Here is a 56,553-nt window from a genome sequence, read left to right as displayed (position 1 = left end):
CCCGATCGTCTTCGAGCCAGCGGACACGGCGCACATCCCGGAGCCGCTGCGGCCGTACACCTATTACCAGCCGACCAGCGATGACGGCTATGAGCAGTTGCTCGATGCGATCGAAGGCACAGCCGGCATCGAACCCGCGCCGGTTGGCGAGCGCAAGCCTCGCACTCGAAAAACTGCTGCCCCAGGGCCGACCGCAGCCCCTCGATAGGCTCGCCGGACTCCCCCTGCCCACCGGCGAGCCCTGAAGAGGGCAGATACAGCCTCGACCGCATCCTCCAGTACGCCCCCAAGGAGCTGATCGGCCGCGACGCCGAAAAGGCCCTGATCTCCGACGCCTGGGCCAGAGCCCTGCGCGCCGAGACGGGCCGGCCGCACCTCCTGACCTTCGTCGCGCTGGGCGGCGAGGGCAAGACCTCGCTGGTGGCGAAATGGGCGGTTGACGAGATGCTCGCCAAAGGCTGGCCGGGGTGCGATGCGGCGTTTGCGTGGTCGTTCTACAGCCAGGGCACGCGCGATCAGGTGGCGGCCTCGTCCGACGCCTTCCTGAAAGCCGCGCTCGACTTCTTCGCCGACGACGATGCCGACCGCGCCTTCGCCGCCAGCGCCGCCGGTGCCTATGAGAAAGGTCAGCGGCTGGCCCGCCGCGTCGGCAGCCGGCGCAGCCTGCTGATCCTCGACGGCCTGGAGCCGCTGCAATACGCCCCGACGGCACCGACGGGCAGCACGTTGAAGGATCAAGGCATCGCCGCGCTGCTCAAGGGGCTAGCGCAGCAGAGCCGGGGGCTGTGTCTGGTGACCACGCGGTATTCGGTGCCGGATCTGAAAGCGTTTCGGCAGAGCACGGCGCCGGAGCATGAACTGAAGCGATTGAGCGCGGAGGCCGGCACGCACCTGCTGACCACGCTCGGCGTCAAAGGCGCGGCGCGGGAACTTCAGGCCACGGTGGAAGAGGTCAAGGGCCACGCCCTCACGCTGCAACTGCTCGGCACCTGGCTGCACGATGCGCATGCCGGCGACATCCGCCAGCGCCACCTCGTCAAGCTCGAAGAAGCCGACGCCGAGGAGCAAGGCGGCCACGCCTTCCGCGTCATGGCGGCCTACGAGACCAGCTTCGAGCGCGAAGGCGACTCGGGCCGCCGCGCGCTGGCCCTGCTGCGCATGCTCGGCCTGTTCGACCGACCCGTCACGGCCGACTGCTTCGACGCGCTGCGGCAGCCGCCGGTGATCGTTGGACTCACCGATCCGCTCTTTGCTGGCCGTTCGCAGGAGTCCCGATCAGGCGGATTCGGCGGCTGGGTGCGGCGACTCTTCGGAGCGAAGGGACGGATCACCTACGAGCGCGTGAGCACCGCAGTCATCAATGTCTCGCTCCAGCGCCTCGAATCCGCCCGCCTGCTCACCGTCCACCGCGAAGCCGGCACCGGCAGCCTGCTCAGCCTCGACGCCCACCCGCTGCTGCGCGAATACTTCGCCCGCCAGTTGCGCGCGCAGCAGCCCGAAGCGTGGCGGGCGGCGCATGGCCGGCTCTTCGAGCACCTGTGCGCCAGCACGAAGGAAGGCGACCGGCCCACGCTCGAAGACCTGCAACCGCTTTATCAAGCCGTGGCGCATGGCTGTCTGGCGGGATTGACTCTGCGGGCGTTTAGCGAGGTTTACTTCGCCCGCATCACTCGGGAGGACGATCGTTACATATTCAGGAAACTCGGCGCTTTCGGCCCGGATTTGGGTGCCGTGACGTGTTTCTTCGACCAGCCCTGGCAGCGGGTATCGCCGGCCTTGGCGTATGGTGACCAAGCTTGGCTGCTGAACCAGGCCGCCTTCCACCTAAGCGCATTGGGCAGACTAACCGAAGCCTTGGAACCGATGCGGGCGGCACTTGAAATGAGAGTTCAGTCGGAAGCTTGGAAAAGTGCGGCTATCACCGCAGGCAACCTGTGTGAACAGGATCTGACGCTGGGCGAACTGCCCGCAGCGGTGCAAGACGCAGAACAGTCCGTGAGCCACGCCGACCGCAGCGGAGATTCATTCATGCGCATGACCAGCCGTGCAACCCGGGCCAACGTTCTGCACCAGACGGGCCATCGGGCCGATGCATTGCTAGGCTTTCGCGAAGCCCAGCGGATGCAACAGAAGCGTCAACCCAACACTCCTCTGCTCTACTCGCTGCCAGGCTTTCGGTACGCCGATCTTCTCCTCGCCGACTGCGAGCGTGCAACATGGCAGGGTGCAGCCCTTGCCCAAACCAAGCCAGCGCAAGGAGCGGCAGCGCATCAGGAGACGCTGCACGCGGTGAGACAACGCTCAATCCAAAAGTTGAATTGGTCCGCCAGCGCGAACGGCGTAAGTCTGCTGGACATTGCCCTCGAACACCTCACCCTGGCCCGCACCGCACTCTTTATCGCCCTACTGACCCCGGCTGAACCCGACGCCACCGAACTCGCACAGGCTTGCAGCGAAGCAAACGCGGCCGTGGCAGACCTGCGCCGTGCTGGATTACAAGGCTACCGTCCCTTCGGCCTCCTCACCCGCTCTTGGATGCGCGCCATCACCGGCCCCCTCACCGGCCCCGACAGCGCCCAGGCCGACCTCGACGAAGCCTGGGACATCGCCGAACGCGGCCCGATGCGGCTGCACATGGCCGACATCCACCTCTACCGCGCCCGGCTGTTCTTCCGCGAAGCGCATTACCCGTGGGAATCGCCCGAGGTCGATCTGGCTGCGGCACGCGATCTGATCGAGCGCTGCGGCTATGGCCGCCGCAAGGAAGAACTGGCCGATGCCGAAGCTGCATTGACGCAATGGCGGTCAGGCACAGCCCAGGGCGATTGAGCGACACACGACAGCGCCACAGGCGACAATCGCGGGTTCGCGCTTGCAGCGCACCCGAACCGCGCCGTTCTTCCTCACCGCCATGTCCGACCTCACCCCCGAGATCCGCCGCCGTCGCACCTTCGCGATCATTTCCCACCCCGACGCGGGCAAGACCACGCTGACCGAGAAGCTGCTGCTGTTCTCGGGCGCGATCCAGATCGCCGGCTCGGTCAAGGCGCGCAAGGCCAGCCGCCACGCGACCTCGGACTGGATGGAGATCGAGAAGCAGCGCGGCATCTCGGTGGCCTCCAGCGTCATGCAGATGGAATATGGCGACTGCGTCATCAACCTGCTCGACACGCCCGGCCACCAGGACTTCTCGGAAGACACCTACCGCGTGCTGACCGCCGTGGACGCCGCGCTGATGGTGATCGACGCCGCCAACGGCGTGGAGCCGCAGACCCGGCGCCTGCTGCAGGTCTGCCGCGCCCGCAACACGCCCATCCTCACCTTCATCAACAAGATGGACCGCGAGGTGAAGGATCCGCTGGCGCTGATGGACGAGATCGAGCAGGAGCTGGGCATGACCGTCGTGCCCTTCACCTGGCCGGTCGGCATGGCCAAGTTCTTCCACGGCGTGATGGACCTGCGCGCCGACCAGATGCGCCTGTTCGCGCCCGGCGAGGACCGCGCCGGCGGCGACGAGGAAGTGCTGCACGGCCTGGAGAACCCGGCCCATGTCGAGCGCTTCGGCGGCCCGTTCGAGCAGGCGCTCGGCGAGGTCGAGCTGCTGCGCGAGGCCGCCCCCGAGTTCGACCACGCCGCCTTCCTGGCGGGCCGGCAGACGCCGATGTTCTTCGGCTCGGCGATCAACAACTTCGGCGTGCGCGAGATCCTGGACGCACTGGTCGAGCTGGCCCCGCCGCCGGGCAGCCGCCAGGCGCTGGAGCGCACCGTGCAGCCCGACGAGGCCAAGTTCTCCGGCGTCGTCTTCAAGGTGCAGGCCAACATGGACCCGGCGCACCGCGACCGCATCGCCTTCGTGCGGGTGTCCTCGGGCAAGTTCACCCGCGGCATGCGCCTGAAGGTGGTGCGCAACGGCAAGGAAATGCGCCCGCAGACGGTGGTGAGCTTCCTGTCGCAGCGCCGCGAGCTGGTCGACGAGGCGGTGGCCGGCGACATCATCGGCATCCCCAACCACGGCGTGCTGCAGCTCGGCGACACGCTGACCGAGGGCGAGGCGCTGCACTACACGGGGCTGCCCTTCTTCGCGCCGGAAAGCTTCCGCACGGTGGAGATCAAGGATCCGCTGCGCTCCAAGCAGCTGCGCCAGGGCCTGCAGCAGCTCGGCGAGGAAGGCGCGATCCAGGTCTTCAACCCGGTCTCCGGCGGCTCGCTGATGCTGGGCGCGATCGGCCAGCTGCAGTTCGAGGTGGTGCTGCACCGCCTGAAGAGCGAGTACGGCGTCGATGCGCGCCTGGACCCCTGCCGCTTCACCATCGCGCGCTGGATCACCTGCGACGACGAGGCCAAGCTGAAGAAGTTCATCGACTCCGAGCCGCTGCGCATCGCCTACGACGTGGTCGGCGCGCCGGCCTTCCTGGTGCAGTACAGCTCGGACCTGCGCGTGGCGCAGGAGCGCATGCCCGACATCCAGTTCCACGCGATGCGCGAGCACTCGGGCCGCGTGTTCGGCGCGGCGCCGACGCTCTGACGCGTCCGGCGGGCGGCTCAGCCCGCCTCGGGCGCGGCGCTCTTCCTGCGCGGCGTCGCTCGGGCCGGCGAGGCGCCCAGCAGCGCCTTGGCCGCCTCGATGCGCAGCGCCATCTCGACCCGCTCGTCGTTCATCACCTGCAGCAGGAAGGCCTGCGGATCGGTGAAGACGCTGGCGGTCGCGGCGGCGGGTGCGGAGGCGACCGGACCCGCTGCCGTCGGTGCGGCGGCGCGCGCGGCCACCTCGGGCAGCAGCACGGCGCATTCGGCCGCGCTGATCGAGCGCAGGCGCGACAGCAGCTCGGCCTGGCCCTCGGCGCGTGGCGGCACGTCCAGCCACGGCGTCTCGGCGAAGACCGGCGCGAGGTCGGGCGCGACATAGGCCGACCAGGCCTCATCGCCGAGCGCGGCCGGAATGCGCGGCACCTGGCGCTCGCCGTCGGCCGAAGGAATCAGCTCGACCCGGTGCGCCGGCACCTCGGCCAGATAGCGCAGGCGCAGCCGCTCGAGCAGCTCATGGGCCTGCGCGGGCGGCAGCGGATCGGCCAGCGAGAACCAGAGCTGGCAGGCGTCGGTGCCCGAGACGGCGATGCCCGGCGCCGGCCAGCCCAGCTCGTCCTGCACGCCCTTCCAGACCCGACCCAGCACCTCCCAGTCGGCCGGCCGGGCCAGCGCCAGCACCAGCGCACGCACCTGACCCTCCTCGCCGGGGCCGAAGAGGCGCTCGCGCTCGCTGCGCAGGCGCGGGCTGTCGATGTCGGCCGCGCTCATCAGGGCACCTCCACGCCGGCGCCGGCGCTCCAGATCTCATGCCAGGTCTCGGCGTCGAGCGTCAGCGCCTGCGCGGCCAGCGCCTCGTCGAGCGCCTCGAGGCGGCGGCTGCCGACGATCGGGCGCGGGCCGCTCGGATGGCGCAGCAGCCAAGCATAGGCCACGGTGGCGGGCGCGACGCCATGGCGCTGCGCGACCGCCTCCAGCACCGCGCGCACCCGCAGCGCGTCGGGCTCCTGCCCCGAGAACAGCCGCCCGCCGGCCAGCGGCGACCAGATCATCGGCCGCAGATCCAGCGCCAGCATCTGGTCGAGCGTGCCGTCATGCAGCGGCGCGCGGTGCAGCGGGCTCAGCTCGATCTGGTTGGTGGCCAGCGGCACCCACTGGTTGAGCATCGCGAACTGCGACATCGTGAAGTTCGAGACGCCGAAGTCGAGGATCTTGCCGGCCGCCTTCAGCCTCGCCACCGCATCGGCGATCTCGCCCGGTCGCATCAGCGGGTCGGGGCGATGGATCAGCAGCAGGTCGAGATGGTCGGTCCTCAAGGCCCGCAGGCTGTTGTCGACGCTGGCCATGAGATGCGCCGCCGAGGTGTCGTAGGACTTGACGCGGTGCGCCGGCCGCGCCGCGTCGACCAGCCGGATGCCGCACTTGCTCACCAGCTGCAGACGCGCGCGCAGATGCGGCGCCAGCGCCAGCGCCTCGCCGAACAGCGCCTCGACGCTGTAGCCGCCGTAGATGTCGGCATGGTCGAAGGTGGTGACGCCGCGCTCGAGGCACTGCTCGATCCAGCGCAGCCGCTCGGGCGCGCTCCAGCCCCATTCGGCCAGGCGCCAGCAGCCGGCCACCACCGGCGACAGGGCCGGGCGAGGGGAATGTTCGCTCATCGGAAGACTCGTCATGTCGGGTTGGCGATGCGCCGGATTCTAGGCAGAGCCACCCGACTTCAGTTTTTTCCATTCCTGGTCGATAGCGCCGGGAGATTCCGTCCTGACCCCGAGCCCTACGCGATGAGCACGCCCTCGATCCTGACCCCTTCCGGCCGTGTCCTGACCCCGCAGGAAGCGGTGGTCGACACCGCCTTCTGGCAACTGCTGCGCCAGTTCAGCTGGGCCGGCGCGGCGCTGCATCTGCTCTACATCCCGCTGTTCCTGAGCTTCGGCGCACGCACGCTGGCCGCGGCCAGCGTCGGCAGCGTCGGCCTGCTGGCGGTGGCCACGGTGCTGCAGCGCATCGGCCGCACGCAGGGCTCGTTCTGGGTGCTGCTGGGCGGCGTGGCGGCGCATGCGCTCTTCGGCGTGTGGGCGCTGGGCTGGGACAGCGGGCTGTGGTGGCCGCTGGTCGGGCTGCTGCCGGCCATCATCCTGCACACCCGGCTGACCGAGGACATCCGCTGGCGCGCTGCGGTCTGCCTGATCGCCGGCTGCGTGACGCTGCGCCTGGGCAGCCAGCTCGCCGCGCCGCTGCACGAACTGCCGCCAGTGGTGCTGGAGACGCTGATGCAGGCCAATCTGCTGATGGCGCTGCTCATGCTGATGACGCTGGCCAAGGTGAGCCGCCGGCTGACCGACGAGACGAGCACCCAGCTCGGCGAGCTGCTGCAGCGCGACAGCCTGACCCGGCTCGACAACCGCCGCCACTGGACGATGCTGGCCCAGGCCCGGCTCGACGAGCGTCCGGCCGCCGGCGAAGACGGCGAGCTGCCGCCCGAGGGCCTGCTGACCGTGGCGGTGGCCGATCTGGACGGCTTCCGGCTCATCAACGAGCGCTGCGGCCACGAGGCCGCCGACCGCTCGCTGTCGGGCATCGCCCGGGTGCTGCGCGACAACCTGCGCACCACCGACCTGGTCGGCCGCTGGGGCGACGAGGAGTTCATCGTGATGATGAGCGGGCTGGAGATGCCCGAGGCCTTCGAGCGGGTCGAGGCGCTGCGCAGCCGCATCGCCCAGCTCGGCGTGCCGCATGCCTATGGCCAGCTGCCGGTGTCGGCGACGATCGGCCTGGCCGAGATCGCGCCCGGCGAGAGCCTGAGCGCGGCGATCCGCCGCGCCGAGCGCGCGCTGGCCGAGGGCAAGGGCGGCGGCGGCAACCAGGTCGTCAGCGCTCAGCCTCCGGTCGCGGCCAGCAGCGGCCGGGCGGGCGCCGCGCCTGAAGCGCCGGTCGTCGCGCTGACCGACGCGGCCGACGCCTGAGCAATCACCGGAACCGGCGCCGGGCCGAAGCCCACCGAGAAGACCGCATCGACCGCGCCGTCGGACTCGAGCACCACCGCACCCGGCCCGCACAGCGCGAGGTCCTCGCCGGCAGCGATGAAATGATCGTCCGGATCGCCTTCCTGCGTCAGCCACAGCCGGCCGTGCTCGACCGCGATGCGCAGGATGCCGTCATGCGGACGACTCAGGGAAGTCACATGGCCGCGGGGCAGCACCCGGCGGGGCGAAAGGGGTGAGAGGTCGCTGTCCATGACTGCACCTTAGGCGAGCGGCCACGCACCGCACAGCGACACGCACCGACCAGCACAGCCGCGACAACAACGGTTCCAGCCTCGACTGTTCCGGTCGGGATGCGCCGGATCTGTACTGGTCGCCGCAGCGCAGGTCCCGACAGAATGGGGCTCGAACGGGACTTCTCATGCCGCCGCAGCCTGCCCTCCTCCCCGCGCCTCTGCCCTCGTCGCTTCCCGCGCCCACGTCCGCCAACGACACGCTCTACCTGCAGATCGCCGAGCGCATCGCGCAGCCGATCCGCGCCGGCACGCTGGCGCGCGGCGAGCGCATTCCGTCGGTGCGCGAGCTGGCGCGCCAGCAGGGCGTGTCGCTGTCGACCGTCGTCCAGGCCTACCGCACGCTGGAGGACGCCCGGCTGATCGAGGCCCGCCCGCGCTCGGGCTACTTCGTGGCCGCGCGCGCGCCGCGCCTGCCCGAGCCCGAGCCCTCGCTGCCGCCGCCCGACTCGCGCCCGGTCGATGTCAGCTCGCTGGGCGAGCAGGTGATGAGCCTGGCCACCGATCCGCGCTACATCTCCTTCGGCGCCGCCTGCCCGAGCGGCGAGCTGTTCGCGCAGGACCGGGTGCGCCGCGCGGTCAGCCGCGCCGCGCAGCGCCACCGCGCCTCGCTGTGCCGCTACCCGATCGGCCCGGGCCACGAGCTGCTGCGCCGCGCCGTCGCGCGCCACGCGCTCGGCCTGGGCTGCCAGCTCGACGCGCGCGACATCCTGGTCACCAACGGCTGCCAGGAGGCGATCAGCCTGTGCCTGCGCGCGGTCACCCAGCCCGGCGACGTGGTGGCGCTGGAGTCGCCGACCTCCTTCGGCTTCCTGGAGATCCTCGAGAGCATGCACCTGCGCGCGCTGGAGATCCCGACGCATCCGCGCACCGGGCTGTCGCTGGACGCGCTGCAGCTGGCCTTCGACACCCAGCCGGTCAAGGCGGTGCTGGCGGTGCCGACGCTCTCCAACCCGCTGGGCGCCTCGATGCCGCTGGCCGAGCGCCGCCGGCTGGCGCAGATGGTGGCCGAGCGCGGCATTCCGCTGATCGAGGACGTGCTCTACAACGACCTGGCCGAGCAGGACGACCGCCGCCGCGCGGTCAAGGCCTTCGACACCGGCGGCCATGTGATGATCTGCGGCTCCTTCTCGAAGACGGTGGCGCCGGGCATCCGCCTGGGCTGGGTCGAGGCCGGGCGCTGGAGCGCGCAGGTGCGCCGGCTCAAGGCGGTGCATTCGGGCGGCCACACCGAGCTGCTCGAGCTGGCGATGGCCGATCTGCTGACCCAGCCCGGCCACGGCTCGGCCTACCGCCAGCTGCGCACCACCATCGCCGCGCGGGTCGACGAGGCGCGCGGCCTGATCGCCGAGAGCTTTCCGCGCGGCACCCGCGTGACCGATCCGGCCGGCGGCTTCATCCTGTGGATCGAGCTGCCCGGCGGCCTGGACTCGACCGCGCTGTTCGAGGCCTGCCTGGCCGAGCGCATCTGCATCGCGCCGGGCACGATGTTCAGCGCCACCGGCCGCTACCGCCACTGCATCCGCCTGGGCGTGGGCGGGCGCTGGGACGAGCCCCACCGCGCCGCGCTGCGCCGCATCGGCGAGATCGCCCGGACGATGGCCGAGCGCAGCGCCGGATGAACGTCGCCGTCCGCACGCTGTGCGCCTTCACCGCCAAGACGGGCGACCTGGACGTGCGCTTCACGCCCGCGCCGACCGCGCTCGAGGGTCAGGAAGGCCATGCGGCCGTCGCCGCCCGTCGCGGCGCGGGCTACCAGCGCGAGATCAGCCTGTCGGGGCAGCACGGCGAGCTGCGGGTGCGCGGCCGGACCGGTGGCGCAGTCTGCGGGCTGCGCGGCAGACATTTCTCAGGTGCGCACGACGACGGCAGAGTCGGCCGAGAAGCCGTCCGGCCCCGGCACGAATGGCCGGGCCAGCGCCGCCTGCGCCTCGGCGTCCAGCCGACGCCACAGGGCGTCGCGGGCATTGCCCGGATCGCCCTGCACGGAGAACTGCGTTGTCAGCAGCTCGCGCCCGCCGAGCTTGACCTTGACATGGATGTGCGGCGTGCGGCGTGCGGCGTGCGGCCGGTGTAGGGCCGCGGGCTTGAGCGTGCGGAAACGGAAGCGGCCGTCCCGGCCAGCGTGACCTGGCCGAAGCCCTGGAAGGCGGCGTCGGCCCGGTCACCATCGCCGGGGTGGTGGTAATGGCCGGCCTCGTCGGTCTGAGACGGCGTCGGGCGCAGGGCAGCGGCCTGCGCCCGGGCGGCACCCCACCCGATCGGCAGGGACGAGACGATCACCACGCCGGCGCCCTGCAGCAGCAGGAAGCGGCGGGAGGCGGGCAGGATCGGCGGCATGAACGGCTCCGGAGAGAACAGACAGAAGGTCGGAAAACAACGCAGGCTGCGGCTTGAAGACATCACGGACCGGATTCGGTTCCCGAGGCTGGCAAGATTCCAGCCATGCTGCGCTACCACACCCTCCCCGTCACCGCCTTCGCCCAGAACTGCTCCATCGTCTGGGACGACCAGACGAAGCAGGCCGCCGTCATCGACCCCGGCGGCGACCTGCCCGAACTGCTCGCCACCGTCGAGCGGCTCGGCCTGAAGCTCGAGCAGATCTGGCTCACCCACGCCCACATCGACCACGCCGGCGGCACCGGCGAGCTTTCGCGCACCCGCGGCCTGCCGATCATCGGCCCGCACCGCGGCGACCAGTTCTGGATCGACGGCCTGCCTCAGCAGAGCAGGATGTTCGGCTTCCCCGTGGCCGAGCCCTTCACGCCGACGCGCTGGCTGGAGGACGGCGACACCGTGACGCTGGGCACGCACACGCTGGACGTGCGCCACTGCCCGGGCCACACGCCCGGCCATGTCGTCTTCCACAGCCCGGAGATGAAGCGCGCCTTCGTCGGCGACGTGCTGTTCGCCGGCAGCATCGGCCGCACCGACTTTCCCGGCGGCCACCACCAGACGCTGATCGACTCGATCACCCAGCGCCTGTGGCCGATGGGCGACGACACCGTCTTCATTCCCGGCCACGGCCCGGAGAGCAGCTTCGGCGAGGAGCGCCTGGGCAATCCCTATGTGCGCGGCACCTGACGGCGCCATCGCGCGCGTGTCGGTACCGAGCCACACCCGGACGCACTGAGGCGGTGCATCGCCTTCGTCCGTTGGGATGAAACCCGCCGCGCACCGGGACAGCCGCCTTGCGCCGCGGTACCCGCTGGCCTATCGTCGGCGGCAATGTCGATCTCTCCGCCCCGCTCTGCCGCGCCGCCGGACAGCCTGCTCGACAGTCTGGCCCTGTCGCCCGCGCTGAAGGCGCTGGCGCGGCAGTCCGTGCTGCGCCGCTACCGCAAGGGCGTGCTGCTGATCCAGGAAGGCGACGTCGGCGACACGATCTATCTGCTGCTGTCGGGCCGGGTGCGGGTCTACTCGAGCGGGCAGAGCCCGGGCAGCGGCAGCCACGAACGCCAGATCACCTTCGGCCTGCACGGCCCCGGCGAGATGGTCGGCGAGATGAGCCTGGACGGCGGCCCGCGGGCCACCAGCGTGATCACCACCGAGGCCACCTCCGCCGGCGTGTTCACCCGCAGCCTGCTGCTCGAGCACATGCGGCTGCATCCCGAGCTGGCCCTGGAGCTGCTGATGCGGGTCATCGCGCGGGCACGCAGCGCCACCCGCGACGCCCGCAACATGGCGCTGCTCGACAGCTACGGCCGGCTGTCGATGCTGCTCGACGAACTGGCCGAGCCGACCGCGGACGGCATCCGGCCGATCGACGCCCGGCTGACGCACTCCGAGATCGCCAGCCGCATCGGCTGCTCGCGCGAGATGGTCAGCCGGCTGCTGAAGGATCTGGAGCGCGGCGGCTACATCGATCAGGCCGGCCAGCGCCTGACGCTGCGCCGCCCGCTGCCGCTGCGCTGGTGAGCGCTCAACCGGCCGAGTTGCGCAGCGATGGCGGCCCGAACTGGCGCGCCGGTCGGGGCGCACGCACGTAGAGCGGCTCGACCTTGGGCAGGCTGGCCTCGATGTCGCGAATACGGGTGTTGCCGGCCGGATGGGTCGACAGGAACTCGGGCGGCGCGCCCTTGCTGGCCTCCATCATCTTCTGCCACAGCGTCACGCCCGAGCGCGGGTCATAGCCGGCGCGCGCCGCCAGCTCCATGCCGACCAGATCGGCCTCGGACTCGTCCTCGCGACCGAACTTCAGCGTCAGCAGCTGGCCGCCCATGTTGGCGACCGTGCGCCCGACATCGCCCAGACCGAGCAGCGCCGCACCGATGCCGATCACGCCCTGGGTCGCCATCTGCTTGCCCATGCGCTCGCGGGCATGCTCGCGCAGCGCATGCGCCATCTCGTGGCCCATGATCATCGCCACCTCGCTGTCGCTGAGCTGCAGCTGCTGCAGGATGCCGTAGTAGAAGGCGATCTTGCCGCCGGGCATGCAGAAGGCGTTGATCTCCTTCGAGCCGATCAGGCTGACCTCCCACTGCCAGTCGCGCGCGCGCCGGTTCCACTCGTAGGTGAACGGAATCAGCCGGTCGGCGATCGCCTGCAGGCGCTGCTGCTGCGGATGACTGGCCGGTGCCAGCGCCTTCTTGCCGGAGGCCTCGGTGCGCATCTGCTGGTACTGGGCCGCCGCCGCGCCCTCGATCTCCTCGGCCGAGACCAGCTTGGTGAACTTGGAGTTGCCGCCCACCTCGACGCCCTCGCGGGCCAGGGCCGGCCAGGCGGCGGTGGCGGCCGCGCCCGCCAGCAGGCCGGTGAACAGGCGCCGGCGATGCAGCGGGCAGCGGCAGCCGCCGCGGTGCAGGTCGATCGGGGTGGTGATCGTGGCGTCGTGGACGAACTCCGGGATCGGGGTGCTCATGACGGTCAGGACTCCTCTTCAGACTCGAACTCGGGTTCGGACTCGGACTTGGGGCCGGGGCAGGCCCGCTTCAATCGTCGGCCGCCGCCGCGCCCGGCGCGATCTCCAGCGCCTGCACGGTCGGACGCAGCCGCATCAGCATCCACAACGCCGGCAGCGCCGCCAGCGTCGACACGAGAAAGAAGCTCGGCCAGCCGATCGACTCGGCCAGCACCCCGGCCAGCGGGCCGACCCAGACCCGGCCGATCGAGGCGAAGGCCGACAGCATCGCGTATTGTGTGGCGGTGAATCGCTGGCTGGTCAGGCTCATCAGGAAGGCCACGAAGGCCGCGGTCCCCATGCCGCCGGAGATGTTCTCGAAGGCGATCACCATCAGCAGCCCGCCGTCGACCGGCGTGGCCTGCGCCAGCTTCAGGAAGCCCCAGTCGAAGGCCGGCACCGTCAGCCCGGGCAGCGCGCCCTGGCCATGCACCGCCAGCCACCAGAAGCCCAGATTGCTGGCCATCTGCAGCACGCCGAACAGCATCAGCGAACGCCACAGCCCGAGGCGCAGCATCAGCGCGCCGCCCAGCAGCGCGCCGCCGATCGTCAGCCACAGCCCGATCACCTTGTTGACCACGCCGACCTCGGCCGAGCCGAAGGCCATCGCCTTCAGCAGGAAAGGCGTCATCAGGCTGCCGGCGAAGGCGTCGCCCAGCTTGTAGAGCACGATGAAGCCCAGGAAGGCCCAGGCGCCGGGCTGCGCGAAGTAGCTGGCCATGCCGCCCAGCAGCGTCTCGAAGCGCGCCACCCGCGCCGCCCAGGCGCCCAGCGGCAGCGTGATGGCGATGCCGGCCAGCAGCGCCAGCAGATCGGCCCAGCGCTGGCGCAGCGTCGGGGCCAGCGTGGTCTGCTCCAGCAGCGGCCCGAGCAGCGTGCTCGACAAGGGCCCCAGCACCCGGTCGGTCAGCAGGTAGCCGACCGCCGCCGCCGCCAGCACCGCGGCGAAGCCGATCAGGTCATTGCGCGCGACGCTCTCGGGCCGCTCCAGCCGGGGCAGCCGCGGCAGCAGCAGCGCCGAGACACCGGCAGCGGCCACCATCAGCAGCGCCATCAGCCGGTAGACCTCCGGCCAGGTCCAGCCGGCCGGCCCGCCCGCATTGACCGGATCGGTCCAGATCAGCGCGATGCCGCCCGACAGGATCATCGCCAGCCGGTAGCCCAGCACCGACAGCGAGGCGCCCAGGCCCCGCTCGGGCGCGGGCAGCAGGTCGGTGCGGTAGGCATCGATCACCACATCCTGCGAGGCCGACAGGAAGGCGATCGCCACCGCCAGCAGCGCATACAGCCGCATCGACTCCTTCGGCGAGGTGCCGGCCATCAGCAGCAGCGCACCGGCCAGCAGCAGCTGCGTCAGCACCAGCCAGCCGCGCCGCCGGCCCAGCCACGGCGGATCGAAGCGATCCATCAGCGGCGCCCACAGGAACTTGAAGGTGTAGGGCAGACCGACCAGGCTCAGGAAGCCGATGGTCGCGACATCGATGCCCTCCAGACTCAGCCAGGCCTGCATCGCCTGCCCGGTCAGCGCCAGCGGCAGCCCGGAGGCAAAGCCCAGCATCAGCACCGCCGCCAGCCGCCACAGCCGCCAGCCCGGCCCGGCAGGCGCCAAGACAGGCAGGACAGGCGGGTTCGGGGTGGGGGCAGACGCGGTCATGCACCGATTCTAGGAGGCGTCACCCGGCCGGCACCGGGCGGACGCACGATGCACGGCGATCGCTCACAATGCCCTCCCATGCAAGCTGCACCGTTCACCCGACAGGATTTCCGAGCCGCGCTCGGCCTGTTCGCCACCGGCGTCACCATCGTCACCGCCCGCGCGGAAGACGGCACGCCGGTCGGCCTGACCGCCAATTCCTTCAACTCGGTGTCGATGACGCCGCCGCTGGTGCTGTGGAGCCTGGGGCTGCAGGCCGGCTCGATGCCGGTCTTCCGCACTTGCTCGCACTACGCCATCCACATTCTCGCCGCCGAGCAGCGCGAGCTGGCCGAACGCTTCGCCACCCGCGGCATCGACCGCTTTGCCGATCTGGCCTGGAGCGCCGGCGCCGGCGGCGCACCGCTGCTCGACGGCGCGGCGGCGGTGCTGGAATGCCGCAACCGCAGCCGTCACGAGGAAGGCGACCATGTGATCCTGGTCGGCGAGGTCGAGCAGTGCCGCTACCGCGGCGAGGCCGCGCCGCTGATCTTTCACGGCGGACGCTTCCACACCGCCCTGCCCTCGTCCGGCGGTTGAAGCACGGGGCGGCGCCCTCAGTTGAAGAGCATCGATGCACCCACCCGTATCCGGAGCCCTGCCCATGAGCACCGCCGCCTCGTCCCCGTCCGTCCTGGTCAGCTGCCCGCACTGCCAGGCGACCAACCGCATTCCCGAAGCACGCCTGGGCGAACAGCCCGGCTGCGGCCGCTGCCACCAGCCGCTGCTCGACGGCCGGCCGGTCGCGCTCGATGACCTCAACCTCGATGCGGTGCTGCGGCACAGCGACCGGCCGGTCATCGTCGACTTCTGGGCCGCCTGGTGCGGTCCGTGCCGGCAGATGGCACCGCAGTTCCAGGCCGCGGCGGCCCAGCTGCAGGGCCGCGCACTGTTCGCCAAGGTCGACAGCGATGCCTGCCCCGAGGCCAGCGCCCGCCATGCGATCCGCAGCATCCCGACGCTGGTGGCCTTCCGCTCGGGACGGGAGATCGGCCGCCTCAGCGGCGCGATGCCGGCCGCGCAGATCGTGCGCTGGGTCGAGGGGCTGAACGGGCAGGCCTGAGCCGGTCGTGATGGAATCGGCGGGATTCCCAGCCTGCCGCGTACCGATCGCATCCGAACGCTGACAGTTATTTCAATTTCGGCAATTTGAGCCGACCCGGTTGCGGACGCTGGGCAGGTCGGGGCCTACGATGACCTCACCTCGACAACCCTCGGCAACCCGGCCATGAACACCCAGTTCGGCGACCTCCCCGACTTCCGCAATCCGACCATCATCGACGCGGTGCTGCGCGAGCTCGATCATCCGCCGCGCAGCACCCGCAGCGCGCCGGTGCAGCAAGGCAGCCTCGGCTCGGCGCGCATGCGCCCGGTCTGCTGCAGCGTCTGCCAGCGCCGGGTGCTGCCGGCCCAGCTGCTCGATCACATGCAGACCGAGCACGGCGGCCAGGTCTTCAACCGCACCTCCAGTGGCCTGCCGAGGGGCATCTGGTTCAGCGCCCCGGCGCCGGCACGACGCCTGCGCTGACACCCGACGTGCCCGCGGTACGCGGGCTGGCCGCGACTTTCTTGTTCATTTGACATGGACAGAAGATAGACAAGATTTCTTTGTCATGCCGGCGCGTCAAGACGGCCTCGCCTTCGTCGATCTGTGACCGATGCGGCCGGAGCAGCCCCGCTCCAGCCCGAACCTCGGCGACAACTAGGATTCGCGATGAAGAGCGTGCTGCTGGTGGACGACTCGGCCACGATGCTGATGAGCCTGAAGGGATCGCTGGAGATCAGCGGTTTCCGGGTGGAGACCGCGCCCGACGGCGCCGCCGCGCTGCGCCGGCTGACCTCCGGCCTGCGCCCGGACCTGATCATCACCGACATCAACATGCCGCACATGGACGGCCTGTCGCTGATCCGCGAGGCCCGCAAGCTGCTGCGCTTCACGCCGATCCTGGCGCTGACCACCGAGAGCCAGCGCGACAAGCGCGACGAGGCCAAGCGGCATGGCGCCACCGGCTGGCTGGTCAAGCCGGTGGGCGGCAGCGACCTGCTGAAGGTGGTCAACCAGGTCCTGACACGCTGATGCGCAGCCTCTGGGATCACCTGCGGCCGCAGCGCCGGCCCGATGCGGGCAGCCTGGCCGAACTCGACACGCTGCGCCAGGGCCTCGACATCCTGCGCGGCCAGCTCGCGGCGGCCGAGCGCTCGTCGGCCGAGGCGGTGCTCGACATGACCGACCGGCTGGTGCGGGTGCAGCAGCGCTGCGACGCGCTGCAGCGCGAGATGGACCGGCTGCTGCAGACCTCGCGCACCCTGTCGAGCGAGGCGCTCGAGCAGGCCGGCCGGCAGACGCTCGCGCTGGAGGCGATCGGCCGCCATCGCGAGGCGGGTCGATCGGCCGACGAACGCCATCAGAGCGAGATCCGCTCGCTGCTGCAGCAGGTCGAATCGCTCGGCCCCTGGGCCGACCGCATCGCCGAGATCGCCCGTCACACCAACCTGCTGGCGCTGAACGCCGCGATCGAGGCCGCCCGCGCCGGCGAGGCCGGCAGCGGCTTCAAGATCGTCGCCGGCGAGGTGCGCAATCTCTCGGGCATGACGGCCGAGGCGGCCGGCGAGATCAGCAGCGGCATCCGGCTGGCGATCGAGACGCGCAGCCGGGTCCGGCTCGGCGGACCGGCCCGCGATCACGGCGCCGACGAGCTCGGCCTGATCAGCGAGGAGATCGACCTGCTCGCGCGCACGCCCGGCGCGGTGGCACGGCAGGTCGACGAGCTGTCGCGCGAGATGGAGCAGACCACCCGCGAGGTGCGCGACGACATTCTCGAGGCGCTCGGGCGGATGCAGTTCCAGGACATCAACCGGCAGCTGCTCGAGCAGGTGCAGAAGGGGCTGGAGCATCTGGCGCGCCACTGCGAGGCTGCAGGCCAGGGCCCCGACCTGCAGCGCCAGCAGGCGCTGAGCCGCACGATCGGCACCTGGCGCGAAGGCTATGTGATGCACAGCCAGCGCAAGGCCCACGCCGCGGCCACCGGCGATGCCAGTGCAGCCCGAGCGCCGGACGAGCCGCCGATCGAGCTGTTCTGATCAGCCGCAGGCGCCGACGAAGCCGCAGGCGGTGCAGAACTCGCAGCCGTCCTTGTGGATCATCGCGGCGTTGCCGCATTCCGGGCACGGCTTGCCGGCCATCACCCGGTCGACCGCCTGCATGCCGCTGCTCACCGACGCGGCTGCCGGCGACGGGGCCGCCGCATCACCCTCGCCTGCGCTGCCCGGCTGGGCCAGCACGCCCATCTCGCTGACCGGATGGCCCGCCTCGTCCAGGATGCCCAGCATCGCGTAGCGGTGAATGATCAGCCGCGCCACATAGGCCACCGTGCTCGGCCAGACCTGCTGGCGCCGCTGACCCGGCGGCAGGCCCGGCACCGGCGCCATGAAGTGGCCCAGCGGCTCGCCGATGCTCAGCATCTTGCGCAGCTTCATGCCGATCCAGCCCGGATCGATGACGCGCATGTCCAGCGACAGCAGCCGCGCCAGCCCGTCGAAGGCGCGCGGATAGTTGCCGGCGAAGCCGATCGCGCAGGGTCGCGTGACATGGCCGCCCTCGGGCGTCGGCAGCGAGACTTCCTTGAGCGTCAGCGTGAAGGCCTCGCCGCTGGCCGGATTGTCGATGTCGACCGCCCAGGCCAGCGTGCCGTCGACGCCGGTGCGCGGCTCTTCGCGGCTGAACATCGCGTCGAGCACCGGCGTCGGGCCGCCCTCCTGCAGCGCGCCGAGCTGCTCGCAGCGCCAGCGGATCACCGCGGCGGTGGCGGCGACCACGCCGGGAAAGCGCCGACGCTCGCCGGTCGGCGGGAAGGGCATGTCGAAGGCGCGCTCCTCGGCCACCGTCGCCAGCGCGTCGAGCTTGAGCTTGAGCCAGCTCGGGTCGTTGGCACGCATGTCCATCGACAGCGTCTTGGCCAGCGCCGCCAGCCCGCGCGGCTGCTCGGCGCCGTTGAACCAGACCTCGAAGGGCAGCGTCTGGCCGAACAGGCCCGCGTCCGGCCCGGCCTCGGCCGGCAGCTCGCCGATGAAGAGCGCGAAGTCGCCGTGCGGATGCTGGATCAGGTAGCTCCAGGCCGGATTGCCGGCGGCCAGTTCCGGCCGGCCCGGCCAGCGCAGGCTGGCGAGCACCGGCTGCGGCAGCCGGTCCAGGCGCAGGCGGCGGTTGGTGCCGTCGTCGCCCGCCTCGGCCACCGTCAGCGGCTGAGGCTGAGGCGCGGCGGGCAGCGCCGGTGCGGCGGCGGCAGGCGCGGCGGCCGGGGCCGGCGCAGCCGCCGGCGGATCGACGCTCAGCACCGCGCCCAGCACGCTGTTGGGGCGATAGGTCGCCAGCCCCTTCAGCCCAGACTTCCAGGCGATGAAGTACAGATCCTGGAAGTCCTCGTACGGGTAGTCGGCCGGCACGTTGACCGTCTTGCTGATCGAGGTGTCGATGAAGGGCGCCACCGCCGCGACCATCGCCTCGTGCGCCTCGGCGCTCATCTCGAGCGCGGTGACGAAGGCCTCGGTCAGTGGCGCGTTGTGGCCCTTCAGGTGGCGGTAGAGCCGCCAGGCGTGGTCCTCGACCGCATACTCGCGGAAGCTGCCGTCGGCCTCGCGCTTGCGCCGGGTGTAGGTCCAGCTGAACGGCGGCTCGATGCCGTTGCTGGCGTTGTCGGCGAAGGCCAGGCTGATCGTGCCGGTCGGCGCGATCGACAGCAGATGCGAGTTGCGCAGGCCGTGGGCGCGGATGCGCTCCTTCAGGTCGGCCGGAAGCCGTGACGCGAAGCTGCCGCGGCTCAGGTACAGGTCGGCGTTGAACAGCGGGAAGGCGCCGCGCTCCTTCGCCAGCTCGACCGAGGCGCCGTAGGCCGCGTCGCGCATCACCTCGGAGATGCGCCGCGCCATCGCACGCGCCGCCGGCGTGTCGTAGCGCAGGCCCAGCATGATCAGCGCGTCGCCCAGCCCGGTGAAGCCCAGGCCGATGCGGCGCTTGTTCGCGGCCTCCTCCTGCTGCTGCGGCAGCGGCCAGACCGTCTCGTCGAGCACGTTGTCGAGCATGCGCACCGCCACCGCGCAGACCTCGGAGAATGCGGTCTCGTCGAAGGAGGCGGTCGAGGCGAACGGATCGCGCACGAAGCGCGTCAGGTCCACCGAGCCCAGGCAGCAGCAGCCGTAGGACGGAAGAGGTTGCTCGGCGCACTGTCCGGTCACCAGCCCGTTGAAGATGACGGTGTTGCGGTCGACCTGCGTGGTGTCGTAGACCGGGGCGCTGCCCGCCGGCTCGATCGCGCTGATGCGGGCGGTGAAGCGCTGCGACTTGCGCAGCACCTTGTCGGCAGCCCAGGCCTGGTACTTGTCGTTCTTCAGCGGCAGCAGGAAGCCGATCTCGCGCATGAAGACATCGCGCGACTCGCCATCGATGATCAGCTCGTGCGAGGCTTGGCAGGCATAGGCGCGATGGCCTCCGCGACCATCCGGCAGCAGGCGATCTCCCGCCGGGCGCCGGGCGTGAATGCGCGACAGCACGCCGAAGTTGGCCAGCAGCTGCTGGACCTCGCGCAGCAGGGGCCGGTGGACCGAGCTCAGCCGCACCGAGCAGGTGTCGGCGCCCGGCTGGGTGTTGACCGTGCCGTCGGTCTGGAACAGACCGCGCAGATAGCCGCGCACGCAGTCCTCGCTGCCCTGCCAGACGACCTCGGGTACCTGCAGCTTGGTCTCGCGGGTGAAGCCCAGCGTGCGCAGCCAGCGCGCCAGCAGCGTCGAGCGGATCGACACGCTCTGGCGCTGCGGCACCGCGACCGGCGCGACCTGATGGAGCCGCCCCCCCTCCTGCATCGCGCCGAGCACCCGGTTGACGAAGGCGGCCACCGTGTCCGCCAGCGCCCGCTCCTCGTTCCAGAGCGTGATGACCGCCGCCTCCTGGCCATGGCCACGGTTCGTGAAATGCCCGTCACCGGCCATCAGGCCGAGCAGGCAACCCAGTTCCTCCGAGCCCTGCAGGCCGAACTGGCCCTTGCCGGACTGGACCAGCAGCTCGTCGCCCACCTGCAACTCGGAGAGCTTCAGGCGCCCGCGGGGGGTGTGGAAGTCATGCCAGGCGGTGGCGGTGATCTCGTAGCCCTCGCGGGTGACGACCCGGAACACTTGCGCCTGCGGTGCCGTCATGAAGGCCGGAACGGCAGGGCGCACCTCGGTGCCACGCGTCTGCTCGTCGAACACCCGGCGGTCGACCGTCACCTGCAGGTCGACGCCGCTCTGATGCAGCTGGCGGATCGGGATCAGTCCGTACTGGGTGGCCAGCCGGGTCTCGCCGACGACACACGGATTGGTCGCCGTGATCGTCTCGCAATAGCCGAGATTGTTGTCCTCGTTGATGCGATCGATGAACAGGATGCCCGGCTCGGCATGGTCGTAGGTCGAGCGCATGATCTGGTCCCACAGCTCGCGCGCGCGAATCCGGCGATAGACCCACTGGCCGTCGTCGCGGCGCCAGGCGCCGGCGGCCTTGATCTTGCGGCCCGGCTCGGCCTTGTGGACCAGCTCGATGTCGTCGTCGGCCTCGACCGCGCGCATGAACTCGTTCGTGACGCCGACCGAGATGTTGAAGTTGCGCAGGTCGCCCTGGTCCTTGGCGTGGATGAACTCCTCGATGTCGGGATGGTCGCAGCGCAGCACGCCCATCTGCGCACCGCGCCGGCTGCCGGCCGACTCGACCGTCTCGCAGCTGCGGTCGAACACCCGCATGTAGCTCACCGGCCCGGAGGCGTGGCTGTCGGTCGAGCCGACCCAGGCGCCCTTCGGCCGGATGCGCGAGAAGTCGTAGCCGACGCCGCCGCCGCGACGCATGGTCTCGGCCGCCTCGGTCAGCGCGGTGTAGATGCCGGGAAAACCCTCTTCCGGCTCGGCGATCGAGTCGCCCACCGGCTGCACGAAGCAGTTGATCAGCGTCGCGCCCAGCGGCGTGCCCGCCGCCGAGGCGATGCGTCCGGCCGGCACGAAGCCGCGCTCCTGCGCCTCCACGAAGCGGGCCTCCCAGTGGGCGCGAGATTCCGGCGCCTCGCCGGCCGCCAGCGCACGTGCGACGCGCCGGCGCACCTCGGCGGCGCTGCGTTCGCCGCCCTTGGCGTACTTCTCGGCCAGCACCTCGGCGCTGATCGGCTGCGCGGGCAGCGGGGTCTCGTCCCGGGTCCGCTCGTCCCGGCTCACATCCGTCGTCATTCAGCGTTCTCCTGGCCGCACCGGCCGCTCTCTCCTCGGAGCCACCGACTCTGCGCCGGCCGGGCGGTGCGCGCAAGGGCAAATCCATGTGCGCCGCATCAGCTTGTGGTGAACAACTTGACGAACCTGAAATGAGAAATCGATCGACGTTGACCCGACGCAAGGGCCGGCCACGCGGGGCTGGAGATAGTGGGCTTCCACCCCGGCATCACGCGCTGGTCACTCGCTGGAACGAAAGGTGCTGCCATGAACCCGTCCCAAGCTTCCGCCCCGCCGGAGCTGCTGCTGGCCGGCCCGGCCGATGCGCTGCTGCGCAGCCTCGATGCGCTGCGCGGCGTGCGTGATCCCGGCGTCGGCGCCAGCATTCTCGAGCTGGGCCTGGTCGAGTCGCTGCGGCTGCGCGACGGCGAGGCCGAGCTCTGCCTGGTCACGCCCGGGGCCAGCTGCCCGTGCAGCGACCTGACCGCCGACGCGGCCTTCCGCGCCATCCAGCAGGCCCTGCCGGACACCGACATCTACCTGACCCAGGATCACGCGGTCGAATGGAGTCCGCGACGCGCCAGCACCGCGCTGCGGCACCGCCTCGGCGGGCTGCCCGACTTCCATCCGGAAACCGAGCGGGGTCTGCCCTTGCGCCGACCTGACAACCCTGAAGATTGAGTCGGATCAAGACCGGTACCGGAATGCGACTGGCATGATGAATCCATGGCAGTCACCCGTCGTCCCATCTGGATGCGCACCGCGCCGGCAGATCTCGCGCCGCCGCCCCCCGAGCCACCGCGGCTGGGCGGCGATGCGGCGATCGCCGCCCAGGTGCTCGAGGCGCTGCGCACCGTGCGCGAGCGGGGAGACGGTCCGGACATCGTCAGCAGCGGCCGGGTGCATGCGATCGAGGTCGGACCGGACGAGGCGGTGCTGACCCTCAGGCTCGGCGGCGGGCGATGCGGCAGCGCGCAGGTGCTGGCCGAACTGGCCTTCGACGTGATGCGCCAGCAGCTGGCCCCGCTCGATCTCGATCTCTATCTGCGCCACGAGCATTCGGGCGGCTGCTCGAACCACTGAGGCGCAGGCGGTCTCGCTTCAGCCGCGGCCGACGAAGGGCATCGCGCTGGCCATCACCGTCATCTGCAGCACATTGGCCGACAGCGGCAGCGCCGCCATCTGCAGCACCGCGTCGGCGGCATGCTGCACGTCCATCACCGGCTCGACCTTCAGCGAGCCGTCGGCCTGGCGGATGCCGGCGGTCATCGCCGCAGTCATGTCGGAGGCGGCGTTGCCGATGTCGATCTGCCCGACGGCGATGTTCCAGGCGCGGCCATCGAGCGCCGCCGTCCGGGTCAGGCCGGTGATCGCGTGCTTGGTCGCGGCATAGGCGACCGAGCCGGGGCGCGGCACCTGCGCCGAGATCGAGCCGTTGTGGATGATGCGCCCGCCCTGCGGCACCTGCGCCTTCATCGTGCGGAAGGCCTCGCGGGTGCACAGGAACATGCCGGTCAGGTTGGTGTCGACCGAGCGCTGCCAGTCGGCCAGCGTCACGTCCTCGATCGAGACGCCCTGCGTGAAGATGCCGGCGTTGTTGAACAGCACGTCGACGCGGCCGAAGCGCTCGCGCGCGGCGGCGAACAGCGCCGCGACCGCGGCCTCGTCGGTGACATCGGTCGCCACCGCCAGCGTCCGCTCGTGCACACCGGCCTCGGGCTGGGCCGCCCCGGCCTCGTCGATGACCGCCTGCAGGCGCTCCAGGCGCCGTCCGGCCAGCACCACCGACCAGCCCGCACGCAGGAAGGTCAGCGTGCAGGCACGGCCGATGCCGCTGCCCGCACCGGTGATCAGCACGGTGCGCGGGACACGGGACGGGACGCAGGAGGCGGGGGGTGGAGACAGGACGTCGGACATGGGCGAGGACTCTCGGCAGTTCGGGTTTCTGGAGTCCCGATGATGCGCGATCCGCTGGTCGCCAAATAAGAACCCCGCCACGTGTGGCGGGGCCTCCCTGGATGCATATTCGACCTGTCGCCAGACCGAGTCCATGGTGCAGAAGAGCGGGGACTGCAACCCCGCATACACGAATGGAATGGAGCCGATAAGTGGAAAAACGATATGGGCTGCACCTTATCCGGACTTTCCCGCACCGGAAACCCCTCGTTTCGGGGCAGCGGAAAATTGCCGTGACGGAAGTCGGAGATGGACGGATCCAGCCGGGATTCAGGTCAGCACGCAGTCGACCGGCCGCAGCGGCGCCGGCAGATCGCGGTCGCCGAGCAGTTCGCGCACCGAGGCCTCGATGTTGACGCTCATCGCGTCCAGCGCCAGGTCGTTGGGCGAGGTGCCGAAGGGCTCCTCGATCTCGTCGCCCAGCGCCTCGATCGCGAAGAAGGTGTAGGCGACGAAGGTCACCATCAGCGGCGTCATCACCCCGATCGAGTCCAGCAGCCCGAAGGGCAGCATCAGGCAGTAGAGGTAGACGGTGCGGTGCAGGATCACGGAGTAGGTGAAGGGCAGCGGCGTGTAGGCGATGCGCTCGCAGCCGCCGTAGGCATCGTTCAGGCCGGTCAGGCTCTGGTCGATCTGCATCGCCAGCACCGAATCGAGCCGGCCGGCGTCACGCTGCTCGCGCACCCAGCGCGACAGCCACAGCAGCACCGCCATCGCGACGAAGCGCCGCGACAGCACCTCGTCGGCGACATCGGCCGGCAGCAGCCGGCGCAGATCGTCCTCGCCGCTGCGGCCCCGGAACTGGTGGCGCGCCGCATGCACGAAGGCGGCCAGGCCCAGCACGAAGGGCCGCGCGGTGGCGGCATCGGTCATCGTCACCGCCAGGCGCGCGGCGCTGCGGGCATCGGTCAGCAGCCGGCCCCAGAGCTTGCGCGCCTCCCAGTAGCGGTCATAGCTGGCGCTGTTGCGAAAGCCCAGGAAGATCGCCAGCGCGACGCCGACCAGCGAGAACGGCACCGCCGTCAGCGTGATCTTGTGATGCAGCAGCTGGCCATGGAAGACCACCACCAGCACCGACAGCAGCAGGATGCACAGCAGCTGCGGCGTGATGCGGTGCAGGATCGAGCCGCGCACGACGAACAGCATGCGCAGCCAGTGAGGACGAGGGCGAACGATCATGCGGCCGCAGTATCGGGCAAGGCGCGACCGTCTATTGAGGCGGCCCCTGCCGCGGCACCGATGACACCGCATCGCGCGGGGTCGCGCCGCGCACCTCGAAGCGCACCGAGTCGACGCGCCCGCCCGGCAGCCGCAGCTCCAGCTGGTGCCGCCCCGGCCACGGCGCCCAGGCCAGCCGCGCACCCTGCCCGATCCGGCGGCCGTCGAGCCACCAGGTGCCCGGCTCGCCCTGGAAGACGATGCGCTGCACCTTCGGCGGCATGTCCGGATCGAGCGCGTAGAGCGCACCCGGCTTCGGGCTGGCGATGCCACGGTGGGCGGCGCCGTCACGGGTGTGATCGCCACGGCGAATCTCGGCCTGCTCGGTGCCGGCGATGAAGAATTCATCGCGCGCCGGCCGGGCGTCACCGTCGACGAGCTGGCGCACCAGGCCCGGCGGCAAGGGCGGCGCGCGTGACGGCCGCCCGTCGCGCTCGTGCAGGGCCTGCACCAGCGCACGCCAGACCGGCGCGGCGCCGGTCGTGCCGCTGACGGCCTGCATCGGCTCGCCGCCGGCGTTGCCGACCCAGACGCCGACCGTGTAGCGGTCGGTCCAGCCGACGCACCAGTTGTCGCGCAGATCCTTGCTGGTTCCGGTCTTGACCGCCGCGAAGCCGCGCGTCACCAGGGGACTGTCCAGCCCGAAGGTGACCGCGCGCGCCGCGTTGTCCGACAGGATGTCGCCGACCAGCCAGGCCGCCGCGGCGCTGCCGACCTGCCGCCCCGGCCCGATCCGGCCGCCGTTGGCCAGTCCGCGGTAGGCGTTCGTCAGCGCCGCCAGCGTCGTCTCGGCGCTGCCGAGCGCCAGCGCCGCGCCGTGGAAGCCGCCGCTGTGGCTCAGACCCAGCCCCCAGGCATTGAGCCGCTCGAACAGGTCGTCGGGCGTCAGCATCACGCCCAGGCGCACCGCCGGGATGTTCAGGCTCGACGCCAGCGCCACGCGCGCGCTGACCCAGCCGTGGAAGTCGCGGTCGTAGTTCTGCGGCGCGTAGACGCCGCCGCCGGCCATCAGCTGCGTCGGCGCGTCCTCGAGCAGGCTGGCCGGGGTGATCAGGCGGCGCTCGAAGGCCATCGCGTAGACGAAGGGCTTGAGCGTCGAGCCCGGCTGGCGCCGCGCCAGCGCCATGTCCACCGCCGCCGCGTCCGACAGCGCCGCGCCCGACGAGCCGACCCAGGCGATCACCTCGCCGGTGGCGTTGTCGAGCACGACGACCGCACCGTCCTCGACATGGCGCAGGCTCAGCTCGGCGAGCTGGCGCCGCAGCGTGTGCACCGCCAGGCGCTGGATCGGTGCGTCCAGCGTCGTGCGCCAGGTGGCCGGGCGCGGCGCCGGCAGCGCCTGCCAGGCCCGCAGCGCCTGCCGGGCGTAGTGCGGCGCATCGCTCGGTGGTGCCGGCTGCGGCGTGCGTGCGGTGGCGCCGGCCCCCAGCGCACGGGCCGCAGCCGGCCCCAGCGTCGCGCAGTCGATCCGCTGCACCGTCAGCAGCGCACACGCTCGCCGCACCACCACCTCGCGCGGCGCGTTCGGCCCGCGCACCAGTGCCGCCAGGATCGCCGCCTCGGCCGCGTCCAGCCCGCTGGGCAGCTTGCCCAGCAGCACCTGCGACGCCGCCGGCACGCCGACCAGCTCGCCGCGCATCGGCACGCGGTTCAGATAGGCCTCCAGGATCTGCGCCTTCGACCAGCGCGCCTCGATCTGCCGCGCCGCGGCGATCTGCCCGAGCTTGCCCGCGACGCTGCGCCCGCCGGCCGGGCGCGCCAGGTCGCCGTCGACCAGGCCGGCCAGCTGCATCGTGATCGTGGAGGCGCCCTGCGTGGCGCCGCTGCCCGACAGATTGGCCCAGGTGCTGCGCGCCAGCCCCGCCCAGTCGACGCCGGTGTGGGCGTGGAAGCGGTGGTCCTCGGCCAGCACGATCGACGTGCGCAGCGCGGGCGAGAAGTCGGACAGCGCGACCCAGGGCTGGCGACGGGCGGTCGGATCGACGCGGATCGTCTGGATCGGCTCGCCGTGGCGATCGAGCAGGATCAGGTCGGAGGGACGGTGCGCGGCGCGGACTTCCGGATGGGTCGGCAACGGCAGCGCCAGCGCCACCGAACTCGCCCCCCACACCGTCATGCCCGCGAAAGCGGGGATCCACCCACGCCACCGCCTTCGTCGCCAGCCTTGCGAGACCACCATGGTTTCCTGCCGATCAGGGCGTGACCACCTCGAACGCCCCGACCGGGGCCTCGCCGAAGTTCTCCGGCGCGTACATCGCCTCGACCCGCGCCGGCGGCAGCTGGAAGCGGCCGGCGGTGTTGAGCCGCAGCGTGTACTCGACCGTGTGCGTGCCGCGCGGCAACCAAGCGTAGTAGGCCCGCCAGGCCGACGGCAGCCGCTCCTCGTGGACCTTCCAGGCAGAACCCTCCTGCCGCTCGTCACGCGTGGCGATCTGCGAATCACGGCCCAGCCCGCCGCCGAGCACCACCGCGCCGGGCGGCACCGGATCGCTGACGACGACCCAGCCCAGGTCGGTCGTCGCGCTGATCTGCAGCTGCACGCGCAGCACGTCGCCGCGGCTCCAGCGCCCGGCGGTCTGCTGCTCGACCGCCTTGACGGTGCGCTCGATGCGGTAGCCGGCTGCCAGCGGCGCCTTCAGCGGCACCGCGGCCAGGCTCTGCAGCGCCACCCACGGCCGCCCGCTGCCCTGCTGCGCCACCGACAGCGCCGCCGGCGACGAGGCCGCGGCCGGCACCGGAGCCGCCCACGGCAGCGCCAGCACGCCGCCATCGCCCTGGCGCGACCAGTCGAGTTCGCGCGTCGTCGCGCCGAGCGTCGCGCGCGTCCGCCCGGTCACCGGCACCGACTCGTTCACCGCCGAGAAGCGCTGCAGCGCCAGCACGGTCCAGACGTTGGCGGTCGTCGTCGCGAAGGCGCCGCCGCGCTGCGCGTCGAGCCGCGCCATCAGCCCGGTGACGAGGCGCGACAGGTCGTCGCGCCACGGCGCGCCGTCCTCCACCGCCGTCAGCAGCAGCCGCGCCGCGTTGGCGTCGGCCCCGGCCATCAGCCACCACCAGCCGTCGCCGGCCTCGTCGGCGAAGCGCAGCGTCGTGCCGCCGGCCACCCGCCGCGCCTGCAGCAGCCGGCGCGCCTCGTCGAGCCGCTCGGCGCGGTTGGGCACGCCGTCGACGCGGCGCAGGATCGCCAGCCAGTCCAGCAGCGCCGCGGTCGGCCACTGCTGCGGCGCGATCTCCAGCGAGCCGAGCAGCCGGGCATCGGCACGGCCGTGGCGCGACAGCGCCTCGATCGCGGCGAGCTTGCGCACGTCGCGCTCCAGGCTGTCGCTGCCGCCGCGCGGCGACGGGATGCGCCGCGCCAGCCGGCCCTCGACGAAGGCGGTCAGACCGCCGAGCATGGCCTCGCGCGGGCCGTCGGGAATCGTCCAGCCCGCCGCCTGCGACGCCGCCAGCACATAGGCGGTCAGCACGTCGCTGCCGCCGCCGGCCTCGGCGTCGCGCGGCGGGAAGTAGTGCGCCAGGCCGTCGCGGTCGAGGTAGGTCGGCAGCTCGTTCATCAGCGCGCTCCAGCGCGCCACGTCGCCCAGGCCGATCGCGCGCGAGGCGCGCTGCTCCAGACAGCTGTACGGGTAGACCTCGAACCAGCGCCGGAGGCCCGGCAGCGCACCGGCCAGCGTCGGCCTGAGCGTCACCTGCACGCCGCCGACGCCGGGCAGCGCGTCGGCCGGCGGCGCCACCGGCCAGGCGAGCGTGCCGGCGGCGTCCATCTGCCGGATCGTCGCCTGCATCACGCGCACCGGCACGGCCGGCTCGACCTGCTGCGTCACCTGGATGCGGTCGCGCGCGCCCTGTCCGGCCGCGGCGCCGACCTCCTCGGCCGTGCCGGTCCAGGCCAGCGTCGTCACGCCCGCCGGCACGCTGACCGGCCAGCGCAGCTCGGCCGCGCCGCCGGCCGGTATCGCCACCTGCTGCGCCGGCAGCGTCAGCGGCCCGCCCAGCGTCGCCTTGACCGTCATCGCGCGCGCCGTCGTGTTGCGCAGTGTCCAGAGCGCCTCGAAGCGGTCGCCCTCGCGCACCAGCGTCGGCAGCCCCGACAGCATCTGCAGGTCCTGCGTGACGCGGATCGTCGCCGCGCCGCTGCCGAAGCGGTCGAGCTGCGCACCACCGCCGGCGGCCACCGCGACGAGGCGGAAGGCGCTCAGCGAGTCGTTCAGCGGCACCTCCAGCGTCGCGCGGCCCTGCGGGTCGAGCTGCACGTCCGGGCGCCACAGCAGCAGCGTGTCGAACAGCTCGCGCGTCGGGTTGCGCCCGCCGCTGCCGCCCGGCGCCAGCGCCTTGCGGCCGTAGTGGCGCCGGCCGACGATCTCGTTCTGCGCCGTCGACGTCTCGACGCCCCAGGCGCGCGGCGGGAACATCGCGCCGAGCAGATCCCAGGAGTCGTTGTCCATCAGCGCCAGCAGCCCCTCGTCGACCGCCGCGAACGACACCGTGCCGCCGGCCAGCGGCCGGCCGTCGGGCAGCAGCACCTGCACGCCGGTGCGCGCGGTCTGGCGCACGCCGTACTGGGGTTTCTCTGGCTCGACCTTCACGGTCAGCCGGTGGTCGTCCAGGCCGATGCGCAGCGCCGCCACGCCGAGCTTGAACGCCGGCTTGGCCAGATCGACCAGCGCGGTCGGCGCGGTCCACTCCGGCCCCTCCTGGCGCCAGGCGTTCCACCACAGCCGCGGCGAGCGCCAGCCCCAGTCGAAGAACGAGTACCACGGCACCTGCCGCACCCGCCCGCGCAGCACCAGCGCGCTGATGTAGACGTTGGGCGCCCAGCTCGCCGCCTCGGCTGCGTCGGCGCCGGCGGCGCGCTTCGGGATCGGCACCTCGATGACCGGATCGCTGCCGCGCAGCGTGACGACGCGGGCGTCGAGAATGCCCTCGCGCTCGACCGTCACCAGCACGGTGGCCTCGCGGAAGGGCATGCGCACCTGCAGCCGCGCGGTCTCGCCGGGGCGCAGGTCGCGCCGCTCGGGCAGCAGGTCGATGCGGTCGTCGTTGTCCTGGTCGAACCAGAGTTCGCCGCCGCGGCTGACCCACACCGAGCTGCTGGCGGCGCTGCGCCGGCCGCCGCCGTCGGTGGTCTGCGCGATCAGGCGCACCTCGCCCGACGCCGCCAGGTCGAGGTCGCAGGTCAGCAGGCCGCGTGCGTCGGTCTTGCCGCTGCACAGCCGGCCGAGGTCGCGGACCTGCTCCTGCGCGTCATAGGCGTAGAAGCCGCCGACGATCTTCTGGCGCGTCGCCGTCTGGGTGCGCTGCTCGCCGCGCAGCTCCACCGCCTGGCCGGCCTGCGGCTTGCCGGCGGTGTCGAGCACGACCATCTGCACCGGCACCCGGCCGCCCTGCGCCAGCCAGCTGCGTGCGCGGATGCCGACCACCACCGCCGACGGCCACAGCGTCACGCTGCGGCCGACCGTCTGGCGCTCGCCGTTCGGGTCGTCGAAGCTGATCTCGGCAACCAGCTCGGCCGGCACCTTCAGCGCCCGCACCGCGTCGGGTAGCGCCACCTTGGCGGTCGCCGCGCCCTGCGCGTCGGTGCGCAGCGCCTGGCGGTCGGCCAGCAGCTGCTCGCGCACGCGGTCGGGCGACTCGCCGCCGGCGACGCCCGCGTCCGCGCCGCGCTCGGACGGCGGCGTGAAGCTGTAGTCCTCGTAGTCCGGAAACCGCACCCAGGCCGGGCGCAGCAGCGCGTTGAGCGACGCCGCCGTCGCCAGCCCGCCGCCCGACAGGTGGCTGAGCTGCACGCCGAAGCTCAGCTCGCGCGGCGCGACCTGCGGCCCGGCCGGCGCCTGCAGCCGCGCGTCGACCAGCGGCACCTTGAACGCCTCGACGCGGAACTGCCCCGACGACCACGCCGCGCCGCTGCGGTGTCTGAGCGTCACGTCGTACATGCCCTGCCTGGCGTTCGGCGGAATCGTCCAGGCCATCGCCGCGCGATACGGCAGCGTGGTCACGTCGCCGCTGGCCTGGTGGGTGATGTCGACCTGGTCGGGCTGCGCCGCCGCGGCCAGCGCCGCCAGCCCCCGGGCACTCTCGCGGCGCAGATGATGGCGCATCGACACCGTCTCGCCGACGCGCAGCAGCGTGCGGTCGAACACCGTGTGCGCGCGCACCGTGTCGGCATCGTCGAGCGAGCCGCGTGCGGTCGGCTGGCCGAAGCGCCACGACTCGATGCCGCGGCTCCAGTCGCCGAAGACGAAGGCCAGGTCGCGGCTGCCGTCGGCACGCGCCGGGCCGCGCGCGGTGACGAACAGGCCGTCGTGGCTGATGCAGTCGCTGAGCGAACCGCTCTCGTCGAAGCCGCGCGGAATGCGCGCCAGCCCCTGCGCGTCGGTGCGGCCCGACCACAGCGTCACGCCGCGGCAGTCGTTGACGGCAACATCGGCGCCGGCCACCGGCTGCGCACGGTCCAGCGTCGTCACCCAGACCAGGCTGTCGCTGCGACCGCGCTTGAAATGCACGCCGATCGGCGTCACCAGCACGCCGGTGCGCACGTACATCGGCGCCTCGCGGTCGAGCAGCGCGCGCCCGAGCACGCGCGACGACACCTCGACGAGGTGGTAGCCCGAGCGCTTGAGCGGCAGGCCGATGACCTCCGTCGCACCCGGCGTTTTCGCCGTCTCGGGCGACGGTGCCGGCAGATCGGCGCGCTCGACGCCCTCTTCCCTGGCCAGCAGCGACAGCTCGCGCGTGCCGACGACACGGTCGCGCGTGACGCGGCGCGGCCGGCCGTCGTCGCCGGTGACCGTCTCGGTGACGGTCCAGTCCTTCGGCGGCAGGCCGGCCTCCCGGGCGGTGACGCTGCTCTCGTGATGGCGATTGACCCGAGCGTACCACTGCAGCAGCTCGCGGTCCGGCGTTGCCGCGCCGAGCCACTTGACGCTGACGCGCGCGCGCGGCGGCGGCCCGCCGCCGTCCTGCACATGGCGCAGCGTGATCGGCAGCAGCCCCGGCTCGTCCGGCCCCGGGCCCTGTTCCAGCACGCCGAACGGCGCCGCGGCGAACTTGGCCAGCGGCGGCATGCCGCCGGTCGCCACCGCGAGCGGAAACACCGACGCATTCGCCAGCGCCCGCCCCGACTCGTCGCGCAGGTCCCTGGGCAGCACGATCGTGTAGCGCGCGTTCTCGGCCAGCGGCCCCGGGAAGGTCAGTTCCGACAGCGCCGGCTCGGTGTTGCCGGCCGCGAACTTCGGCGCCACCGCGCTGCCGCCGCCGACCGGCTGCAGGCGGATCTGCGCCAGCTGCGCACGCGGCACCGCTTCGCTGAAGCGCAGCGTCAGGGGCCGCAGCGGAATGCACGGCGCCTCGGCGCGCTCGCGCTCGCAGGTGAATTCGGCGGTGAAGCGCTCGCGCACCTCCCAGGCGAAGCGCTGCGGCTGGCGCGTCAGCACCGCCGGGTTGTTCGCCGCCGCGATGCCCGGCCCCCAGACCAGCCGCACGCCGGCGGCCGGCGGCAGCGGGCGCTGGCAGGTCAGCACCAGCACCCGCGCGGCGTCGGCCGCGGCGATCTCGTGCAGCTTCAGCAGCGCCGCCCGCGGCGCGCCCTCGACGAGGCTGACCGGCACGCGCTCGCCGATGCCCTGCACCTCGCACCAGGCGTTGCGCTGCACCGTGTCGGGCACCGCCGGGCCGTTCAGGCGCAGCAGCCAGTGCTGGTCCTCCTCGATCGACGAGCCTTCGTACGGCTCGACCGACTCGACCACCGGCCCGCCGGATGTGAAGCGGAACTCGCGCGGCCCGTCGAGCGGGCCGTTCAGCGGCTTCCAGCCCGGCGCGATCGCGAGGCGGCAGGCCACGCCCGGCGGCAGCGTGCGGTCCAGGTCCCAGGCCCACTCGCGGTCGCTGATCCAGCGCCGGCTGCCGGCCGGCGCCTTGCCGCCCAGCCCGTCGCAGGCCAGCACCGCCGGATCCGGCAGCGCCGGCGACCCGAAAGGCACCACCGCCGTGTCGAAGCGCAGGCGGATCTGCGCCGCCTCCGACACCTCGCCGCTCGGCACCGCCGACACCACCCGCGCGCCCCAGGCCGACCCGGCGGCCGCGGCCAGCGCCGCCATCAGCACGCCACCGAGCCGCCCGCGCCACCGCCGGCCGCCGGGCCGCCCTGTCTCTTGTCGCTGTCCGTCCACCCGATTCCTCCTGCGCGCCGGGCCGTCGCCCCGTGTCGTGCAGTCTAGGTCCGGAGGCAGCCGCCCCGCGAACCTCAGTGCAGGACCAGCATCGCCACCTTGGTGCGCGACATCACGTTCTTGGTGTGCGAACCGAAGAGCATCTCGCCGAACAGGCCGCGACCATGGGTGACCATCAGGATCAGGTCGGCCTGGACCATGTCGGCGACCTCGGCAATGGTCGCGTCGGTCTGGTCGCTGCGGCGGTACTCGCTCTCGAAGGGCACGCCGCATTCGCGGGCACGCTGGGCAAAGCTGTCGAGCACCGCATGGGCGTGGGCTTCGGTGCGGGCCTCATGCGCCTCGATCTTGCGCGCGAAGGTGGTCGGGCTGGCATTGACCGCAGACAGCGGGATGTCGGGCTCGCAGACGAAGCCGGTCACGCGCGCGCCCAGCTTCAGCGCCAGCTCCAGGCTGGCATCCATCGCACGCACGGAGAGTTCGGAGCCGTCGACCGGGACAAAGATGTGCTTGAACATGGTGAATCTGCGGATCGGGTTGCAACGGTTCCACTCTAGGGTTTGCCCGCCACCCGGTCTTGATGGACATCAAGAAAACCTGCGCGCACGCCGGAATCCGCACGGAATCCGGCGGCATGTCGCCACACCATTCCGGTACCTTTTTGTACCAGAAGTCCGTCAATCACGACATGGCAGCCGAGATTGTTGCGATTTCATGGCAGGCCCGCGGGTTTGCGCTAGGCTCCATCTTTTTCAGATTCTCCAATGTCGCTGCCTGTCTCCCCTGCCCCGCTCGAGCTGCCCGAGCTGTCCGGCGCCTCCGCGACCGGCCGCTGGCGCGCTCCCCGGCGGCTGGCGGCGCAGGCACTGGCGCTGCAGGGACTCGGGCTGGGACTGACCCTGGTGGCTGCGCTTGTCACCAGCCATCTGCAGCACCGCACCCGCATGGCCGACTTCGCCGGCCACACCCGGGTGCTGTCGATCTCGCTGCAGGATCATCTGGAGATGGCCCAGCGCGACCTGGAGCGGCTGCGCGACCTGCACTACCGCATCGATCTCGGCCGGGACGAGCTGGAGATCGCCGGCGAGACCATCCTGCGCGAGAGCCCGTGGATCCGGCTGTTCTCCTGGCTGCCGCGGGTGACGCAGACGCAGCGCAACGCCTTCGAGGAACACCGCGACGGGCTGGACGGCCAGTCGATCCGCCAGCTCGATGCCGACGGGCTGGTGCGACCGGCGGCGCGCCGCGCCGAGCATTTCCCGGTGGCCGACACCGTGCCGGCCTCGGGCCTGGAGGCGCTGGAGGGCATCGACGAGGGCGTCGATCCGGTCCGGGCGCCGGCGCTGCATCAGGCGCGGGCCAGCGGTCGGGTCGTCGCCTCGCCGCCCTTCTCCTCGCTGAGCCGCACCGCCAGCGAGGCCTGCGCCAGCGTGCTCTACACCCCGGTGATGGACCGGGCCTGGACCCTGGCCGAGGGCCATCGGCCCGAGCGCACCCGCGGCCTGGTCTCGGCCACGCTGGACCTGGGCTGGATGCTGCAGCATGTGCAGGCGCAGGCCGGCATCGACGGCACCGAGATGCTGCTGCTCGACCCGCTCCAGGAGGCGCCGGTGCTGGTGCGGCTCGACGACAGCCGGCTGGTGCGTGCCTACAGCGGCGAAGAGGCGCAGGCGCTGCTGGCCGGCATGCGCAGCGGGCCGCACTCGGTGCAGTCGCTGCAGCTCGGCGGCCGGGAGTGGCAGCTGCTGGCCCGCCCGGGCTGGGCCGGCCGGGCCTGGCAGCCCGATGTGCTGGTGCTGTCGGTGCTGGCCTGCGGGCTGGTGTTCTCCGGTCTGCTGGGCGCGCTGCTGCGCAGCCGCCAGCGCCGCATGACCGAGCTGCAGGCCGCGCATGACGACCTCGAGCGACTGGTGGCTCGGCGCACCGCCGCGCTGGAGGCGAGCAACCGCCAGCTCGCCGCCGAAGTCGACGAGCGCCGCCGCCTCGAGGACGATCTGCGCCAGGCCAGCCGGCAGGCGCACCAGGCTGGCCAGCGGCTGCTGCGGCTGATCAACGATGTGCTCGACCTCTCGAAGATCGAGGCCGGCGGCCTGCAGCTGCATCCCGCGACCTTCGACCTGCGCCAGGAGATCGACGAGATCGCCCGGCTGTTCGCCGAGCGCGCCGGCGCGCGCGGCCTGCCGCTGGACTGCCGCATCGACCTGGATGCGCACGAGCCGGTGCGGGGCGACCGCAGCAAGATCGGCCAGATCGTCATGAACCTGCTGGGCAATGCGGTCAAGTTCACCGAGCAGGGCCGCATCGGGCTCGACGTGCGCCGCGAAGGCGCTCAGGTGCAGATCCGCGTGAGCGACAGCGGCCCCGGCATCGCACCCGAGGAGCTGGCGCAGCTGTTCGCGCCCTTCCGCCAGGGCCGGGCCGGCATCGACAAGGGCGGCACCGGGCTGGGCCTGGTGCTGGCGCGCCACATGGCGGTGGCGATGGGCGGCAGGCTGGAGATCGACAGCCAGCCCGGCCAGGGCACCCGGGCCCGGCTGAGCCTGCCGCTGCCCCGGCAGGCCGGCGAGGTGGCCGCCTCGCCGGTGCCCGCCGGCATCCTGCCCGGCCATGAGCGGCTCGATCCCGCCACGCCGGTGCATGCGGTGGTGGTCGAGGACGACGAGCACAGCCGCGACATCCTGGTGCATCTGCTCGAGCGCCTGGGCTGCCGGGTCGAGGTGGCGCATGACGGGCTGCAGGGCCTGAGGCTGATCCGCCAGGCGCAGCCCGACATCGTCTTCACCGACATCCGCATGCCGGTGCTCGACGGCCTGCGCATGCTTGCGCAGCTGCATGCGAGTGCGGCGACGCTGCAGCAGCCGACGCCGCCGGTGGTGGCGGTCTCGGCCTCCAGCCTCGAGCATGAGCGGCGCCACTACATCGAGCAGGGCTTCAGCGACTTCGTCGGCAAGCCCTATGCCTTCGAGGAGATCCACCGGATGCTGGCGCAGCATGCCGGCGCCCGCTTCATCGCGGCGTCGCCTGAGCCCGAGTCCGGGCTCGCGCCGGAAAACCACGCCCCCGCACCGATCCCGGCGCCCTGCCCGCCCGCGCCGGCAGCCGCCCTCGATGCCGATGCGCTCGCCATGCTCGAGGCGCTGCGCCAGGCCGCGCTCGACGGCCAGATGCGCGCGGTGCGCCGCGAGCTCGACCGGATCGACGCCGCCGCCCGGCTGCCCGCCGCCACCCGCGAGCGCCTGCGCCGCGCCGCCCAGGACTACGCCTTCGACGATCTGGCCCGCCAGATCGAGACCCTGCTGCAGCTCGGCGCCAGCAGCACCGCACCGCAGGACCCGAATACGCCATGACCACCGCCTCCGACCACGCCCCGCCGAAGATCCTCCTGGTCGACGACACGCCGCAGAACATCGCGCTGCTCGAGGACACGCTGTCCGTCTTCGAGGCCGACCTGCTGGCCGCCACCAGCGGCGAGCGCGCGCTCGAGCTGGCCGGCCGCCTGCACCCGGACCTGATCCTGCTCGACGTGATGATGCCGCCGGGCATCGACGGCTTCGAGACCTGCCGCCGGCTCAAGGCCGATCCGGCCACCGCGGACATTCCGGTCATCTTCGTGACCGCCCGCAGCGACGACGTGGCCACCGGCTTCGCCGCGGGCGGCGCCGACTACATCACCAAGCCGATCGTGGCCGGCGAGGTGCGCGCCCGGGTACACCACCAGCTCGAGCGCCGCGGCCTGCTGCAGTCGCTGCGCCGGCTCAACCGCGAACTCGAGGATCGGGTGCGCGAGCGCACCGCGGAGCTGACCCGCACCAACCTGCAGCTGCGCCAGGAGGTGCGCGAGCGCCGCTACATGCAGGACCGGCTGAACTATCTGGCCAGCCATGACTTCGTCACCCGGCTGCACAACCGCCAGGCGCTGGACGCGCAGGTGTCGGAGCGGCTGGCCCGGCTGCAGCTCGAGGCCGGCCCGCCGCCAGCACACGGACTGGCGAACGGCCCGGTGCTGATGCTGATCGACATCGACCAGTTCCGCCGGGTCAACGACAGCTGCGGCTGCATCGCCGGCGACGAGCTGCTGCGCCAGTTCGCCGACCTGCTCGCCGGGCGGGTCGGGCGCGAGGACTTCCTGGCCCGGCTCGGTGCCGACCAGTTCGCGCTGCTGGCCGAGGACCACGGCGGCGATGCCGGCGCCGGGCTGGCACGGCTGATCCTGGCCGCGATCGAACGCTTCCTGTTCTGCTGGAACGGCCAGGACTTCCGGCTGCAGGCCACGCTGGCGATCGTGCCGCTGGAGCCGGCGCTGCCCTCCTTCGACGCGCTGATGCAGCGCGCCGACGAGACCGCGCTGCGGGTGCGGCGCGAGGGCGGCGACCGCAGCGTGCCGCACTGGTACCGCGCCGGCGGCCTGGCCCAGGGCGGCCCGCACGAGGACGCCGGCTGGGCGCTGACGCTGATGGACGCGCTGCGCCATGACCGGCTGTGCATCCACTTCCAGCGCCTGCAGCCGCTGGCGCCGGGAGAGCGCACGCTGCGCATCGAGGCGCTGGTGCGGCTGATCGACGCCACCAGCGGCGCGCTGATCGAGCCCGGGCGCTTCATCGCGCCGGCCGAGCGCTTCCAGCTGGTCGGCCAGATCGACCGCTGGATGCTGCGCCATGTGCTGGCGCTGCTCGGCGCCGAGCCGGCGCTGCGCCAGCGCATCGACCAGGTGACGCTGAACCTGTCGGCGGTCACGCTGCGCGAGCCGGGCCTGGCCGAAGAGATCATCACGCTGCTGGCACGCCACCAGGTCCGCCCCGAGCAGCTCTGCTTCGAGATCACCGAGACCGCCTCGATCGCCAGCCTGGCGCAGGCACGCCAGTTCATGCAGCAGCTGCGCGCGCACGGCTGCCGCTTCTCGCTCGACGATTTCGGCTCCGGCTACGCCTCGTTCGCGCACCTGCGCGAGCTGCCCTTCGACACGCTGAAGATCGACGGCCTGTTCGTGCGCCACATGGACGAGGACGCCGACAGCCGCGCGATGGTGCGCTCGATGGTCGAGATGGCGCGCCAGCTCGACAAGCCGGTGGTGGCCGAGTTCGTCGAGTCCGAGCCGGTGGCGCGGCTGCTGGCCGAGCTGGGCGTGCAGTGGGCGCAGGGCTACCACTTCCACCGGCCGGAGCCGCTGACGGTCGAGGCGCTGGCAGCGGCCTGACCGACGACCCGCCTTGACCGGTCAGCCGGTCAACGCACGCGAGGCCTTCGGATCGCGGAACACCAGCGGCCGCGCCGGCACCTCGCCCGCATCGGCCGCGGCCACCGCCGCCTGCACCACGCCGTGGTGCGCGCTCTTCGGGCAGACCGGATCGGTCGCGGCCGGATCGCCCGCCAGCAGGAAGGCCTGGCAGCGGCAGCCGCCCAGGTCCTTCTCCTTGTCCGGGCAGGTGACGCAGGCGCCCTTCATCCAGCCGGTGCCGCGGTAGCGGTTGAAGCCTTCGCTGTCGAACCAGATGTGGCGCACGTCGTGCTCGCGCACATTCGGGAAGGCCAGGCCCGGCAGCATCTTCGCGGTATGGCAGGGCAGCGCGGTGCCGTCCGGCGTGACGGTCAGGAAGACATTGCCCCAGCCGTTCATGCACTTCTTCGGCTTGCCCTCGTGGTAGTCGGGCGCGACGAAGAACAGCTTCATCCGGTCGGCGACCTTGGCGCGCCAGGCGTCGGTGACGGCCTCGGCGCGGCGGATCTGCTCGCCCGTGGGCAGCAGGTGGTCGCGGTTCAGGTGCGCCCAGGAGTAGTACTGCGAGTTCGCCAGCTCCAGATACTCGGCGCCGAGCGCGTCCGCCATCGCGATGATGCGGTCGATGTGGTCGATGTTGAGGCGGTGGATCACCACGTTCATCACCATCGGCCAGCCGAGCGCCTTGATGGTCTCGCCGACCTCCTGCTTGAGCTGGAAGGTCTTGGTGTGGCTGAGGAAGTCGTTCAGCTCGCGGGTCGAGTCCTGGAAGCTGAGCTGCACATGGTCGAGGCCGGCGGCCTTCAGCGCCTGCGCCCGCTCCTTCGTCAGCCCGACGCCGGAGGTGAGCAGGTTGGTGTAGTAGCCCAGCCGGTGCGCCTCGGCGATCAGCTCCTCCAGATCGTCGCGCATCAGAGGCTCGCCGCCGGAGAAGCCGCACTGCACCGCGCCCAGCGCGCGCGCCTCGCGCAGCACGCGCAGCCACTCCAGGGTGGAGAGCTCGTCCGCACGCTCGGTCTTCGCGAAGTCGAGCGGGTTGTAGCAGAACACGCAGTGCAGCGGGCAGCGGTAGGTCACCTCCGCCAGCAGCCACAGCGGCGGGCCGATGACCGGCGCAGTCGGCTGCGAGGTCACGCCAGCTCCACCCATCGTTGCTGGCGCGCCATGTCGAGGAAGCGCTCGACATCGCCCTGCAGGCCGGTCGCGCCGAAGGCGGCTTCCAGGTCGGCCACGATCTCGGCGACGCTGGCCGTGCCGGTGCAGCGGGTCAGGATCTCGCCGGCGCTGCGGTTGAGCTTGACCATGCCTTCGGGGTAGAGCAGGACGTGGCAGCCCTGCGCCTCCTCCCATTGCAGTCGGAAGCCCCGACCGATGCGCGGCACCGCCTCCATGCCGACCGGCAGCGCCTCACTCATGCGTTCACCCCGTAGCGCTGCGCCATCGCGTCGTTCATCGCCCAGAGGATGTCGAGCTTGAAGCGCAGGATCTCCAGCGCGCGCTCCTGCTGGTCGCGGCTGCGGAAATGGTCGAGCGTGACCGCCAGGCCCTGCTCGACGTCGCGTCGGGCCTGGCTCACGCGGTTGCGGAAATAGCTCAGTCCCTCGGCGTCGATCCAGCCGTAGTGCTCCGGCCAGGTCGCCAGGCGCTGCTTGTGGATCTCCGGCGCGAACAGCTCGGTCAGCGACGAGCACACCGCCTCCTGCCACGGCGCATGGCGCGCGAAGTTGACATAGGCATCGACCGCGAAGCGCACCGCCGGGATGACATGGCGCAGGTCGGTGATCTCCTCGCGCGTCAGGCCCACCGCGAGGCCCAGGCGGATCCAGGCCTCGATGCCGCCCTCGTCCTTCACTCCGCCGATCTCGAAGCCGTCATGGTCCAGGATGCGCTGGATCCACTCGCGCCGCACCTCGCGGTCCGGGCAGTTCGCCAAGACCGCCGCGTCCTTCACCGGAATGGCGATCTGGTAGTAGAAGCGGTTGGCCACCCAGCCGCGGATCTGCTCCGGGCTCGCCTTGCCGGTGTTGAGCATGACGTTGAACGGGTGGTGGATGTGGTAGCTCCGGCCCTGCTCGCGCAGCTGCGCCTCGAAGGCGGCGCGGTCCCAGGCCGGGGCGTCGGGGTCGCGCGGGCGGAAGGTGGCCGGCGCGTTGAAGGGCGTGCCGAAGCGGTTGCCGGTGGCGGTGCTCATGGGGGAAGTCCTCAGAACGCGATCTCCAGCCCGTCGAACGTCACCTCGACGCCGGCGGCCTCGACCGCGCGCCGCTCCGGCGAGGCCTCGTCGAGGATCGGGTTCGTGTTGTTGATGTGGATGAGCAGCTTGCGCGTCGTGGCCGGCAGCCGGCCGAGCCATTCGAGCATGCCGCCCTCGCCCGACTGCGGCAGGTGGCCGATGCTGCGGCCGGTCTTGGTCGAGAAGCCCAGGCGGATCATCTCGTCGTCGGTCCAGAAGGTGCCGTCGACCAGCACCGCGTCGGCCCGGCTCATCGCCTCCCAGACCGGCGGCGTGATCTCGCCCAAGCCCGGCGCGTAGAAGACCCGCCCGCCGGTGGCGGTGTTCTCGAAGGTCAGGCCGATGTTGTCGCCCGGCACCGGGCAGTCGCGGTGCGGCGAATAGGGCGCGGGCTTGCTCTCCAGCGGCAAGGCGGTGACCGCCAAGTCGGCGACGCCGGGCATCTCGAAGGACTGGCCGTCCAGCCCGATCTCGTGCCAGTCGACGCCGCAGTAGTGGCCGAGCACACGCAGGATCGGGTTGCCCTTGCTCAGGTCCTCGAAGGCGGGCCGCGTTGTCCACAGCGGCAGCTTCTCGCCGCGCTCGCGCAGCATGTACAGGCCCGTGCTGTGGTCGATCTGGCCGTCGCACAGCAGCACTGCGGCGATGCCGGTGTCGCGCGCGCCGCGCGCCGGCTGCAGCGCCGGGCTGCGCTGGAGCTGCGTCAGGATGTCGGGCGAGGCATTGACCAGCAGCCAGTCGTCCGGGCCGCCGACGGCGACGGACGACTGGGTGCGGGCGCGGTGACTCGGTGAGCCCGACCGGACGGCCGAGCATTGCGCGCAGTTGCAGTTCCACTGGGGAAAGCCGCCGCCGGCGGCCGAGCCGAGCACCCGCAGTTTCATCGGCGCGTCCTCAGCGGGCGGCCACGTACATCGTGATCTCGAAGCCGAAGCGGAAGTCGCAGGCGGAAGGGGTTTCCCAGGTCATCGCAGTCTCCTCGAACAAGGGGGGGTGAATGGAGAAGCCAGTGTCGCGGCCGCCCGCCCGGCTGTCGTCGCCAGACCGTTGAATCGATCCTCATGATTTTCATGAATGACACGCACCCGGCCGCGGACGCAGCCACAGACACCGCCAGATACAGCCGATGGCTTGCCCGCGCGGTACCGGCTGTGTTCACAATCCGCACATGAACGACGAGATCTCCCTGGCGATGGACGAGGACGAGGCCCGCCCGGTCGCGGTGCGCACCCGCGCGCCCCGTGGCCTGGGCCTGCGCTGGCAGATCCACCTGATCGTCGCGGCGCTGATGGGGCTGTTCGTCGCGGCGGTGATCGCGCTGCAGATCGACGCGACCCGGCGCAGCGTGCGCGAGGAGATCGTCGCGGCCAACCGGGTCGCCGGCCAGCTGCTGCAGCGCGTCGGCTGGATCTACACCAATGCCGGGCCGGAGGCGCTGGTCGGCTTCCTGCAGCAGCTCGGTCGGGTGCGCGCCAACGACATCCGGCTGGAGAGCGACGACGGCCGCAGCCTGTTCGTCTCGCCGCCGCCGACCTACAAGCAGGGCCGGGACGCGCCCGCCTGGTACACCGGCCTGGTCACCCCGCCGCTGCAGCGCCAGGTCATCGCGCTGCCCGGCGGGCGGCTGACGGTCGAGGCCGAGCCCTCGCGCGCCATTCTCGACGGCTGGGACGACTTCGTGCGGCTGGCCGGTGCCGGCGCCACCGTGCTGGTGCTGCTCAACATCGGCGTGTTCTGGCTGCTCGGGCGGGCGCTCAAGCCGCTGCCGACCATCGTTTCCGGGCTGAGCCGGCTGGAAAAGGGCGACTACGCCGCGCGGCTGCCCGCCCTGCCCGGCCGCGATGTCGGCGTGATCGGCCAGGCGGTGAACCAGCTCGCCGAGGCGATCGAGGCCGAGATCCAGGCGCGGCTGCGCGCCTACGAGGCCGAGCGCACGCTCGAGGAGAGCCGCGAGTTCTCGCGCCGGCTCGAGGCCCACACCGAGACCGAGCGCCGCGCCATCGCCCGCGAGCTGCATGACGAGTTCGCGCAGTCGGTGACCGCGATCCGCACGCTGGCGCGCACCATTCACACCCGGCTGGGCGAGCGCGACGCCACCGCCGCCCAGGCCGCCGGCATGATCGCCGACGAGGCCGCGCGGCTGTACGAGGCGATGCACGGCCTGATCCCGCGGCTGGCGCCGCCCGCGCTCGACGACCTGGGCCTGGCCGACGCGCTGACCGAGCTGGCCGACGCCTCGCGCAGCCGCTTCAACGATGTCGGCATCGATCTGGCGCTCAGCGGCCTGGAACAGAGCCGCTCGCTGCCGGCCGAGCCGGCCCGCGCGGCCTACCGGGTGGCGCAGGAAGCGCTGACCAACGCGCTGCGCCACAGCGGCGCCTCGCGCATCAGCGTGCGCGCCGAGGCCGATCCGCAGTCGCTGCGGCTGACGATCGACGACAATGGCCGCGGCCTGCCCGAGGACTGGGCCCGGCGCGGCCACTACGGCCTGCGCGGCCTGCGCGAACGGGTCGCCACGCTCGAGGGCCGGCTGACGCTGGGCGAGCGCCCGGAGGGCGGCGGCACCCGCGTCGAGGCCTGGCTGCCGCTGGAGCGCGACTGGTCGAGCCGACCGCCGGGCAGCCTCGCCCGCACCCACGACGACACTGCTGCAGGACGGGAAACATCGAGATGATCCGGGTGATGCTGGTCGACGACCATGCGCTGGTGCGCATGGGATTTCGCATGCTGCTGGCCGAGAGCGGCGACATCGAGGTCGTCGGCGAGGCCGACAGCGGCGAGCAGGCGCTGGCCCGTGTCGCCGAGATCCGCCCGGAGGTGGTGGTGCTCGACATCTCGATGCCCGGCATGGGCGGGCTGGAGGTGCTGCGCCGTCTGCATGCCCGCGGCGGTCTGCGGCTGCTGATGCTGTCGGCGCATGACGACAGCGCGCATGCACGCCGGGCGCTCGATGCCGGCGCGACCGGCTTCCTGTCCAAGCGCAGCGCGCCGGAGAATCTGCCGGAGGCGATCCGGGCGGTCGCGGCCGGGCGGCGCTGGCTCGATGCCGACATCGCCCGCCAGCTCGCGCTGGCGGCGATCGACGGCAGCGGCGCGCATCCGGCCGAGCGGCTGTCCTCGCGCGAGTTCGAGGTCTTCGTGCAGCTCGCGCGCGGCCGCTCGGTGCAGGACATCGCGGCCGACCTGAAGCTGTCGGCCAGCACCATCGGCACCCACCTCTATCACGTCAAGCAGAAGCTCGAGGCCGCCAACCAGGCCGAGCTGACGCTGCTGGCGCTGCGCTGGGGCCTGATCGAGGCCTGAGGCGCCGGCTCAGTTCGACGCCGCCGAGGCCGGCGCCGGCGCTGCAGGTGCACTGGCGCCATGGGCCGACGAGCTGTCATGGCTCTCGACGCCATGCTTCTCGCCGCCCATGTCGATGTCGCCGCCCTTGCTGAGCATGTACATGGCGGCGGCGGCAAAGACGATGAAGCCGAGAATCAGTTTCCACATGAGAGAAGTCTCCAGAGTACGAGTGCAGTGCAGGCTGTGTGGGGGAAGCGGACAGACGCCGGGGCACCGCCTGCGCGGCCCCCGGCGCCTGGGCTCAGGGCGCCCTGAAGGCGCCACCGGGCCTCGGGTTCAGTCGCCGGCGTAGATGTCGACGTCCTTGGTCTCGCGCACGAACAGCAGGCCGATCACGAAGGTGACCGCAGCGATCGTGATCGGGTACCACAGACCGTGATAGATGTTGCCGTTCTGCGCGACCATCGCGAAGGCGATCGTCGGCATCAGACCGCCGAACCAGCCGTTGCCGATGTGATACGGCAGCGACATCGAGGTGTAGCGGATCCGGGTCGGGAACATCTCGACCAGCATCGCGGCGATCGGGCCGTAGACCATGGTCACGTACAGCACCAGGACCGCCAGGATCATGACGATCTTGACCTTGTCGATCTTGGCCGGGTCGGCCTTCGGCGGGTAGCCGGCGTCCTTCAGCGCGGCGGTCACGTCCTTCTTGAACTGCGCGATCGCCTTGCCGCTGGCCTCGTCGAACTTGTGGCCGCCGGCGGTCAGCACGCCGGTCGGGGGCACGATCTCCTTGTCACCGATGCGGATGACCGCGCCAGAGCCCGCCGGAGCTTCCTCGTTCGAGTAGCTGGCCGAGTTCTGTGCCAGCGCGCGCTTGGCGATGTCGCAGGCGTTGGTGAAGTCGACCTCGCGGGCGATCGGGCTGCCCTGGAAGGAGCAGGTCGCCGGGTCGGCCTTCACGACGATCGGCACGGTCGCCTGCGCACGGGCCAGATCCGGGTTGGCCGCTTCGGTCAGCGCCTTGAACAGCGGGAAGTAGGTGACGACCGCCAGCAGCATGCCCGCCAGGATGATCGGCTTGCGGCCGATCTTGTCCGACAGCGTGCCGAAGACGACGAAGAACGGCGTGCCGATGATCAGCGAGGCCGCCACCAGCATGTTGGCGATGGAGCCGTCGACCTTGAGCACGCTGGTCAGGAAGAACAGCGCGTAGAACTGGCCCGAATACCAGACCACCGCCTGACCGGCCACCAGGCCGAACAGCGCCAGGATCACGATCTTCAGGTTCTTCCACTGGCCGAAGGACTCCGACAGCGGCGCCTTCGAGGTCTTGCCCTCTTCCTTCATCTTCTTGAAGGCGGGCGACTCGTGCATCGTCATGCGGATCCACACCGAGATGGCCAGCAGCAGGATCGAGACGATGAAGGGAACGCGCCAGCCCCAGTCGGCGAAGGCTTCCTCGCCCACGATCGTGCGGGTGCTCAGGATCACCATCAGCGACAGGAACAGGCCCAGCGTCGCGGTGGTCTGGATCCAGGCGGTGTAGGCGCCACGGCGACCGTGCGGCGCGTGCTCGGCCACATAGGTGGCGGCACCGCCGTACTCGCCGCCCAGGGCCAGGCCCTGCAGCATGCGCAGCACGATCAGGATGATCGGTGCGGCAATGCCGATCGAGGCGTAGTTCGGCAGCACGCCGACGATGAAGGTGGCCAGACCCATGATCAGGATCGTGACCAGGAAGGTGTACTTGCGCCCGATCATGTCGCCGAGCCGGCCGAAGACCAGCGCGCCGAACGGTCGCACGATGAAGCCGGCGGCAAAGGCCAGCAGCGCGAAGATGAAGGCGGCGGACGGATCCAGGCCGCTGAAGAACTGCTTGGCGATGATCGCCGCGAGCGAGCCGTACAGGTAGAAGTCGTACCACTCGAACACCGTACCCAGCGACGAGGCGAAGATGACCTTCTTTTCCTCGGCGGTCATTGGCGGTGCGGCGCCCCGGGCGTTTGCGGGAATGCTGGACATGTCTTTGTCTCCTCAACCATGACTGGCGCCGCGACCACGGCGCGGCTCCACTGTCGAAGTGACTTCTGACCGATTCCTGACTCAATTCCAACAGAAACTTACGGAATCAAGAACAACCCGGACCTTTCATTCCGTCATGTGACAAATCGTAGGAATTGATCCAGAACCCTAGGGATAGTCCTGAGTCATGATCAGGATCAATTTTCGTCAGGAAAAACCCCAGCGCCGAGGCCCGACCGTGCCGGAAGCTGCTGCCAGACCGCCTCGCGCCGCACCGCATCCATCGACGACCAGGCCGCGATCTCGTCGAGGGTGCGCCGGCATCCTTCACACCAGCCGGTGGCCGGGTCCATGCGGCACAGATTGACGCAGGGACTGGCCGGACGGACGGGGCGCGTCGCCGGTGCAGCCTCGGCCACCACGTCGAGCACCGGGGCCTGGCCGCTCAGCCGGACCAGATCGGCCGGACTCAGCGGGAAGACCGCGTTGGGATGGCCCGCGGCCGCCCAGACCCGGTCGAACCGGAACAGCTCGCGATCGATCAGCACCACCGGCGGCTCCCGGTGCGCGACCGGCGCGACCCCGCCGATCGAGAAGCCGGTGCGCGCCTTGACGAAGGCCGCATCGGCGCGACCGATCGGGCCGGCATGGGCGGCCACCTTGCGCTCGTCGACACGACGGTCGCCTGAGGTCACCACCAGCACCGCGCGCTCGTCGGCACGGCGTCGGAAGATCACGCTCTTGGCGATCTGGCCGAGCTCGACGCCCAGCGCATCGGCGGCCTCCTGGGCGGTGCGGGCGGCCACGTCGAGCCAGCGAGGCGGGCAGGCGTGCCCCATCTGCGCGAGTTGGTCCGCCACGCGCCGGACCGGCTCGGACAGCTCGGGCCGGTCGATCGGCGAAAAGGACGGGGCCGGGATCCGATCTGTTGTTGTCATGAACCGATGAGCACCAGGCAAGTGTGGAAAGAGTCGGGAATCTTCGCATGCCGGCCTGGTACCCCCGCGAACAAGGGGGGTAGGCACATCCTGCCGGCTCGTGATCATCCACACATGCCGATGACCCGCGTCAGCGATCCCGCCTCGACCCTGAACGACCCGATCCCGCCGACGGTCCAGCCTGACGGCTCGCGTCCGCCCCGGGTGGTGATCGACACCGCGGTCATCGTCTCGGCCCTGGTCTTCGGGGGCAGCCAGTCGACGCGGCTGCGCCGGGCCTGGCGCCACGGCTACTGCCGGCCGATGCTGTGCCGAGCCACGCTGATCGACCTGATGCAGGCCCTGGCCCGGCCGGAGTTCGGCTTCACCCCGCATGAGCAGCAGACGCTGCTGGGCGAGTTCCTGCCCCATGCGCTGAAGGTGCGGGCGCCCGGCGTGATGCCGCCCGATGCCAGCCAGCCGCTGATGCTGCCGTTCGTGCAGCTGGCCCTGGCCGGGCGCGCCCATGTGCTGGTGAGCGCGGATGCGGCGCTGCTGACCGCGCGCGGCACCACCCTGCCCTTTCCGGTGATGGCGCTCGAGCCGTTCCTGCTGATGCTGCGCGACAGCCCGATCAACCCGCAGCCGCTGCGCTGAGGCCGCTGCGGCGCCACAGGTCGAGCAGCGTCAGCCACAGCGGCGCGCTCAGCATGAAGCCGGCGGTCGACAGCACGATCACCGTGCTGGCCTCGGCCTCGCGGACCTGATAGCGCTGCGCGAACAGCATCGCGTTGCTGCCGGTCGGCAGCGCGGCCGCCAGCACCAGCACCGACAGCGCCAGCCCGTCGAGCCGGAACACCAGCACCGCCGAGGCCGCCACCAGCGCCGGCAGCAGCAGCAGCTTCATCGCCGCGATCGCGGCCGAGCGGCGCCAGCGCTCGCCCAGGCCGTACTGCGCCAGCGACACCCCGATCAGCGCCAGGCACAGCGGCACGCCCGCCTGCGCCAGCATGCCGCTGACCTCGTCGAGCAGCCGCGGCAGCGGCAGGCCCAGCGCGTTCCAGCCCAGGCCGGCGAGCACCGGCAGCGTGACCGGATGGATCAGCGACTGGCGCAGGATGGTCAGCAGCATCGCGCCGAGCGGCGGCCGGGTCGCGCCGGCCGCCCGCGCTGCGGCCCGCGCCAGCGCGATCTCGGCCAGCACCGTCTGCGCGCTCAGCAGCACCAGCGCGTGCAGGCTGACGATGGCGATGTGCAGCTGCAGCCCGGCCTCGCCGAACATCGCCGCGGCAAACGGCAGGCCGACCTGCACCGTGTTGCCGAAGCTGGCGGTCACCGCGCTGACCGCCGACGCGGCCGGGCCGTCCTGCAAGGCGCGCGCATCATCGCGGTCGCGCCGGGCGACGCCCAGCCGCACCAGCAGGCTCCAGAGCAGCAGCGGCGCGAAGAAGGCCAGCAGCAGCGTCCACGGCAGATGCGCCAGATCCACCTTCGCCATCGAGCGGAACAGCAGCGCCGGCACGAAGACCAGGAAGGCGAGATTGGACAGCGCGCGCAGGCCGACGGCGCCGCCGGTCAGCCCGGCGCGGGCCGCGCCGAAGCCGATGCCGCCGACGATGAACAGCGCCAGCAGCCGCAGGAAGAGATCGAGCGTCATGCCCGCGCCCCCGTCATGCCGGCCCCCTCCCCGTCATGCCCGCGAAGGCGGGCACCCACGATGAGCAGAAGGCGGCGGCAGGCGTGGGTCCTCGCCTTCGCGAGGATGACGGTGGCGAAAGACGACCGTGGATCGTCGGGAACACTAGGCCGGCGTCTTCTTCGCCGCCACCTTGCCCGCCGCCTTCTTCGCCGGGAACTTGGCCGCGCGCGGCTCGAACTCGAACACCACCTTGCCCTCCTTGCGGTCGTAGGTCAGGAAGGCCTTGAAGGCGCGGCGGGTCTTGTTCGAGATGAAGCCCTCGAGCAGGTCGGTCTTGCCGGTGGCCAGCAGCTTCGTCACCTGCGCCGGCTCGATGGTCTGCTGCAGGATGACCTTGCCGGTCTTGAAGTCGCAGGTCGCGGCGGTGCCGACCGAGCGCTCGCAGACATAGTTGCTGCCGTGCTCGTGCACCGGGCTGCCGCACTTCGGGCAGGCGCCCAGCGAGGGCTGGCCGGACAGGTCGACCGGCTCGGCCGCCTCCTCGGCCTCCTTGCGCGCGTCGTCGCCGAAGTCGAACTCCAGCTTCCAGCGGCCGGGCACGGTGTCGTCGTTGACCAGCTTCAGCTCGGCGGTGAAGGGCCAGCCGGCCTTGGAGCGGAAGCCCTCGAGCGGGCCGATGTGGTGCTCGCGCAGGAAGGTCTCGGCCTCGTGCAGCTCGAAGCTGCGCCCGCCGGGAATCTTGCCGATCGAGAAGCCGCAGCCCGCCTCATGGCCCTCGGCGGCGGCACCCTGGCCGTGGCCGTGGCCGGTGCAGGCGAAGCGGCGGTAGTTCTCCTTGATCACGCCGCCGCAGTTCGGGCAGGGCGCGGCCAGCGTCGCGTAGTCGCCCGGAATGGTGTCGCGGTCGTATTCCTTGGCCTTGACGACGATGCGCCGCGCCATGTCGGCGATGGCGTGCATGAACTGCTCGCGGCTGAGCTGCCCCTTCTCCATCTGCGCGAGCTGCTGCTCCCACTGGCCGGTCAGCTCAGGCTTGGTCAGGTCCTCCACCGCCAGGCCGCGCAGCAGCGTCATCAGCTGGAAGGCCTTGGCGGTCGGCACCAGGTCGCGGCCGTCGCGCAGCAGGTACTTCTCGGTGATCAGGCCTTCGATGATGGCCGCGCGGGTGGCCGGCGTGCCCAGGCCCTTCTCCTGCATCGCGGCCTTGAGCTCCTCGTCGTCGATCAGCTTGCCGGCGCCTTCCATCGCGCTCAGCAGCGTCGATTCGTTGTAGCGCGCCGGCGGCTTGGTGCGCAGCGCCGACAGGCTGACCTCCTCGGCCACCACCGTCTCGCCCGGACGCACCGCGACCAGATTGGCGTCCTCGCCGGCGGCTTCCTTGCCGTAGACCGCCATCCAGCCCGGATTGACCAGCACCTTGCCGTTGGTCTGGAAATGGTGCGTCTGGCCGGCCGCCTCGACCTGCGTCACCCGGGTGGTGACCATGAACTCGGCCGACGGATAGAACACCGCGATGAAGCGCTTGACCACCAGGTCGTAGAGCTTGGCCTCGATCTCGGTCAGCGCCTTCGGGGCCTGCAGCGTCGGGATGATCGCGAAGTGGTCCGAGATCTTGCTGTTGTCGAAGATGCGCTTCGTCGGCTTGACATAGCCGGCGCTCAGCGCCTTGCCGGCGTGGCGCGACAGCTCCTGCAGCGGCCCCGGCATCGACTCGGCGGCGATCATCTCCAGCGTCTGCTTCGCCACGCTCACATAGTCCTCGGGCAGCGCGCGCGCGTCGGTCCGCGGGTAGGTCAGCACCTTGTGCTTCTCGTAGAGCGCCTGCGCGATCGACAGCGTGGTCTTGGCCGAGAAGCCGAAGCGCGAGTTGGCCTCGCGCTGCAGCGTCGTCAGGTCATAGAGCAGCGGGCTGGCCTGCGTGCTGGGCTTGGCCTCCTCGCGCACCGTGCCGCTGCGCGAGCGCACCGCCTGCGCGATGGCCTCGGCCTCGGCCTGCGTCCACAGGCGGTCGGCGCGGCGCTCGGCATCGTCGTCCTTCCTGAACTTCGGATCGAACCACTTGCCCTCGTAGACACCGGCCTCGGCACCGAACTCCGCGCGCACTTCCCAGTAGTCGCGCGCGACATGCTTGCGGATCTTCTCCTCGCGCTCGACCATGATGGAGAGCGTCGGCGTCTGCACCCGCCCGACGGTGGTCAGGAAGAAGCCGCCGTCGCGCGAGTTGAACGCGGTCATCGCGCGGGTGCCGTTGATGCCCACCAGCCAGTCGGCCTCGGAGCGGCTGCGCGCCGCGTCCGCCAGGCCGCGCATGTCGGCGTCCGAGCGCAGCTTCTGGAAGCCGTCGCGGATGGCCTGCGGCGTCATGCTCTGCAGCCACAGCCGGCTCACCGGCTTGCTGCCGACCTTGGCGCCCAGCGCGTACTGCTCGATCAGCCGGAAGATCAGCTCGCCCTCGCGGCCCGCGTCGCAGGCGTTGATCAGCGCGGTCACATCCTTGCGCTTGACCAGCTTGACCACCGCGCTCAGGCGGCTCCTGGTCTTGTCGATCGGCGCCAGCTCGAAGTGCGGCGGCAGCACCGGCAGGTGCGCGAAGCTCCACTTGCCACGCTTGACGTCGAACTCCTCCGGCGCCTTGATCTCGACGAGGTGGCCGACGGCCGAGGTCACGACGAACTGGTCGTTCTCGAAATGGTCGTCGTGCTTCTCGAACTTGCCATACACGGGTGTCAGCGCGCGCACGATGTCCTGCGCGACCGACGGCTTCTCGGCGATGACGAGTGACTTGCTCATGATGAGTTGATGCTGATCGAAACCTGTCGAAACCTGCAGCCCCGACCGACTCCCCGTCAGGCTGCTTCATACAATCGGCGCTATACGCGCACGCATGCACGCATCCGCATGCACATGCGCACACCCGCACGCGCCCACACATCCAATCTAACCAGAACTCGCGCCGCCATGCCGTCGATGAAAGAACCGGCCCCAGCGCGCCCGCGCCGGCGCATCCAGGTGCGCCGCTCCGGCGTGCACGGCCGCGGCGTCTTCGCCGAAGTGGCGATCGCGCAGGGCGAGATCATCCTGGAATACGCCGGCGAGGTGATCGACTGGGACGAGGCCCTGCGGCGCCACCCGCGCGATCCGTCCGACCCGAACCATACCTTCTACTTCCACCTCGAGGACGGTCGGGTCATCGACGGCGGCGTGCGCGGCAACTCCGCGCGCTGGATCAACCATGCCTGCGAGCCCAACTGCGAGAGCGAGGAGCAGGCCGGGCGCATCTTCATCCGCGCGCTGCGCGACATCGCCGCCGGCGAGGAGCTGTCCTTCGACTACCGGCTCGTGATCGATGGCCGCCACACCCCGAAACTGAAGAAAGCCTACGCCTGCCACTGCGGATCGCCGAAGTGCCGCGGTACGATGCTCGGCCCGAAGCGCTGAAACCGGGCGCTGAGCTGCTTGCCCCCGATCCCCCCGACATCCTCATGAACCGACCGCTGCACTGGGACCCCGAAACGCTGTGGCAGACGCTGGAGCCACTGGCACCGGGGCTGAGCGTCGAGATCCTGCCGGAGACCGGCTCGACCAGCACCGCGCTGCTCGAGCGCAGCCGCCGGGGACTCACCGAGCCCTGCCTGCTGCTGGCCGAGCGCCAGACCGCCGGGCGCGGCCGGCTCGGCCGCTCCTGGTGGTCGGATGCGGCGCCCGGCAGCGCGCTGACCTTCTCGCTGGGCCTGCGGCTGGCGCCGGCCGACTGGAGCGGGCTGTCGCTGGTGGTCGGCCTGACGCTGGCCGAGGCGCTGGATCCGGCGGGCGAGCATCTCGGCCTGAAATGGCCCAACGACCTGTGGCTGCGCGGCCAGGACCGCAAGCTCGGCGGCCTGCTGATCGAGGTCGCGCCGCTGGCCGATGCGCTCAGCGCGCAGGAGCGCTGGCTGGTGATCGGCATCGGCCTGAACATCGCACCGCTGCCGGCCGGCACCGCCGACCCGGCGCTGTTCCGCACCGGCCACGCCGGGCTGCAGGAGATCGACCCGACGCTGGACGCACCGGCGGCGCTGCACCGCGTCGCCGCGCCGCTGCTGCGCGCGGTGCTGGACTTCGGCGTGCAGGGCGGCGCGGCCGCGCTGGCGCGCTTCGCCACGCGCGACGTGCTGGCCGGGCGCCGGGTGCAGGTCGGCGAGCTGGCCGGCATCGCCAGCGGCATCGCCCATGACGGCGCGCTGCTGCTGCGCGACGAGGCCGGCCGGCTGCAGGTGGTCCACAGCGGCGAAGCGAGCGTGCGGCCATGCTGAGACCGCTGGTGGTGATGCTGCTGGCGGCCAACATCGGCTTCTGGGCCTGGTCGCAGGGCGCGCTCGACGGCCTGACCGGCGTGCCGCACGACAGCGATCGCGAGCCGCAGCGCCTGGCCGCGCAGATCGCGCCGGAGCGGCTGGAGATCCTGCGCACCGAGCTGGCGGCCTCCGCCGCGCCGGAAGCCGCCAGCGCCGCGTCCGCAGCGCACGGCGCGGCATCGGCCGCATCGGCCACGGCCGCAACCGCCACAGCTGCCGCGTCATCCGCCGCCTCGACGGTTGCCGCGGCTGCCGCACCGCCTGCCGAAGCCAGCGCCGCCGCGCTCACCCCGCCGCCGGCCGCGCCGGTACCGACCGTCTGCCTGGAGGCCGGCCCCTTCAATGCCGCCGAATGGCGCACCGCCCAGGTCGCGCTGCGCCGGGTGCTCGATGACAGCAGCTGGACGCTAACCAGCCGCGAGAAGGCCGGCACCTGGATGGTCTATGTCGGCCCGTACAAGAGCCGCGAGATCATGGCGCGCCGCGCCGACCAGCTGCGCCAGCTCGAGATCGCCTTCGAGGAGGCGCGCGACCTGCCCGACGAATACATTCCCGGCTTCGTCTTCGGCCGCTACGGCGTCGAGGCCGATGCCCGCGCGCTGCAGACCCGCCTGACCTCGCAGAAGATCCGCTATGTGCGGGTGGTGCCGCTGGTGCGGCCCGCCGTCAGCCACACCGTGCGCATCCCGAAGGCCGACCCGGCCATGCGCGCCCGGCTGGCCGCGCTCAAGCCGCGCCTGAGCGGCAACGCCTTCGAGCCCTGCGGGCGCTGACACCGCCGGCAACGCTGGACAAGAAAGAAAAAGGGCTCCCGAGGGAGCCCTTCGTTCATCCGCAGCGGCAGCGGATCGCCGCCGCGCCCGGCGATCAGCCGGCGATGACGCGCGCCATTTCCAGGCACTTGTTCGAGTAGCCCCACTCGTTGTCGTACCAGGACACGACCTTCACGAAGGTCTTGTCCAGCGCGATGCCGGCTTCGGCGTCGAACACCGAGGTGCAGCTCTCGCCGCGGAAGTCGGTCGCGACGACCTTGTCTTCCGTGTAGCCCAGCACGCCCTTCATCGCGCCTTCCGACGCGGCCTTCATCGCGGCGCAGATGTCGGCGTAGGAGGCTTCCTTGTCCAGCTCGACGGTCAGGTCGACGACCGACACGTCCGAGGTCGGCACGCGGAAGGCCATGCCCGTCAGCTTGCCCTTGAGCACCGGCAGCACGACGCCGACGGCCTTGGCGGCACCGGTCGACGACGGGATGATGTTCTCGAGGATGCCGCGGCCGCCGCGCCAGTCCTTGTTGGACGGGCCGTCGACGGTCTTCTGGGTCGCGGTGGCGGCGTGCACGGTGGTCATCAGGCCGCGCTTGATGCCGAAGCTGTCGTTCAGCACCTTGGCGACCGGCGCCAGGCAGTTGGTGGTGCACGAGGCGTTCGAGATGATCGCCTGGCCGGCGTAGGTCTCGTGGTTGACGCCGTAGACGAACATCGGGGTGTCGTCCTTCGACGGGGCCGACAGGATGACCTTCTTCGCGCCGGCCTTCAGGTGGGCCTCGGCGGTTTCCTTGGTCAGGAACAGGCCGGTCGACTCGATGACGATGTCGGCGCCGACTTCGTCCCACTTCAGCTCGGCCGGGTTCTTCACCGCGGTCAGGCGGATCGGCTTGCCGTTGACGACCAGGGTGTTGCCCTCGACGGCGACGTCACCCTTGAAGCGGCCGTGCACCGAGTCGTACTTGAGCATGTACGCCAGGTAGTCCGGCTCCAGCAGGTCGTTGATGCCGACGATCTCGATGTCGTTGGCGAAGTTCTGCACCGCAGCGCGGAACACCATGCGGCCGATGCGGCCAAAACCGTTGATACCGATCTTGATGGTCATGGAAGGACTCCTGGGTAAGAAAAACCGGAACTAGCCTGGAAAATTCGGGCAAATCGATCGAGTGTCAGCCCGAAAGCGTCACTTGCCGAGGACTTTCCGCACGGTGGCCACGACGTTGTCCGTCGTGAAGCCGAAGTGCTGGAACAGCACGCCGGCCGGGGCCGACTCGCCGTAGGTGTCGATGCCGATCACCGCCGCGCAGCCGTACTTCCACCAGAAGTCGGTCACGCCGGCCTCGACCGCGATGCGCGGCACGCCCGCGGGCAGCACCTCGGACTTGTACTTGACGCTCTGGCGATCGAAGACGGTGGTCGAGGGCATCGAGACCACGCGCACCGCGATGCCGTCCTTGGCCAGCTCGGCCTGGGCGGCCACCGCCAGCTGCACTTCCGAGCCGGTGGCGACGATGACGGCGGCCGGGGCCTTGTCGTCCTTCTTCTTGAAGCCGATGTCCGACGGGTGGGACAGCACGTAGGCGCCCTTGGTGATCTCGTCGGCGCCGGTCTTGGCGGCGTAGGGCAGGTTCTGGCGGCTCAGCAGCAGCGCGCTGGGGCGGTTGCGGTTGGCCAGCGCCATCGTCCACGCCACCGCGGTCTCGCAGGTGTCGGCCGGGCGCCAGACGTCCAGGCCCGGGATCAGGCGCAGCGAGGCGGCGTGCTCGACCGACTGGTGGGTCGGGCCGTCCTCGCCCAGACCGATCGAGTCGTGGGTGAAGACATGGACCACGCGCTGCTTCATCAGCGCGGCCATGCGGATGGCGTTGCGGCTGTAGTCGCTGAAGGTCAGGAAGGTGCCGCCGTAGGGGATGAAGCCGCCGTGCAGCGCGATGCCGTTCATGATCGCGGCCATGCCGAACTCGCGCACGCCGTAGTTGATGTGGCGGCCACCGACGCCGGCCTCGTTCTTCACGACCGCGCCGGTCTCGTCGAAGCGCAGGTTGGGCGTCGACTTGGTGTTGGTCAGGTTCGAGCCGGTCAGGTCGGCCGAGCCGCCCAGCAGCTCGGGCAGCTTCGCGGTGAAGTGCTCCAGCGCGATCTGGCTGGCCTTGCGGCTGGCGACCGTCTCGGCCTTCTCGTGCGCGGCGGCGACCGCCTCGACCGAGATGTCGGCGAAGTTGTCCGGCAGGTCGCCGGCCATGCGGCGCTCGAACTCGACGGCCAGCGCGGGGAAGTCGCGCACGTACAGCGAGTAGCGGTCTTCCCACTCGGCCTGGGCGGCGGCGCCGGCCTCGCGGCAGTCCCAGGCGGCGGCGACGTCGGCGGGAATGGTGAACGGCTCGGCCGACCAGCCGATGGCCTCGCGGGTCAGCGCGATCTCGGCGGCGCCCAGCGGCTCGCCGTGGGCCTTCGAGGTGTTGGCGCGGTTCGGCGAGCCCTTGCCGATGTGGGTCTTGCAGACGATCAGCGTCGGCTTGTCGGCGCTTTGCTTGGCCTGGGCGATCGCGGCGTCGACCGCGTCGATGTCATGGCCGTCGACCGGGCCGATGACGTTCCAGCCGCAGGCGGCGAAGCGCTGCGGGGTGTTGTCGATGAACCAGGGCGCGACCTGGCCGTCGATCGAGATGCCGTTGTCGTCGTACAGCGCAATCAGCTTGTTCAGCTTCCAGGCGCCGGCCAGCGCGACCGCCTCGTGGCTGATGCCCTCCATCAGGCAGCCGTCGCCCAGGAAGGCGTAGGTGCGGTGGTCGACGATGACGTGACCTTCGCGGTTGAACTCCGACGCCAGCAGCTTCTCGGCCAGCGCCATGCCCACGGCATTGGTGATGCCCTGGCCCAGCGGGCCGGTGGTGGTCTCCACGCCCGGGGTGATGCCGACTTCCGGGTGGCCCGGGGTCTTGCTGTGCATCTGGCGGAAGGCGCGCAGATCGTCCATCGACAGCGCGTAGCCGGTCAGGTGCAGCAGCGCGTAGATCAGCATCGAGCCGTGGCCGTTCGACAGCACGAAGCGGTCGCGGTCCAGCCACATCGGATCGGCCGGGTTGTGCTTGAGGTGACGCTTCCACAGCGCGACCGCGATGTCGGCCATGCCCATCGGGGCGCCGGGGTGGCCGGAGTTGGCCTGCTGCACGGCGTCCATGGCCAG

The 56,553-nt window shown here is 71.3% G+C and carries 46 protein-coding genes and 1 pseudogene (2 of these 47 only partly in view); 23 read left to right on the top strand and 24 right to left on the bottom strand.

Annotated features, from left to right (window positions below):
- The 3 genes from NFT33_RS06620 to NFT33_RS06610 all read left to right on the top strand — a co-directional run.
- Window positions 1–208 carry the 3' portion of an SEFIR domain-containing protein gene (locus NFT33_RS06620; protein ID WP_251674054.1) on the top strand. Its footprint begins 326 nt before the window's first position, so the window shows 208 of its 534 coding nt (coding positions 327–534); its start codon lies beyond the left edge, outside the window; it ends in the stop codon at window positions 206–208.
- A gap of 212 nt (window positions 209–420) precedes the next feature.
- Window positions 421–2,829, top strand: a complete 2,409-nt coding sequence (locus NFT33_RS06615) for an ATP-binding protein (protein ID WP_251674052.1) — start codon at window positions 421–423, stop codon at window positions 2,827–2,829.
- Window positions 2,830–2,911: 82 nt separating this feature from the next.
- Entirely contained in the window at window positions 2,912–4,525 is a 1,614-nt protein-coding gene (locus NFT33_RS06610) for a peptide chain release factor 3 (protein WP_220784510.1), read from the top strand.
- 17 nt (window positions 4,526–4,542) lie between these two features.
- On the opposite strand, the gene NFT33_RS06605 is transcribed toward NFT33_RS06610, so the two are convergent.
- On the bottom strand, window positions 4,543–5,295 hold the full coding sequence (locus NFT33_RS06605; RefSeq protein ID WP_251674050.1) for a hypothetical protein: 753 nt from the start codon (window positions 5,293–5,295) through the stop codon (window positions 4,543–4,545).
- Window positions 5,295–6,182, bottom strand: coding sequence for an aldo/keto reductase (locus NFT33_RS06600; RefSeq protein ID WP_251674048.1), 888 nt, complete (start codon window positions 6,180–6,182; stop codon window positions 5,295–5,297). Before NFT33_RS06600 ends, NFT33_RS06605 begins: the two co-directional genes overlap by 1 nt.
- Before the next feature lie 123 nt (window positions 6,183–6,305).
- Between NFT33_RS06600 and NFT33_RS06595 the strand changes: the two genes are divergently transcribed.
- Window positions 6,306–7,487, top strand: coding sequence for a GGDEF domain-containing protein (locus tag NFT33_RS06595; protein WP_251674046.1), 1,182 nt, complete (start codon window positions 6,306–6,308; stop codon window positions 7,485–7,487).
- Here the strand turns inward: NFT33_RS06595 and NFT33_RS06590 are convergent.
- Window positions 7,400–7,759, bottom strand: coding sequence for a DUF2917 domain-containing protein (locus tag NFT33_RS06590; protein WP_251674044.1), 360 nt, complete (start codon window positions 7,757–7,759; stop codon window positions 7,400–7,402). The genes NFT33_RS06595 and NFT33_RS06590 overlap by 88 nt on opposite strands.
- A 167-nt stretch (window positions 7,760–7,926) precedes the next feature.
- Between NFT33_RS06590 and NFT33_RS06585 the strand changes: the two genes are divergently transcribed.
- Window positions 7,927–9,420 carry an aminotransferase-like domain-containing protein gene (locus tag NFT33_RS06585; RefSeq protein ID WP_251674042.1) on the top strand — a complete coding sequence of 498 codons (1,494 nt, stop codon included), beginning with the start codon at window positions 7,927–7,929 and terminating at the stop codon, window positions 9,418–9,420.
- Window positions 9,417–9,617, top strand: a pseudogene (locus tag NFT33_RS06580) (hypothetical protein); the annotation flags it as partial. The gene NFT33_RS06585 and the pseudogene NFT33_RS06580, both read left to right, overlap by 4 nt.
- Before the next feature lie 182 nt (window positions 9,618–9,799).
- On the opposite strand, the gene NFT33_RS19220 reads toward NFT33_RS06580, so the two are convergent.
- On the bottom strand, window positions 9,800–10,138 hold the full coding sequence (locus tag NFT33_RS19220; RefSeq protein WP_309296126.1) for a hypothetical protein: 339 nt from the start codon (window positions 10,136–10,138) through the stop codon (window positions 9,800–9,802).
- 105 nt (window positions 10,139–10,243) lie between these two features.
- Here NFT33_RS19220 and NFT33_RS06570 point away from each other — a divergent pair, with 105 nt between their 5' ends.
- Together NFT33_RS06570 and NFT33_RS06565 are read left to right on the top strand one after the other, a co-directional pair.
- Window positions 10,244–10,882 carry an MBL fold metallo-hydrolase gene (locus tag NFT33_RS06570; RefSeq protein WP_149504688.1) on the top strand — a complete coding sequence of 213 codons (639 nt, stop codon included), beginning with the start codon at window positions 10,244–10,246 and terminating at the stop codon, window positions 10,880–10,882.
- 144 nt (window positions 10,883–11,026) lie between these two features.
- On the top strand, window positions 11,027–11,716 hold the full coding sequence (locus NFT33_RS06565) for a Crp/Fnr family transcriptional regulator (RefSeq protein ID WP_251674040.1): 690 nt from the start codon (window positions 11,027–11,029) through the stop codon (window positions 11,714–11,716).
- A gap of 4 nt (window positions 11,717–11,720) precedes the next feature.
- On the opposite strand, the gene NFT33_RS06560 is transcribed toward NFT33_RS06565, so the two are convergent.
- Together NFT33_RS06560 and NFT33_RS06555 are read right to left on the bottom strand one after the other, a co-directional pair.
- On the bottom strand, window positions 11,721–12,659 hold the full coding sequence (locus NFT33_RS06560) for a M48 family metallopeptidase (protein ID WP_251674037.1): 939 nt from the start codon (window positions 12,657–12,659) through the stop codon (window positions 11,721–11,723).
- A gap of 70 nt (window positions 12,660–12,729) precedes the next feature.
- Complete coding sequence (locus NFT33_RS06555) at window positions 12,730–14,352, bottom strand: AmpG family muropeptide MFS transporter (protein ID WP_376744130.1); 1,623 nt, start codon at window positions 14,350–14,352, stop codon at window positions 12,730–12,732.
- 78 nt (window positions 14,353–14,430) lie between these two features.
- Between NFT33_RS06555 and NFT33_RS06550 the strand changes: the two genes are divergently transcribed.
- The 5 genes from NFT33_RS06550 (at window position 14,431) to NFT33_RS06530 (ending at window position 17,472) form a co-directional block, all read left to right on the top strand.
- Window positions 14,431–14,931 carry a flavin reductase family protein gene (locus NFT33_RS06550; RefSeq protein ID WP_149504693.1) on the top strand — a complete coding sequence of 167 codons (501 nt, stop codon included), beginning with the start codon at window positions 14,431–14,433 and terminating at the stop codon, window positions 14,929–14,931.
- Window positions 14,932–14,995: 64 nt separating this feature from the next.
- The gene (gene trxC / locus NFT33_RS06545; protein WP_220784525.1) at window positions 14,996–15,454 is read left to right on the top strand and encodes a thioredoxin TrxC; all 459 of its coding nucleotides are present in this window, start codon (window positions 14,996–14,998) and stop codon (window positions 15,452–15,454) included.
- A gap of 165 nt (window positions 15,455–15,619) precedes the next feature.
- Entirely contained in the window at window positions 15,620–15,919 is a 300-nt protein-coding gene (locus tag NFT33_RS06540) for a hypothetical protein (protein WP_251674035.1), read from the top strand.
- 186 nt (window positions 15,920–16,105) lie between these two features.
- The gene (locus NFT33_RS06535) at window positions 16,106–16,468 is read left to right on the top strand and encodes a response regulator (RefSeq protein ID WP_149504696.1); all 363 of its coding nucleotides are present in this window, start codon (window positions 16,106–16,108) and stop codon (window positions 16,466–16,468) included.
- The gene (locus NFT33_RS06530) at window positions 16,468–17,472 is read left to right on the top strand and encodes a methyl-accepting chemotaxis protein (protein ID WP_309296125.1); all 1,005 of its coding nucleotides are present in this window, start codon (window positions 16,468–16,470) and stop codon (window positions 17,470–17,472) included. The genes NFT33_RS06535 and NFT33_RS06530 overlap by 1 nt, the downstream gene beginning before the upstream one ends.
- Here NFT33_RS06530 and NFT33_RS06525 read toward each other — a convergent pair whose 3' ends face one another.
- A complete protein-coding gene (locus tag NFT33_RS06525) occupies window positions 17,473–21,630 on the bottom strand; it encodes an LAGLIDADG family homing endonuclease (RefSeq protein ID WP_251674032.1) in 4,158 nt (1,385 codons plus the stop codon).
- Window positions 21,631–21,876: 246 nt separating this feature from the next.
- Here NFT33_RS06525 and NFT33_RS06520 point away from each other — a divergent pair, with 246 nt between their 5' ends.
- Both NFT33_RS06520 and NFT33_RS06515 read left to right on the top strand, forming a co-directional pair.
- Window positions 21,877–22,290: an iron-sulfur cluster assembly protein gene (locus NFT33_RS06520; RefSeq protein WP_149504698.1), complete on the top strand. Its 414-nt coding sequence runs from the start codon at window positions 21,877–21,879 to the stop codon at window positions 22,288–22,290.
- 45 nt (window positions 22,291–22,335) lie between these two features.
- Window positions 22,336–22,692: an iron-sulfur cluster assembly protein gene (locus NFT33_RS06515; protein WP_251674030.1), complete on the top strand. Its 357-nt coding sequence runs from the start codon at window positions 22,336–22,338 to the stop codon at window positions 22,690–22,692.
- A gap of 18 nt (window positions 22,693–22,710) precedes the next feature.
- Here the strand turns inward: NFT33_RS06515 and NFT33_RS06510 are convergent, their stop codons facing one another.
- The 5 genes from NFT33_RS06510 to NFT33_RS06490 all read right to left on the bottom strand — a co-directional run bounded on the left by NFT33_RS06510 (window position 22,711) and on the right by NFT33_RS06490 (window position 33,469).
- Window positions 22,711–23,526: an SDR family oxidoreductase gene (locus NFT33_RS06510; protein WP_251674027.1), complete on the bottom strand. Its 816-nt coding sequence runs from the start codon at window positions 23,524–23,526 to the stop codon at window positions 22,711–22,713.
- Between the two features lie 309 nt (window positions 23,527–23,835).
- Window positions 23,836–24,744 carry a bestrophin family protein gene (locus NFT33_RS06505; RefSeq protein WP_251674023.1) on the bottom strand — a complete coding sequence of 303 codons (909 nt, stop codon included), beginning with the start codon at window positions 24,742–24,744 and terminating at the stop codon, window positions 23,836–23,838.
- Between the two features lie 31 nt (window positions 24,745–24,775).
- Window positions 24,776–26,899 carry a penicillin-binding protein 1C gene (gene pbpC / locus NFT33_RS06500; protein ID WP_251674020.1) on the bottom strand — a complete coding sequence of 708 codons (2,124 nt, stop codon included), beginning with the start codon at window positions 26,897–26,899 and terminating at the stop codon, window positions 24,776–24,778.
- A 76-nt stretch (window positions 26,900–26,975) separates the two neighbouring features.
- A complete protein-coding gene (locus tag NFT33_RS06495; RefSeq protein ID WP_251674017.1) occupies window positions 26,976–32,951 on the bottom strand; it encodes an alpha-2-macroglobulin family protein in 5,976 nt (1,991 codons plus the stop codon).
- A 74-nt stretch (window positions 32,952–33,025) separates the two neighbouring features.
- Window positions 33,026–33,469: a universal stress protein gene (locus NFT33_RS06490; RefSeq protein WP_220784532.1), complete on the bottom strand. Its 444-nt coding sequence runs from the start codon at window positions 33,467–33,469 to the stop codon at window positions 33,026–33,028.
- Window positions 33,470–33,715: 246 nt separating this feature from the next.
- Here NFT33_RS06490 and NFT33_RS06485 point away from each other — a divergent pair, with 246 nt between their 5' ends.
- Together NFT33_RS06485 and NFT33_RS06480 are read left to right on the top strand one after the other, a co-directional pair.
- Window positions 33,716–36,298: an ATP-binding protein gene (locus NFT33_RS06485; RefSeq protein ID WP_251674013.1), complete on the top strand. Its 2,583-nt coding sequence runs from the start codon at window positions 33,716–33,718 to the stop codon at window positions 36,296–36,298.
- Window positions 36,295–38,145, top strand: a complete 1,851-nt coding sequence (locus tag NFT33_RS06480; protein WP_251674010.1) for a putative bifunctional diguanylate cyclase/phosphodiesterase — start codon at window positions 36,295–36,297, stop codon at window positions 38,143–38,145. The genes NFT33_RS06485 and NFT33_RS06480 overlap by 4 nt, the downstream gene beginning before the upstream one ends.
- A gap of 21 nt (window positions 38,146–38,166) precedes the next feature.
- Here the strand turns inward: NFT33_RS06480 and pqqE are convergent, their stop codons facing one another.
- Genes pqqE through pqqA form a run of 5 tightly spaced genes read right to left on the bottom strand, consistent with a single transcriptional unit; the run spans window position 38,167 to window position 41,386 of the window.
- Window positions 38,167–39,315 (bottom strand): pyrroloquinoline quinone biosynthesis protein PqqE, encoded by a 1,149-nt coding sequence (gene pqqE, locus NFT33_RS06475; RefSeq protein WP_251674008.1) that lies wholly within the window; start codon window positions 39,313–39,315, stop codon window positions 38,167–38,169.
- A complete protein-coding gene (pqqD, locus tag NFT33_RS06470; RefSeq protein ID WP_251674006.1) occupies window positions 39,297–39,581 on the bottom strand; it encodes a pyrroloquinoline quinone biosynthesis peptide chaperone PqqD in 285 nt (94 codons plus the stop codon). Before pqqD ends, pqqE begins: the two co-directional genes overlap by 19 nt.
- Window positions 39,578–40,357, bottom strand: a complete 780-nt coding sequence (pqqC, locus tag NFT33_RS06465; RefSeq protein WP_251674004.1) for a pyrroloquinoline-quinone synthase PqqC — start codon at window positions 40,355–40,357, stop codon at window positions 39,578–39,580. Before pqqC ends, pqqD begins: the two co-directional genes overlap by 4 nt.
- A gap of 11 nt (window positions 40,358–40,368) precedes the next feature.
- Window positions 40,369–41,283, bottom strand: a complete 915-nt coding sequence (gene pqqB, locus NFT33_RS06460) for a pyrroloquinoline quinone biosynthesis protein PqqB (RefSeq protein ID WP_251674002.1) — start codon at window positions 41,281–41,283, stop codon at window positions 40,369–40,371.
- A 10-nt stretch (window positions 41,284–41,293) separates the two neighbouring features.
- Complete coding sequence (gene pqqA, locus NFT33_RS06455) at window positions 41,294–41,386, bottom strand: pyrroloquinoline quinone precursor peptide PqqA (protein WP_037476920.1); 93 nt, start codon at window positions 41,384–41,386, stop codon at window positions 41,294–41,296.
- 181 nt (window positions 41,387–41,567) lie between these two features.
- Here pqqA and NFT33_RS06450 point away from each other — a divergent pair, with 181 nt between their 5' ends.
- Entirely contained in the window at window positions 41,568–43,073 is a 1,506-nt protein-coding gene (locus tag NFT33_RS06450; RefSeq protein WP_251674000.1) for a sensor histidine kinase, read from the top strand.
- Complete coding sequence (locus NFT33_RS06445; protein ID WP_180692831.1) at window positions 43,070–43,702, top strand: response regulator; 633 nt, start codon at window positions 43,070–43,072, stop codon at window positions 43,700–43,702. Before NFT33_RS06450 ends, NFT33_RS06445 begins: the two co-directional genes overlap by 4 nt.
- 9 nt (window positions 43,703–43,711) lie before the next feature.
- Here the strand turns inward: NFT33_RS06445 and NFT33_RS06440 are convergent, their stop codons facing one another.
- The 3 genes from NFT33_RS06440 to NFT33_RS06430 form a co-directional block, all read right to left on the bottom strand.
- Complete coding sequence (locus tag NFT33_RS06440; protein ID WP_220784539.1) at window positions 43,712–43,891, bottom strand: hypothetical protein; 180 nt, start codon at window positions 43,889–43,891, stop codon at window positions 43,712–43,714.
- A 129-nt stretch (window positions 43,892–44,020) separates the two neighbouring features.
- Window positions 44,021–45,712 (bottom strand): MFS transporter, encoded by a 1,692-nt coding sequence (locus NFT33_RS06435; protein WP_251673998.1) that lies wholly within the window; start codon window positions 45,710–45,712, stop codon window positions 44,021–44,023.
- A gap of 197 nt (window positions 45,713–45,909) precedes the next feature.
- Window positions 45,910–46,572 carry a YbaK/EbsC family protein gene (locus tag NFT33_RS06430; protein WP_251673995.1) on the bottom strand — a complete coding sequence of 221 codons (663 nt, stop codon included), beginning with the start codon at window positions 46,570–46,572 and terminating at the stop codon, window positions 45,910–45,912.
- Window positions 46,573–46,764: 192 nt separating this feature from the next.
- Between NFT33_RS06430 and NFT33_RS06425 the strand changes: the two genes are divergently transcribed.
- Window positions 46,765–47,286 (top strand): PIN domain-containing protein, encoded by a 522-nt coding sequence (locus NFT33_RS06425; protein WP_220784542.1) that lies wholly within the window; start codon window positions 46,765–46,767, stop codon window positions 47,284–47,286.
- Here the strand turns inward: NFT33_RS06425 and NFT33_RS06420 are convergent.
- Window positions 47,264–48,286 carry an AEC family transporter gene (locus NFT33_RS06420; protein WP_251673993.1) on the bottom strand — a complete coding sequence of 341 codons (1,023 nt, stop codon included), beginning with the start codon at window positions 48,284–48,286 and terminating at the stop codon, window positions 47,264–47,266. The two genes, NFT33_RS06425 and NFT33_RS06420, sit on opposite strands and share 23 nt — an antisense overlap.
- 144 nt (window positions 48,287–48,430) lie before the next feature.
- Window positions 48,431–51,058, bottom strand: coding sequence for a DNA topoisomerase III (locus NFT33_RS06415; RefSeq protein WP_251673991.1), 2,628 nt, complete (start codon window positions 51,056–51,058; stop codon window positions 48,431–48,433).
- Between the two features lie 177 nt (window positions 51,059–51,235).
- Here NFT33_RS06415 and NFT33_RS06410 point away from each other — a divergent pair, with 177 nt between their 5' ends.
- Genes NFT33_RS06410 through NFT33_RS06400 form a run of 3 tightly spaced genes read left to right on the top strand, consistent with a single transcriptional unit; the run spans window position 51,236 to window position 53,375 of the window.
- Window positions 51,236–51,706 carry an SET domain-containing protein gene (locus NFT33_RS06410; RefSeq protein WP_251673989.1) on the top strand — a complete coding sequence of 157 codons (471 nt, stop codon included), beginning with the start codon at window positions 51,236–51,238 and terminating at the stop codon, window positions 51,704–51,706.
- Between the two features lie 44 nt (window positions 51,707–51,750).
- The gene (locus tag NFT33_RS06405) at window positions 51,751–52,560 is read left to right on the top strand and encodes a biotin--[acetyl-CoA-carboxylase] ligase (protein WP_251673986.1); all 810 of its coding nucleotides are present in this window, start codon (window positions 51,751–51,753) and stop codon (window positions 52,558–52,560) included.
- A complete protein-coding gene (locus tag NFT33_RS06400) occupies window positions 52,554–53,375 on the top strand; it encodes a hypothetical protein (protein ID WP_251673984.1) in 822 nt (273 codons plus the stop codon). The genes NFT33_RS06405 and NFT33_RS06400 overlap by 7 nt, the downstream gene beginning before the upstream one ends.
- Window positions 53,376–53,469: 94 nt before the next feature.
- On the opposite strand, the gene gap is transcribed toward NFT33_RS06400, so the two are convergent.
- Window positions 53,470–54,471, bottom strand: coding sequence for a type I glyceraldehyde-3-phosphate dehydrogenase (gene gap / locus NFT33_RS06395; RefSeq protein WP_037476934.1), 1,002 nt, complete (start codon window positions 54,469–54,471; stop codon window positions 53,470–53,472).
- 78 nt (window positions 54,472–54,549) lie between these two features.
- Window positions 54,550–56,553, bottom strand: partial view of a transketolase gene (tkt, locus tag NFT33_RS06390; protein WP_251673982.1) — the 3' portion only. The gene runs 54 nt beyond the window's last position; the window shows 2,004 of its 2,058 coding nt (coding positions 55–2,058); its start codon lies off the right edge, out of view; its stop codon occupies window positions 54,550–54,552.

This window comes from Sphaerotilus sp. FB-3 (assembly GCF_023706025.1).
Taxonomy (GTDB): Bacteria; Pseudomonadota; Gammaproteobacteria; order Burkholderiales; family Burkholderiaceae_C; genus Sphaerotilus; species Sphaerotilus sulfidivorans.
This window is presented reverse-complemented; position numbering and strand designations above follow the sequence as displayed.

Coding starts and splice junctions, on each gene's coding strand:
- gap (WP_037476934.1), bottom strand. CDS start 54,471: ATGACCATCAAGATCGGTATCAACGGTTTTGGCCGCATCGGCCGCATG.
- NFT33_RS06570 (WP_149504688.1), top strand. CDS start 10,244: ATGCTGCGCTACCACACCCTCCCCGTCACCGCCTTCGCCCAGAACTGC.
- NFT33_RS06610 (WP_220784510.1), top strand. CDS start 2,912: ATGTCCGACCTCACCCCCGAGATCCGCCGCCGTCGCACCTTCGCGATC.
- NFT33_RS06490 (WP_220784532.1), bottom strand. CDS start 33,469: ATGTTCAAGCACATCTTTGTCCCGGTCGACGGCTCCGAACTCTCCGTG.
- NFT33_RS06540 (WP_251674035.1), top strand. CDS start 15,620: ATGAACACCCAGTTCGGCGACCTCCCCGACTTCCGCAATCCGACCATC.
- trxC (WP_220784525.1), top strand. CDS start 14,996: ATGAGCACCGCCGCCTCGTCCCCGTCCGTCCTGGTCAGCTGCCCGCAC.
- NFT33_RS06485 (WP_251674013.1), top strand. CDS start 33,716: ATGTCGCTGCCTGTCTCCCCTGCCCCGCTCGAGCTGCCCGAGCTGTCC.
- NFT33_RS06510 (WP_251674027.1), bottom strand. CDS start 23,526: ATGTCCGACGTCCTGTCTCCACCCCCCGCCTCCTGCGTCCCGTCCCGT.
- NFT33_RS06405 (WP_251673986.1), top strand. CDS start 51,751: ATGAACCGACCGCTGCACTGGGACCCCGAAACGCTGTGGCAGACGCTG.
- NFT33_RS06595 (WP_251674046.1), top strand. CDS start 6,306: ATGAGCACGCCCTCGATCCTGACCCCTTCCGGCCGTGTCCTGACCCCG.
- NFT33_RS06550 (WP_149504693.1), top strand. CDS start 14,431: ATGCAAGCTGCACCGTTCACCCGACAGGATTTCCGAGCCGCGCTCGGC.
- NFT33_RS06520 (WP_149504698.1), top strand. CDS start 21,877: ATGAACCCGTCCCAAGCTTCCGCCCCGCCGGAGCTGCTGCTGGCCGGC.
- NFT33_RS06560 (WP_251674037.1), bottom strand. CDS start 12,659: ATGAGCACCCCGATCCCGGAGTTCGTCCACGACGCCACGATCACCACC.
- NFT33_RS19220 (WP_309296126.1), bottom strand. CDS start 10,138: ATGCCGCCGATCCTGCCCGCCTCCCGCCGCTTCCTGCTGCTGCAGGGC.
- pqqB (WP_251674002.1), bottom strand. CDS start 41,283: ATGAAACTGCGGGTGCTCGGCTCGGCCGCCGGCGGCGGCTTTCCCCAG.
- NFT33_RS06530 (WP_309296125.1), top strand. CDS start 16,468: ATGCGCAGCCTCTGGGATCACCTGCGGCCGCAGCGCCGGCCCGATGCG.
- NFT33_RS06420 (WP_251673993.1), bottom strand. CDS start 48,286: ATGACGCTCGATCTCTTCCTGCGGCTGCTGGCGCTGTTCATCGTCGGC.
- NFT33_RS06585 (WP_251674042.1), top strand. CDS start 7,927: ATGCCGCCGCAGCCTGCCCTCCTCCCCGCGCCTCTGCCCTCGTCGCTT.
- NFT33_RS06435 (WP_251673998.1), bottom strand. CDS start 45,712: ATGTCCAGCATTCCCGCAAACGCCCGGGGCGCCGCACCGCCAATGACC.
- NFT33_RS06445 (WP_180692831.1), top strand. CDS start 43,070: ATGATCCGGGTGATGCTGGTCGACGACCATGCGCTGGTGCGCATGGGA.
- NFT33_RS06605 (WP_251674050.1), bottom strand. CDS start 5,295: ATGAGCGCGGCCGACATCGACAGCCCGCGCCTGCGCAGCGAGCGCGAG.
- NFT33_RS06505 (WP_251674023.1), bottom strand. CDS start 24,744: ATGATCGTTCGCCCTCGTCCTCACTGGCTGCGCATGCTGTTCGTCGTG.
- NFT33_RS06590 (WP_251674044.1), bottom strand. CDS start 7,759: ATGGACAGCGACCTCTCACCCCTTTCGCCCCGCCGGGTGCTGCCCCGC.
- NFT33_RS06565 (WP_251674040.1), top strand. CDS start 11,027: ATGTCGATCTCTCCGCCCCGCTCTGCCGCGCCGCCGGACAGCCTGCTC.
- NFT33_RS06425 (WP_220784542.1), top strand. CDS start 46,765: ATGCCGATGACCCGCGTCAGCGATCCCGCCTCGACCCTGAACGACCCG.
- NFT33_RS06440 (WP_220784539.1), bottom strand. CDS start 43,891: ATGTGGAAACTGATTCTCGGCTTCATCGTCTTTGCCGCCGCCGCCATG.
- NFT33_RS06600 (WP_251674048.1), bottom strand. CDS start 6,182: ATGAGCGAACATTCCCCTCGCCCGGCCCTGTCGCCGGTGGTGGCCGGC.
- NFT33_RS06525 (WP_251674032.1), bottom strand. CDS start 21,630: ATGACGACGGATGTGAGCCGGGACGAGCGGACCCGGGACGAGACCCCG.
- NFT33_RS06535 (WP_149504696.1), top strand. CDS start 16,106: ATGAAGAGCGTGCTGCTGGTGGACGACTCGGCCACGATGCTGATGAGC.
- NFT33_RS06555 (WP_376744130.1), bottom strand. CDS start 14,352: ATGACCGCGTCTGCCCCCACCCCGAACCCGCCTGTCCTGCCTGTCTTG.
- NFT33_RS06410 (WP_251673989.1), top strand. CDS start 51,236: ATGAAAGAACCGGCCCCAGCGCGCCCGCGCCGGCGCATCCAGGTGCGC.
- NFT33_RS06400 (WP_251673984.1), top strand. CDS start 52,554: ATGCTGAGACCGCTGGTGGTGATGCTGCTGGCGGCCAACATCGGCTTC.
- NFT33_RS06515 (WP_251674030.1), top strand. CDS start 22,336: ATGGCAGTCACCCGTCGTCCCATCTGGATGCGCACCGCGCCGGCAGAT.
- NFT33_RS06480 (WP_251674010.1), top strand. CDS start 36,295: ATGACCACCGCCTCCGACCACGCCCCGCCGAAGATCCTCCTGGTCGAC.
- NFT33_RS06415 (WP_251673991.1), bottom strand. CDS start 51,058: ATGAGCAAGTCACTCGTCATCGCCGAGAAGCCGTCGGTCGCGCAGGAC.
- NFT33_RS06450 (WP_251674000.1), top strand. CDS start 41,568: ATGAACGACGAGATCTCCCTGGCGATGGACGAGGACGAGGCCCGCCCG.
- pqqC (WP_251674004.1), bottom strand. CDS start 40,357: ATGAGCACCGCCACCGGCAACCGCTTCGGCACGCCCTTCAACGCGCCG.
- pqqE (WP_251674008.1), bottom strand. CDS start 39,315: ATGGGTGGAGCTGGCGTGACCTCGCAGCCGACTGCGCCGGTCATCGGC.
- pbpC (WP_251674020.1), bottom strand. CDS start 26,899: ATGACGGTGTGGGGGGCGAGTTCGGTGGCGCTGGCGCTGCCGTTGCCG.
- pqqD (WP_251674006.1), bottom strand. CDS start 39,581: ATGAGTGAGGCGCTGCCGGTCGGCATGGAGGCGGTGCCGCGCATCGGT.